A 56,252-nucleotide genomic window follows, 5' to 3' on the forward strand; every position below is an offset into this window, starting at 1 on the left:
GGTAGCGGTCCGCAAGCCGCTTCACGCGAGAGACGTAGTACTGCGTCTCCGGAAACGGCGGGACATCGTTGTATCGCCCTACCGCGTTTTCGCCTGCGTTGTAACCGGCCAGCGCCTCATCGAGGTTGCCGTTGAAGCGTCTGAGCAGCCACGCGAGATACTGAACGCCGCCCCGGATGTTCTGCGCGGCATCGAATGTGTCGCGCACGCCGAAACGGACCGCGGTGGCCGGCATCAATTGCATCAGTCCTTGTGCTCCGGCTGCGGAGATCGCATGAGGCTCGAAGGCGGATTCCGCGTGTATCACCGCGCGCACGATCGCCCGATCGACGCCGAAATCGAGCGCGGCCGCTTCGATTTCCTGTTGATAGGCGCGTGTGTTCAACACGAGCGTCGTGATGTCGACGTTTTGTGTCGGTGCGCAGAGGAAGCATGTCGTCGAGAAATGCAATTGCACGACAGGCACGTTCGACGGAAGTGCGACCGGCTTGCTGCTGGAGTAGTAACGGATGCCGTTGTCGACGTAGGAATACATCGTCGCGCGTGGTTCAACTGCAAGAGGCTTTGTCGTGCGGGCGCTGGAAGTTTGCGCTGCATCGAAATGCATTGGCGCTGAATAGAGCGGTATCACGCGACGTGCGGGATGAGGCATGGTAGCGGACGGCGCGATGGCACGTCCTGAAGAAACGTTCCCGCTAAAAGCGATGCTTGTTTTGCCATTGCGATAGAGCGCCGTTTGGGTGACGGCGGGTCGATCGAGAACGGTTTTGATCGAAGCGCACGTTGTTCCGGCTATCTGGTCCGTCGCATAACTAACGGAGTTATCGCTGCCTTCGCATTTCAGCATCGCATGGCAGGGCGCCGCCGCAAGCAAAGCGAGTGGAAGCGTACAGGCCAGAAGCAGACTGTGGGTGGCGAGACTATTTCGTTCAGGTAGGGGTGAACGGCACATACGGTTTCTTCGCGTTTTGCATTGACCGTCTGATATAGCGCGCACGTGTGCCGGAGGCAGGTTTGCTAGCGGCGAACGAAGGCTCGGAATGATGCCTGCGCGGCTATCGGTGAATTGAATCTAGTGCAGATTCGCAGGCATCGCCAGTATCGGTTTTATTGCAAGTGATCGAAGCGCCGTGAAGATCTGTTAAAGATAAGGGTGGCTAAGTAATTCGACCCAAGCCATGTTTGACTAAGGACACTCGACTCGCATTCGCACGCAATTGCATGCGTTCTCACGCATTTGCAAATTGGCATGCACAAAAAACAAAAAGCCCGGCCATGATGACCGGGCTTTCTGCTTGATACGATTTGGTAGGCCGTACGGGATTCGAACCTGTGACCAACGGATTAAAAGTCCGCTGCTCTACCAGCTGAGCTAACGACCCCAAAAGAGAAGCGAGATTATAGCGATAGCTCTATGTCAGTGTCAAGGCTATCGAGACCTGATCTGGCCTGTCGATACGAAGCGCACATGCCCGCAAAATCGCGCCTGGCCCACGCGCAGGCAATGCCGCCGCTTATCGCGGCGGCACATGGGCACATGGGCTCGCGCGTTACTTGATCTGCGAAAGCTTGCTTTGCGCAGACTGCGCGACATCCGAATTGCCGTACTGCGCGACGATCTGCTCGAGCGTCTTTTTCGCGGCGGCCTTCTGGCCCTGCTCGAGCTGATTATTCGCAATGGCCAGCAGCGCTTCAGGCGCGCGCGGGCTGGTCGGGTAGTTTTTCACGACGCCTTGCCAGACCGAGGTCGAGCCTTTGTAGTCGCGCAGGGCGTACATTGCGTTGCCGAGCCAGTACTGTGCGGTCGCCTGATACGGGCTTTGCGGATACTTCGAGATGAAGCTGCGAAACGATGCAGCGGCGCCCTTGAAGTCGCCGTTGCGAAACTGCTGCGACGCCGCGTTGAACGCGTCCGTCTCACCCGGCTGCACGGTGCCCTGCACGCCGTCCACCGTTTGCTGCTGCGGCTCGAACTTCTTCAGCCGGCCATCGAGGTCGGTGTAGTAGTCCTTCTGCTGCTTCTGCAAGATAGACAGCTGGTTCGTCAGATCCTCGTTCTGGCCGCGCAGCGTCGCGACCTGCTGGCTCAGCTGGTCGAGACGGTTCGACTGATCGAGGATCGTCCGTTGCGCGGCCGACAGCTGGTTGCTCAGACTGTCGGTCTTCGTACGCAGGTCGAGGATCGCCTGGCGGGCCTGGTCGTCGTCGAACAGGCCTGCGTGCGCCGGCATGGCCGCGAAAGCCACGCCTGCCGCGCACGCTGCTGCGGCGAGCCGCAGCCGGGAGAAACGGAGTGTCATACGGCGCGTTACCCGTTACTGTTGGTAGACGAGATCGGCGCGGCGGTTTTGCGCCCACGACGCTTCGTCATGACCGGTCGCGAGCGGCTTTTCCTTGCCAAGGCTCACGGCTTCCATCTGCTGGTCGGGCACGCCCATCAGCGACATCGCGCGACGCACCGCTTCCGCGCGCTTCTGGCCGAGCGCGAGGTTGTACTCGCTCGTGCCGCGCTCGTCGGTGTTGCCCTGGATCAGCACGTGACGTTGCGGATGCGACTTCAGGTACTGCGCGTGTTGCTGCAGCAGCGGCTGGTACTCATCCTTCACCGAGTAGCTGTCGAAATCGAAATACACGCTGCGCTTCGCGAGCGGGCTGTTCGGATTGTTCAGTTCGTCGACGGTGACCGGAGCGACTGCGTTCGGGTTCGGTTGCGCACCGATGTTGCCCGTGGTCGTGCTTGCGGTGGGCTTCGGCGTCGACGAGCAGGCTGCGAGAACGCTGACGACTGTCAGCGCGGCCAGGGTAAGGCGCAATTTCGACTTCATGTTTTACTCTCCTTGTGTGTCATTGCATAAACGGGCCCCAGGACGGCTCGCGTACGCTGCCACCCTGAACGGACAGGACCTGCCGCGTCCGACCATCGGTCGATACAGCGGCCAACACGCCACGGCCGTTCACCTGAGTGGCGTAAAGGATGTACTGACCATTCGCCGCAAAGCTCGGCGATTCGTCATGTGTGGTGTCGGTGAGCGCCGTCGCGACGCCCGACTGAAGATCCTGGATGTACAGCTTGAAACCGCCGCCGGTGCGCGAAATATACGCGAGTTGCTTGCCGTCCGGGCTGACGCGGGGGCTCGTGTTGTAGCTGCCGGTAAAGGTCACGCGCTGCGCGGCGCCCGCGCTTTCACCCGCGGCCGGCATTTTATAGATTTGCGGCTGGCCGCCGCGGTCGCTCGTGAAATAGATCGACTGGCCGTCCGGAGAGAAATCGGGCTCAGTATCGATCGAGCTACCTTGCGTCAGACGGCGCAAGCCGCTGCCGTCCGCATTCACGGCGAAAATCTGCGTGTTGCCGGTCCGCGAAAGGGCGACGGCGAGCGTGCGGCCGTCCGGCGACCACGCCGGCGCGCTGTTGTTGCCCTTCTGGTCGGACACGATGACGCGGCGGCCAGTCGGCAGGTCGTGGATATAGACGATCGGCTTTTTCTTCTCGAACGACACGTACGCGACCTTCGTGCCGTCCGGCGACCATGCCGGCGAGATAATCGGCTCGGGGCTCGACAGCGCGATATGCGCGTCCTGCCCGTCGGAGTCGGAGATTTGCAGCTGGTAGCGGTTACCGACCTTGATCACGTACGACAGACGCGTGGCGAACACGCCGCGCGAACCCATCAGCTTCGCGTAGATGTAGTCGGCGACCTTATGCGCGCTCATGCGCAGACCGCTTTCGGGGCTCACGAGCACGAGGCCGCCGAGGTTTTCGCCCTTGACCGTGTCGTAGAGCTTGAAGCGCACTTCATACTGGCCGTCCGGGCGCTTCGTCACGCTGCCGACCACGAACGCATCGGCGCCCTTTGCCTTCCAGCTGCCGAGGTCGACCGTGTCGTTTTCCGAGATCGGCGTGGAGCCCGCGTCGATATTCGTAAACTTGCCGCTGCGTTGCAGATCCTGCCGTACGATCGTGCTGATCTGCTGTGGGGAACTGGCTTCGTTGGCAAAATTCGCGGTTGCGATCGGAAACTGCGTGGACCCGACGCCCGTCACGAGGACGTTCAGCTGTGCATGTGCCGCACCGCCTGCCGTAATCAGGCAAGACGCCACCAGTGTTCGCAGGCCTAGCTTCGTCATCAAACTCATGCTTTATCGATTCCCCAAAGTACAAAAACCTTCACAACTGCAAACAGACACAAGCACGCAGAAATCGTTCCCGAAGACGCTTTAGCCACACCAGGCTTGCCTGACGGCTTTCAGCATGCCTTAATGCGCAGACTTAACGCGCACAATTCGGGACACAATACGGGCCGGGCTCGTCCGCGCATGGTGCGCCGCGGTCGATCTACCCTGCGTGCATGCGCCGTTTACCCCTCATCAACCCGCCGGACGCAGCGTAATGGTAAAACTGGCCGGCGTCTTGCCATTTGTGTCCTGCGGCATCGGATCCGAACGCTGGACCGCGCGCAACGCCGCGTCGTCCCACTGCGAATTGCCGCTGCTGCGCGTGATGGTAGCCGACAGCAACGTGCCGGTCGGCGCACAGCGCACCGAGACCACGGTTTCGAGCCCTTGCGTGTCGCCGGCCCAGACGATGTTCGGACGCACGCGCCGCTGCACCTTCTCCGCGTAGCCGGGCGACGTCGCATTGCCGCCCGCGCCGCTACCGGTGCCGCCCTTCGCGAGGCCGTTCCCGGTGGAGCCTTCGCCGCCCGCCATGCCTTGCAGTGCGGCGAGGCGCTGGCGGCGCTCGGCGTCAAGCTTCTTCGCCGCTTCGGCCTGCGCCGCTGCCTTCGCCTTCGCGGCTTTTTCCGCTTCGGCTTTCTTCTGCGCATCGGCTTGCGCCTGTTGCTGCTGTTCCTTCTGCTGTTCTTCCTGTTGCTGTTTCTTCAGCTGATCCTGCTTCTGCTGCTCGGCCAGCTGTTGCTGCTTGAGTTTTTGAGCCTGCTGTTGTTGCTGCTGTTTCTTCAATGCCGCGGCCATCGCCGCCTGGTCGGCGGCGAGCTGCTGCTGACGCTTCGCTTCGGCTTCCTGTTGCGCCTGCAACTGTTGCTGGCGCTGCTGCTCCGCGAGCTGGGCTTCGCGCGCGGCCTCTTCCTGCTTGCGCTTTTTCTCCTGCAGCGCGATGTCCGCCTCCTCGTCCTTCACGGGCGGGGCGGGCGCGACCGGGGCGGGCGGCGGCGGGGCAACGCGAGGCGTCGACAGATCGGGCACCGACGTCCAGATTTCGGCTTCCGCGCCTGCCGGCGTGCTGTTCTGCCATTGGATGCCGTGATACAGAAAGAAGCCGAGCAGCACGTGCATCAACGCCGCGAGCGCGAACGCGCGCCACGTGCCGCGCTCGCGCGGCGGCTGCGACGGATAAGCGGATTTCTGACGAATCATTGCGATTTGACGAGCAATCCAACGCGCTTGACGCCGCGGGCCTTCAGATCGGACATCACGTTCATCACGACCTCGTACTTCACGGTCTTGTCGGCGGCAATCACGACCGGCTGGTCGGGATGCGATTGCTCGCGGTCGGTGACGAAGCTGTTCAGGTCGGCGCGCGTCATGGTTTCCTGCTGCGTGGCGCCCGCGTCGTCCTTGTAGCGCACGCTCATATTGCCGTCCGCGCGGATATTGACGACCACGGGCGGAGTTTGCTGCTGCGGCGCCGCGCCGCCGACGGTCGGCAGATTCACGATCGACGGCGCGACGAGCGGCGCCGTGACCATGAAGATGACGAGCAGCACGAGCATCACGTCGATATACGGCACGACGTTGATGTCGGACATGGCGCGACGCGAGCGACCGCCGCGCATGCTGGAACGAATCGAGGAACCGGCCATCGTGGACTCCTTAATGCGCCTGACGCTGCAGGATATTCGAGAACTCTTCGATGAAGGTCTCGAAGCGGATCGCGAGGCGATCGATATCGTGAGCGTAGCGGTTGTACGCGACCACGGCAGGGATTGCGGCGAACAGGCCGATCGCGGTGGCGGTCAGCGCTTCGGCGATGCCCGGCGCGACGTTCGCGAGGGTGGCCTGCTGCACGTTCGCGAGGCCGCGAAACGCGTTCATGATCCCCCAGACCGTGCCGAAAAGACCAATGTAAGGGCTCACCGAGCCGACCGACGCGAGAAACGCGAGATTCGCTTCGAGCACGTCCATTTCACGCTGGAAGGCCGCTCGCATCGCGCGGCGCGCGCCGTCGAGAATCGCGCCCGGATCGTTCAGGCGCTTCTCCTTGCCCTTCAGGAATTCGCGCATGCCGGCTTCGAAAATACGCTCGAGCGCGCCGATGCGGTGGCGGTTGTTCGCGGCGCTCTGATACAGCGCCTGCAGGTCGCCGCCCGACCAGAAGTCGCGCTCGAAGCGCTCCGTCTGGCCGCGTGCGCGGCGAATCGCAAACCACTTGCGGAAGATGAAGGTCCAGGACATCAGCGACAGCAGCAGAAGCAGCGCCATCACTGCCTGCGCCAGCAGGCTCGCATTGAGAACGAGGGAAACGATCGACAGATCTTGTGTAGTGTTCATAGAGGTTCGCTGTAACGTCCCGCTAGGGGCGTCCGGCTGCAAGGAAGTTCGAAGCGTTCGGTGGGGAAACCGGAAGCTTCGGCGAACCCTTTCGCCGAACCATGCTTGGTCTTGTTCTGACCGTTACGAGTTCACTGGCCAGGTAACAACGGTGCTCACTCGCTCGCCGTTGACATGCCTGTTACGTGTTGTTTGCGCCGGCGCTTGAGCTGCTGCTTGTGCTCGCGCTTGCGACGGTGCTTGTGACCCGATCGGGCGGCCCGCGCCGCAACGCGGCGAGCACGGCCGGCGGAATCGCGGTGGGCCGCAGCGCCGCCGCATCGACACAGCCGATGCGGATCGAGCCGGTGGCGAGCAACGTGCCTTCGCGCCACGCTTCCTGCATGAAATCGACCGTTGCGCGGCCGAGCCGTTCGATCCGGCTGACGATCGCGAGCGAGTCGTCGAGGCGGGCCGGCGAACGATAGTCGAGCGCCGTGCTGCAGACGATGAAGAGCGTGCCGGTTTCGCTTGCGAGCCTGCTTTGTTCGATGCCGCAGGCGCGCAGCCATTCGGTGCGCGCGCGTTCGAAAAACTTCAGGTAGTTCGCGTAGAACACGATGCCACCGGCGTCCGTATCTTCGTAGTACACGCGAATCGGCCATGTGAAGCCGATTTCGGCGCCGGGCTTGCCCTGACTGCCAGGAGTTTTCATGTCGCGCATTTTACCGGAACCCGACAGGCTGCCTGATTTTCTGGCACACGTTTCATTCACTTTGCCCGAACCTTTCCCGAACTCTTCCCGGCGCCGTCGTGCTCAGCCGCGATGAACCGACAGGCCGGCGAACGACTGCGCAACCGGCATCAGTTCGATCGAATTGATGTTCACGTGCGCGGGGCGCGTCGCGACCCAGAAGATCGATTCGGCGATGTCTTCGGCTGTGAGCGGCTGCATGTCCTTGTAGACGCCCGCAGCCTTCGCGTCGTCGCCGCGAAAGCGCACGTTCGAGAATTCGGTGCCGCCGCACAGGCCCGGCTGGATATCGGTCACGCGCACGGCGGTGCCGGTCAGGTCAGCGCGCAGGTTCAGGCTGAACTGCGCAACGAACGCCTTGGTCGCGCCGTACACATTGCCGCCGGCATACGGCCAGCTGCTTGCAACCGAACCGAGATTGATCACATGGCCACGATTGCGCCCGACCATGCCCGGCAGCAGCGCGCGCGTGACCTGCACGAGGCCTTTGCAGTTCGTATCGATCATCGTTTCCCAGTCGTCGAGATCGGCCTTGTGGGCCGGCTCGAGGCCAAGCGCGAGCCCCGCATTGTTGACGAGCACATCGACTGCCGCAAAGCCGTCGGGCAGAGCCGCCGACAGCGCTTCCACGGCCGCGCGGTCGCGCACGTCGAGTTCGAGCGGCAGCAGGTTCTCGCCGAGTTCGCGGGCGAGGGCATCGAGGCGGTCCTTGCGGCGCGCGGTCGCGACGACCCGATGGCCGCCTTTCACAAAAGCGCGCGCGATGGCAGCGCCGAATCCGGCAGACGCCCCGGTGACAAAGACGATCATTCCAGTTTCCGGTGGGTTGAGAAAGGCGACAAGCCTACTTCCATTGCGGCCCCCGATCAACCGCGCGGCGCCGGCCGGATCGGGCAGGTTGCTCCAAGGTGCGCGGGCCGTCGCAAAGTGCGCGCAAGTAGCGAATTCGTCAGGCTTTTTTGCATTGCTGCCGGTGCCGCGGGGCCGGTTGCCTATTCGATGCGGTTCCAATACACTAACGCGCTCATCCCTGCGTGACTGGCGATAGAACCCTACGGGTTCAAGGTGGAGCAACCCACCGTGAAGCGCGGGGCTCCGTTTTGCCGTTCGCCTGGGCAGCTGTGATTCGCGCGCAATGATTTGCGTTGCGGGTTGCTGGCCTGCCTCGCGTGTGCGGCGCCTCCGTAGTCCGCATATCCAGGCTTCCAGTTTCCTGCCGCTTCGCGCGCCAGCTTGCGCGCTTTGCGCACGCCTTTCGCGTGCCGCTTTGTATGCTGTTATGCGCAAGATCGAGCGTAAAGCCACGCGCGGAATCACGGTCAACCGAACATTCTCAACGGAACGCATATGTTTGATAAAGCCCAAAGCACCATTGCGAACGTCGACCCGGAAGTCTGGCAGGCGATCGAGCAGGAAAACCACCGTCAGGAAGAGCATATCGAGCTGATCGCGTCGGAGAACTACACGAGCCCGGCCGTGATGGCCGCGCAAGGCTCGCAGCTCACGAACAAGTACGCAGAAGGCTATCCGGGCAAGCGCTATTACGGCGGTTGCGAGTATGTCGATGTCGTCGAGCAGCTCGCGATCGAGCGCGTCAAACAGCTGTTCGGGGCCGAAGCGGCGAACGTGCAGCCGAACTCGGGCTCGCAGGCGAATCAGGGCGTATTCTTCGCGATGCTCAAACCTGGCGACACGATCATGGGTATGAGCCTCGCGCATGGCGGCCATTTGACGCACGGCTCGCCGGTCAACATGTCGGGCAAGTGGTTCAACGTGGTCAGCTACGGCCTCGACGCGGCTGAAGACATCGATTACGAAGCAGCCGAGAAGCTCGCTCACGAACACAAGCCGAAGCTCATCGTCGCGGGCGCGTCCGCGTTTGCGCTGCGTATCGATTTTGAACGGCTGGCGAAGATCGCGAAGGCGGTCGGCGCATATCTGATGGTCGACATGGCGCACTACGCCGGCCTCGTTGCCGCCGGCGTCTATCCGAACCCGGTGCCGCATGCGGACTTCGTCACCACCACGACGCACAAGAGCCTGCGCGGCCCGCGCGGCGGCGTGATCCTCATGAAGGCCGAGTACGAGAAGCCGATCAACTCGGCCATTTTCCCGGGCATTCAGGGCGGTCCGCTGATGCACGTGATCGCCGCGAAGGCTGTCGCGTTCAAGGAAGCGCTGTCGCCGGAGTTCAAGGAATATCAGCAACACGTGGTCGAGAACGCTCGTGTGCTCGCCGAAACGCTCGTGAAGCGTGGCCTGCGCATCGTGTCGGGCCGTACCGAGAGCCACGTGATGCTGGTCGACCTGCGTGCGAAGCACATCACGGGCAAGGCGGCTGAAGCGGCGCTCGGCGCGGCTCATATCACGGTCAACAAGAACGCGATTCCGAACGACCCGGAAAAGCCGTTCGTGACGAGCGGCATTCGCCTCGGTTCGCCCGCCATGACGACGCGCGGCTTCGGCGTCAAGGAAGCCGAAGTGGTGGGTAACCTGATCGCCGACGTGCTCGACAATCCGGAAGACACGGCGACCATCGAGCGCGTGCGGGGGCAGGTTGCCGAGCTGACGAAGCGCTTCCCGGTCTATCGCTAGCCGATCATGCGCTGCCCGTTCTGCCGGCACGACGATACGCAGGTCGTCGACTCTCGCGTGTCCGAAGACGGCGCCGCTATCCGGCGGCGGCGCCGTTGTCCGGCTTGCGACAAGCGCTTCACCACCTACGAGCGGGTCGAGCTCGCTCTGCCGTCGGTCGTGAAGAAGGACGGCAGCCGCGTCGAGTTCGACCGCCGCAAGATCGTCTCCAGCATGAAGCTCGCGCTGCGCAAGCGGCCGGTTGCCGCCGATGCGATCGACGCCGCGGTCGCGCGCATCGAATATCAGCTGCTTGGCAGCGGCGAGCGCGAAGTGCGCAGCGAGCGGCTCGGCGAACTGGTGATGAACGAGTTGCGTGCGCTCGATACGATTGCCTATGTGCGCTTCGCTTCGGTCTACCGGCGCTTCGAAGACGTGTCCGAATTCGAGGACGTGATCGAGGAGTTTCGCCGGATGGCCTCGCCGCCCGGTCCACCCAAACCTCGGCGCAAACGCTGATCGAGCGGCTACCCACTGTGCGGTTTGCTGCTCGACAGGCCGCTGCAGATGCAAAGCGGCCAACTGCTGGTTGACCGCGCCCGCTACGGCGTCAGTTGTAAGCTCGATCTGCTGCATTTTTCCTTCCCTCCCGACCTTCCGGTCTCCTCAGTGCGTCGCGTGCTGCGTTCGACAGACACGCAATGTTGCGTGCGTTTTCTTTGGCGCGCTACCTGGCCATTCGGCATATTGTTAGCACCCTGAAGCAAAGGTAGATTCGCAGCCATCGTTGCTGACAACGGAGGCTGGCGATGAAAAACGATGGCTGGACAAGATGCGTGCGATGCGGCTTCACGCTGCTCGAAACGCTGGTGGTGATCGCGCTGCTGGCCTTGCTTGCAGCGATGGCGACGCCTTCGTTCGTCGCATGGCAGGTGCGCGACCAGGTGGACGCGCGTGCCTATGCGTTGCTGTCGACGCTTGCTTATGCACGCAGCGAAGCAATCAGAAGAGGCGTGCGCATCACCGTGTGCCGCATCGATGCGGCAAGGCACTGCCTTGCCGCGGGACAGGCTTGCCGCTCCGGCGCCGTCGACTGGTCATGCGGCTGGGCTGTGATGATCGAACGCGCGGGCGCGATGCTAGCGCTGCGTGTTCAGCCGGAATTGGCGGCCGTCAGCATCGCGGGTGCGTCGACGAATCTCACCTTTACACCGCCCGCGGGGCAGGCCATCGGCAGTTTCCGCAGCTTCGACCTCGCGCCGCGGGTCACGTCGAAGGCCACGCAAGGCAACGCATGGCGCCGTTGTATCCGGATTGCGGCCGGCGGGCGCGCGCGTATCGCCGAAGGCGCTTGCGGAGCCGCGGCATGAAGATCTCACGCTTGTATTGCCGAAACCCGAATCCCTGTCGATACGCCCTTCGTGCCCCTCGTGCTCCTCGTACTCGCGGCGAATCGCTGATCGAAGTGATGCTCGCGGTCGTGCTAACCGCGGTGACCGCGCTCGGTCTGATTGCTGCGCAACTGTGGATGATGCGCGATGCGCGAGCAACCGCGACGCGCGAGCATGCGGCGCTCGTTGCGGACGCGCTCGTCGAAGCGATGCAGGGTGCGTCGCATAGCAACGCGGCACTCGCGCAATGGCGTGTGCGGGCAGGTTATCTGCTGCCGCAAGGCGACGCGTCGGTGAGCGGTGCCGGCGATCGGACATCGGTTGCACGCGTCACGTGGCACACGCTTGCCGGTGCATCCCGCTCGGGCGAGGTGATCGACATCCCACCGCCATGCGGCGACGTCGCGGTGCCTGCCGGTACCGGTTGTGTCGTGCTTGCGTTTGCCGAATGATGCGGCGCGCTCTTCATATACGCGGGCACACGCTGCTCGAATTGACGATCGCGGTCGCGCTCGGCCTGATCGTGACGGCGGGCGCGGTATCGCTGTACCGGTCGCAGCGGCTCGCGCTCGTGCGCGCCGACGATGCCGCGCAGATGCACGAAGCCGGTATGACGGCGCTCACGCTGATCGCACTGCAATTGCAGATGGCCGGATTCGCGCCCGCGGACTCGCCGTCGGCGGCTCAATCGTTTGCCTCCGGCGCACTCTTTGGCTGCTCGTCCGCGCGACCGGTCGGAGCCGATGACCGCCTCACGTGCGAAGCGCTCGCGAGCCACTCGGACGGCATCGCGATCCGATATGTCGCCGACAACGTATCGACATGGCCGTCGGCCGCCGCGCAACCGACCGATTGCCTCGGCCAGGGACTCGTGCGCACGCTGGCCGATGCGCCGGGTGCACTGGTCGTCAACCGCTTTTACGCGAAGGCAAGCGGCTCGACGGGTGAACCCGAGCTTTACTGCGAGGGCAGCGGCAGCCAGGGCTCATCACAGCCGCTCGTCGAAGGCGTGGAGCGGCTGCGGTTTCGCTACTGGCCGGCAGGTGCGCAGGCGGCGCTCGATGCGTCCGCGCTTGCGCCCGCCCAGTGGCGCAGTGTCGTCGCGGTCGATATATGCGTGCTCGTGCGCGGCACGCGCGATACCGCGCCAAGCCGCTATGTCGACTGCGACGGCGTGTCGTCGGCCGGCATCGACAAGCGGGCGCGCGCGGCATTCTGGCGGCGCGTCGCGATCCGGAATAACAGTGGAGGTGAAACATGATGCGTTGTGAACTGAAGCGGATGCTTGCAATGAAGCGTCACACGGTGCGTCGCGGCGGGCGAGCGCCGCGACGCGATAATGCGCCCCGGCGCTCGCGCAATCGCGGTGCGGCGTTGCCGATCGTGCTGATCCTGTCGTCGATGATGCTGGCCACGTCCGCCGCGTGGTTGGAGACGTCGGCTGCTGCTGCTCGCGGCGCCGCCAACCTGCAAGATCAGCTTGTCGCGTTCCATGCGGCGGATTCGGCGCTAACGTTGTGCGCGCAACGTGTTGCGGCGGGCGAAGCGTCGTCTCGCGAAGCCGCAACGGACGGCGAGCCGGCTGCGTGGAAAGTGCCCGCCGCTTTCAGTGCAGTGGCGTTTGCGCCAGTCGCGATGTGGCCGGGCTCGTCCGACCCGCCGCAATGCGCGGTCGAGGCATGGCGTCTCGCGACGCGTCCCGCCGCGAGCGCCTGGCTTCTCACGGCGCGCGGCTACGGCAGCACGCGCGATACGCAGGCGTGGTTGCAGCTTCAGCTAGTCATTGAGAGCGGTATCGTCGAGCGGCATTGGCGGCGTATTGCTGCGCGGCCCTTTTGATCGGCTGCCGATTATTTTCACCCGATTTGCAATCGCCGAAATGCCGGGCTCGACTGCGGAATCAAGAGCGGGATCAACTGAATGAAGTATTGCGGCACGAAACGCTACAGCATGAAGCACCGCAACGCAAAGCATCACAACGCAAAGCACCACATCCGCGCCTTCACGCTGCTCGAACTCGTGATCGCGCTCGCAATCATCGCTGTGCTCGCCGGGTTCGCTTTACCGTCGTTTCACGCGCAGATCGCGCGTGGACACAGGACGGACGCGGCCTCGGCACTCTATCGAGCGGCGCAGTTTGTGGAATCGGCGCCGCGCAACGGCGGCATGGCTACCTTGCCGGCGGGCTTCGATCAGGCGCCGCAGTCGGGTGCGCCCGTCTACCGGCTGCAGGTGCTGGCCGCGGACGACGCAAACGGCGGCTACACCCTGGAAGCGACGCCTATCGACACGGGTCCGATGCGCGATGATCCATGTGGCACTTTTGCGCTCGATGCGACCGGTCTGCGCGCGAATCGAACGGCGTCTGGCAAGGGCAACGTGTCAGGCGTGGATATCGCGCTGTGCTGGAATGCGCGTTAGCGCTAGGCATTCTTTCCCTTGCTGTCGGCCGTACCGCCCGTCTCACGCCGCACCTGCTGCCAGATCCGGTAAGCCTCCCATGCCGCGAGCGCGAGGCTGCCCCACTTGAGCACCGGCTTGGCGCCCGCCGCCACGCTCGTGCGCAGCGGTTTCGCGAGTAGCAGCGACGCGAGCGAACTCACCAGCGGATACTGCTTCATCAGCGCGCCCAAGCCCTTCGTGGTCGCGCCGCGCGCACCCCAGCGCATGCTCGCGAAGCCGGGCAGCACGAATTTGAGCCAGCTGAAATGAATGACCGCCTGGCGCAACTCGATGGTCGCCTGCGCGAGTTCCATGCGCTCGACATCCGCGCGCACGATCAGCAGTTCCTTGCGCAGCGCCCGCAACTGCGGCGTGCTCAGATCCTTCGTCGTTTTGTGCTGACGGCGGAACGCGGCATCTGAATGGACGTGGCTCATGAGGTGTCGATAAAGCGTCAGAGGTTGTCGAAGTCGTCAGCGTTCATCGAACCGACGAAAGCAATGCAAAACGATGAATCAACCAACGAGCCGGGCAAGCGGAATGGCAACCGGAACGGCCATCAGGCCGGCACCGCATCATCCCGAATGCTTGCGGAAAATCTCGCGGTCCTTTTCGAACTCGTGGATGGTCGCTTCAAAGACGGCCGGCGCGTTGTGCAAATTACTGCGCGCACGCAGCCCGCAGATGAGCGCGGCGATCGCGTAGACGATCGTAATGCCCGCCAGCGCCTGCCACCGGTAAGTGTCCCAGAACGCGATCGCAATCAGCGCTGTCAGCGCGATCAACGACATCATCGCGAGCATCATGGCTGCGAGCCCGAGAAAGAGCACGGCGAGCAGGCGGTCTTTTTCTTCTGCCAGCTCGATGCCGATCAGTTCGAGCCGGGTCTGCAGGATCGAAAAGACAGAACTGAAAATGCGGCGCAGCGGGCTACGGTCCGCGCGTTGTGATTGGGTATCGGTGGTCATGGCGTGAGCGCGTTACCCCGTGAAAGTGCACCGGAAAGAGACTGGAGAGTCACCGGTAGCCGCACCGGCAGCGCACGAAACTAAAGATTAAAACCCGACTAAAACCCGGCTGGCGCGCTGGTCTGAAAACCCGACAGGCGCCAGCCCGTCGATGAAAGCGTGTCCGGCCGGGCGTCAGATGGTCTTCCGCCGGCCGGCCGCCTTGCCTGAGGCTGATGACACACGACTTGCCGCGGCGCTTCGCGCACACCTCGTGCAAAGCCCCGCACGGTAAGTCCCGGCACGACCGCCTGCTTTACTTCCGATTGATCAGCAGGCCCACCAGCACGCCGGCGCCGACCGCGATGCCGATCGACGTCCAGGGATGCTCGTGTACGTAGTCGTCGGTCGCGCGTGCTGCCTTCTTGCCTTTCTCGACCACAACTACTTGTACGTCCGCCGCTTTTTCCTTCGCCTGTTTGAGCCGCGACAGCGCGGATTCGCGGAGTTCGGAAGCGCGTTCGCCGGTTGCGCTCGCGGCCTGCTTCAGCAGATCTTCAGCGTCTGCGAGGACTGTCTTGATATCCGACATCAATCTCTCCTTGTTAACTTCCGACATTGATTGCTCCCTTCGTGCACGCTACGCGTGGAATCGTAACCAAAGAAATCGCCGCTGGCGAGCGCGGCAGGTGACACGCGGATCACCGCGGTACGCAGAAACCGTTCCCGGATGGCAGTTCGCGTCATAAACGTACAGCAAGCGACACAGTGCGATTGCCAAAAGGGCACGGCGGGCGCACAACAGTTCCGCTTATCGCGGACTTCCCGCAGCGGAGCGCCGCATCGCGACGACACCCTTGCATTATCAGCACGGGACGCTGATCTGTCCCGCTAAGTTTCACTCATCGCAACGAAAATTACAAAAAACTCATATGTGTATGACGCTCCGTTCGTTCGCCACGCAAGGCCGCGTCCGTTATGCTCTAATTTTTACCCGTAACCGGTGACCCTGTCGGGCCAGCCGGTTTATCCGAATATTCACAAAGCGAACCTTCAAAGGAGCTGCATGATGAGTCTACGTCTTGGGGACATCGCGCCTGATTTCGAACAGGATTCGAGCGTCGGCCGGATCAAATTTCACGACTGGCTCGGCGACAGCTGGGGCGTGCTGTTCTCGCATCCGGCCGACTTTACGCCGGTCTGCACGACCGAACTCGGCCTGACCGCGAAGCTCGCGAGCGAGTTCGAGAAGCGCAATGTGAAGACCATCGCATTGTCGGTCGATAGCGCGAAGTCGCACAACGAGTGGATCAAGGACATCAACGAAACGCAGGCCGCGAGCGTCGGTTTTCCGATTCTCGCCGACGGCGACCGCAAGGTGTCGGAACTGTACGACATGATCCATCCGAACGCGAATGAAACCCTGACGGTGCGCTCGCTCTTCGTCATCGACCCGAAGAAGAAGGTGCGCCTCATCATCACCTATCCGGCGAGTACGGGCCGCAACTTCGACGAAGTGCTGCGCGTGATCGACTCGCTTCAGCTGACCGACAACTATCAGGTCGCGACGCCGGGCAACTGGAAGCATGGCGACGACGTCGTGATCGTGCCGTCGCTGAAAGACGAGGACGTGATCAAACAGAAATTCCCGAAGGGCTACAAGGCGCTGCGTCCGTACCTGCGCATGACGCCGCAGCCGAACCTGAAGTAAGCCTGAACCGACGGCAGCAGTAGCCGTCGCGAGACGCGAAGGCAGTAGCAGAAGCAAGCCGGGCCGCGGGTGAACAGCACCCGCGGCCCGGCTTTTTCATTTTTGACTGAGCTTTATGGAAGATTGCCGCAAAGCCTGTTTCAGAGGTTACGCCGCACACCGCGCATCGATCAGGTTGTCCACCGCCCGCATCACGAACTCCGGGCTGATGGCCGCCGTGCACTGGAACCGCTGCGCATGGCCACCCGCACGGCGCGGACACCACTCGAAATTGTCGGGATCGAATTCGTGCGCGGTGTCGTTGAAGCAGCTATTGCATGCGTGAAAATTGATCACGCGCCACGGCGTGTGGAACTCGGTCTTCGGATGCGAAAAGCCGCTGATCATCACGACCGGCGTGCCGACCGCCCACGCAAGCCACGACAGGCCGCTGCCGAGGCCGACAAAAAACTCGGCATGCATCAGCAGACTCGCGCGCTCCTGCAGCGGACGTTCGCCGGTGAAGTCCTCGGCGCCTTCGGGCATCTGGTTCAGCGCGCCCGGCAGTCCATACTCGCGATCGCGGTCGATACACAGCACGCGCAGGCCGAGCCGCTTCAGATGCGCGATCAGCGTCGGCCAGCCGCGTGGGTTGTTCCAGTACTTGCATTGGGCGGTCGCCTGCGTCGCGATGCAGACATACGGCTCGGTGATGCGTCGCGACGTATCCGCGACGACCACGCGCGGCTGCCGCTCGCCGGGCGGCACGCCGAGCATATAGGCGGCGGCGTCCTGCATGCTGCTCACGCGCGGGTCGGTTGGCTGGTGGTCGCGTTCGTCGTAAGGGGAGAAGAGGCCGATATGGTAGGTCGCGTAGAACGGCGCGCCGGCCGCTTCGAGTGAATCGACTTCGCGATCGGCAACGAGCTTCAGCGCCGGATAGCCTTCGCGAAAGAGCGGCTGCAGATGCGCCGGCACCGCGACATGCAGGTCGCAGCCGTGCTGCTCGCGAAACGCGTCGATCACGGGCATCCATGCGATCGAGTCGCCAAGTGCCGCCGATGCGAGACGCACAAGCACCGGCTGGCGGCTCGCATCGAATGCATGCGTGAACACGAGCCGGTCGCCGTCGAACACCTGCAGCAGCGTGCGCACGAAATACTTGCGGCGGCTCGTCACCGTCTCGCCCGCTTGCACGAGCTCGTCGAATACGACGTTGTGCGTGTCGAGATCGAGCATCCGCACGCGCCATCCGTCGACGGGTACCTGCACGCGGCAGCCATAGTTGAAGTCGAAGCGGATGCCTTCGGGCCCGTGCAAAACGGGCGCGCCGGGCCGCGCAAAGCTCGATTCGGTGAGGCCGCGCTGGCCGCGTTGTGTGCCGGGGTGGACGGATTCGCTCATGGTGTCTCCGGGTCAGTCGGCGCCGGGTCAGTCTGTCGACCCTGCGTCGAAGATCGGAACCGGCGCATCACAAAAATGCTGCCGACACCTTAAGCGGACGCTTCATCCGCACGAATTGGACAAATCTTAAAAACCGGCCACCCGATCTGAATTCGTTAGCGAACTTAAAAGAACGCCTGAATTCCTGTCTGAGCGCGTCCGAGAATCAGCGCGTGGATATCGTGTGTGCCTTCATACGTGTTCACGACTTCAAGATTCACGAGATGCCGCGCGACGCCGAATTCATCGGAAATGCCGTTGCCGCCGAGCATGTCGCGCGCGGTACGCGCGATGTCGAGCGACTTGCCGCATGAGTTGCGCTTCATCATCGACGTGATTTCGACGGCCGCTGTGCCTTCGTCCTTCATACGGCCAAGACGCAGCACGCTTTGCAGGCCGAGCGTGATTTCGGTCTGCATATCGGCGAGCTTTTTCTGGATCAGCTGGTTCGCGGCGAGCGGCCGGCCGAACTGCTTGCGATCGAGCACATACTGGCGCGCCGTGTGCCAGCACGATTCAGCGGCGCCGAGCGCGCCCCACGCGATGCCGTAGCGCGCCGAGTTCAGGCACGTGAACGGCCCGCGCAAGCCCTTTACGCCGGGCAGCAGGTTCTCTTCGGGCACAAACACGTCGTCCATCACGACCTCGCCCGTAATCGATGCGCGCAGGCCGATCTTGCCGTGAATCGCCGGTGCGCTAAGCCCTTTCCAGCCTTTCTCGAGGATAAAGCCGCGAATGTCGTCCTCGCCGTTTTCCTCGAGCTGCGCCCAGACGACGAATACATCGGCGATCGGCGAGTTCGTGATCCACATCTTCGAGCCCGACAGCGAATAGCCGCCGTCGACCTTCTTCGCGCGCGTGACCATGTTGGCCGGATCCGAGCCGTGATTCGGCTCGGTCAGCCCGAAGCAGCCGATCCATTCGCCGCTCGCGAGCTTCGGCAGGTATTTGTCTTTTTGCGCGTCCGTGCCGAATTCGAAGATCGGCACCATCACGAGCGACGATTGCACGGACATCATCGACCGGTAGCCGGAATCGATGCGTTCGACTTCGCGCGCGATCAGCCCGTAGCTCACGTAGTTGAGACCCGGGCCGCCGTACTGTTCGGGAATCGTCGGGCCGAGCAGGCCCAGTTCGCCCATCTCGCGGAAGATCGCGACGTCGGTTTTCTCATGGCGAAACGCTTCGAGCACGCGTGGCGCGAGCTTGTCCTGCGCGTATGCGGCGGCGGCGTCGCGCACCATGCGTTCTTCGTCGGTGAGCTGCTGGTTGAAGAGCAGCGGGTCGTCCCAGTGGAAATGCGCGCGCGCCATGTTGGATCTCCTGAATGCTGAACCCGTGAAGGTTGAATCGAACGGCATCGAAATGCCTGACTGCTTGAGATGTCCTGACTTCGAGATTGCTTGACTTGAGTTCCGCTGTGCGAAACAATGTTTTGCAAATGACACTCGAGTGTATCACCCGATGACAGCCTCCGCACCCTCGATCGACGAGCGCAAATTCGTCGTCGCGCTCGCCCGCGGCCTTGATCTGCTGCGCGCCTTCAGGCCTGGCGAGACGCTGCTCGGCAATCGCGACTTCGTCGAGCGCACGGGTCTGCCGAAGGCGACCGTGAACCGCCTCGCCTACACGCTGACCGTGCTCGGCTATCTGCGTTTCGACGAGTCGCTCGGCAAATATGCGCTCGATGCCGGTGTGTTGTCGCTCGGTTTTGCGCTGCTGTCGGGCACCGACACGCTCGAGCTGGCGCGTCCGCATCTGCGCGCGTTTGCGCGCGAGGTCGGCGCGGCGGTGTCGCTCGGCTGCCGTGACGGGCTCGATATGGTTTATCTGGAGACGATTCGCAGCGAGACCGCGCTCACGCTCGGCCTGGCTTCCGGCTCGAAGCTCTCGATGCTGACGAGCTCGATGGGCCGCGCGTATCTGGCGGTGCAGCCGGTCGATGTGCGCGAGGCGCTGTATGGCGAGCTCGCACAGATGGCGGGCGATTCAGGCGCGCAGCAGGTGAAGAACGAGGTGCAAGAAGCGCGCGTCGAAGTCGACGCCTTCAATGCGGCCGGCTGTTGCTATTCGTTTCGCGCGTGGCACGACGACGTCAATGCAGTGGCCGTGCCGTTTCGCGATCCGCGCGATCGGCGATGGCTCGTGCTCAGTTGCAGCGGGCCGGCGTCGTCGATGGGGGAGGAGGTGTTTCGCGAGCGCGTCGCACCGCGTTTGAAGGCACTCGCGCAGCGCTTGGGCGACACGGTCTGACCACCGGCTTGGCGTTGCGCGCGGGGCGGCGCATATGCGCATCGCGCGGACTCTTCAGCGCGTTTGCACGCCACAGCTCCGGGGCGCTCTCAAGCCCCCCTCAAGCCACTCGATTCTCGGTACCGGCAAACAACGGTCCTTGCACGAACCGCACATCATATTGCTGCAGCATCTCGAACTGCGCTTCGGTCGTCACGCGATTGAAGATCAACGGAATGCGAAGCCGGTTCGCATAACCGACGAGCGGTTTCACCATCGCATCGCGCAGCGCGGCGCCTGCATCCATCTTGACGAAATCGAGCCGCGCCATATCGGACACCGACAGAATCTGCCCCGCATTGGGCAGATTCCCCGCCACCTTGAACCCGTAGTGCTGGTAGCTCTTCGTCAGATAGCCGACAAACGTGCGATGCGCGACGGCGGCGGCCGGCAGCTCGATCACGATGCGCGACGGATTGAGCCCGAACGAGATCAGCACGGTCGAGAAGTGCCGCCCATGGTCGTAACGCACGCTCTTCAGCAGCCGTTCGTGCACGCGCAGAAACAGCAAGCCATGCCGCTGCGCGCCGAAGAAGTTGATCGCATGCATGCCGCGTGACATGCGGTCGAGCGCGACCAGTTCCTGGTCGTCGGACACGTGTTCGAACGGGTCGAACGTATCGACGTGCGCGCCGTTCAGCAGTTGCGTGACCGCCTGAAAACCGAGTTCGTCGCCGAAGCGGTCGGCGCTTTGCGGCTCCGACGACAACGACTGCGCGAGCGCATGCACGCTGATGTCGAAGATCGGTTCGTACGCGCTGCCGATCTCCAGGTCCGCGTAATGCGCGACCGCGCTGTCGCGATGGGAGCCGGTGCCCATGCGCAAGTGTTCGCGGAGAAACGGGTGGTTCGATGCGCGGTCAACGAGTTCGGGAATGTTCAACGGGATCATGGGTGAGCGCAGGGTGTGGCGCGCATGTGACGCACATATAACTTGTCTGGCGATCAGTCGCGTTCGAATTGGAATGGAAAGCCGTTGCCGCGGTGACGGCCGCCGTACTCGCCGACCGTCGCATCTTCCGATGGTAGCAGCGGGCGCTAAATCGCGACTAACCAATTACTGATATGGATTCATTCGGGGATGAACACACCAGGGTTTACGTGAGTTTCACTAAACGTAATTAGTTTTACCATTCGTAAATCGATAGAATCGAACCAACGGAGATTCACATGACCCCCTCGACACGGCCCGAGAGCGACGCGGTTCGAAGCGGTGCGGCTGCCGGCGCCCCGCAGCACGCTTATGCCCCGAGCCACGCACTAAGCCACGCCCCGGACTACCAATCCGGCTTCGCCAACGAATTCGCCACCGAAGCGCTGCCCGGCGCGCTGCCGCAAGGTCGCAATTCGCCGCAGCGCGCGCCGTACGGGTTGTACGCCGAGCAGTTGTCGGGCACCGCGTTCACCGCGCCGCGCGGACATAATCGGCGTTCGTGGCTGTACCGGCTTCGCCCGGCGGCGATGCACCGGCCATTCACGCCGTTGCCGTCGGACCATCTCGTCGCGAACTTCGGCGGAGCCGGCGTGCCGCCGACGCCGCCGAACCAGTTGCGCTGGGATCCGCTGCCGATGCCGTCGCAGCCGACCGATTTCATCGACGGCTGGGTGACCTGGGCCGGCAACGGCGCCGCGGACGCGATGAACGGCTGCGCGATTCATCTGTACGCGGCGAACCGCTCGATGCAGGACCGCTACTTCTACAGCGCCGACGGCGAACTGCTGATCGTCCCTCAGCACGGCCGCCTCGCCATTTCGACCGAACTCGGGAAGCTCGATGTCGAGCCGTTCGAAATCGCGGTGATCCCGCGCGGCGTGCGCTTCACGGTCGCGCTGCCCGATGGCGACGCGCGCGGCTATATCTGCGAGAACTTCGGTGCGCTGCTGCGGCTGCCTGACCTCGGACCGATCGGCTCGAACGGTCTCGCCAATCCGCGCGATTTCCTGACGCCGCGCGCCGCGTACGAAGACCGCGAAGGTGCGTTCGAGCTGGTCGCCAAGCTCAACGGCCAGTTGTGGCGCGCCGATATCGATCATTCGCCGCTCGACGTGGTGGCGTGGCACGGCAACTACGCGCCGTACAAGTACGACTTGCGGCATTTCAATACGATCGGCTCGATCAGCTTCGACCATCCCGATCCGTCGATCTTTCTCGTCTTGCATTCGCCGAGCGATACGCCGGGCGTCGATACGATCGACTTCGTGATCTTTCCGCCGCGCTGGCTTGTGGCTGAAGATACGTTCCGTCCGCCGTGGTTCCACCGCAATGTCGCGAGCGAATTCATGGGCCTCGTGCACGGCGCATACGACGCGAAGGCCGAAGGCTTCGTGCCCGGTGGCGCAAGTCTGCACAACTGCATGTCGGGGCACGGACCCGATGCGGAAACCTTCGAAAAAGCATCGCACAGCGATACGACGAAACCGCACAAGGTTGGCGACACGATGGCGTTCATGTTCGAAACGCGCACGCTGATCCGGCCGACGCGTTTTGCGCTCGAAAGCGCGCAACTGCAAACGAATTACGCGGACTGCTGGCAAGGTCTCAAGAAACATTTCAACGCGGAGCAGCAATGAGCATCGGTGGTGAACTTCAGGCAACGCTCGATGCGTCGCGCAAGAGCTGGATCGGGACGGCCAACGATCCGGCATGCGATTTCCCGATTCAAAACCTGCCGTTCGGGGTTTTTAGCGATCGAAACAATCATGCGCCGCGCGCGGGCGTGGCGATCGGCGATCGGATCGTCGATCTCGGCGCGCTGGAAAGTGCGGGGTTGTTGACTGTCGCGTATCCGGCCACGCACGTCGCACAGAAAAACGACGCGAGCGTGTTCGCGCGCGATTCGCTGAACGCATTTATCGCGCTCGGCCGTGACGCGTGGCGCAGCGTGCGCGTGCAACTCAGCGCGCTGCTCGAGCGCGACAACGGACGTCTGCGCGATGACGAAACGCTCAAATCGCGCGCGCTCGTGTCGATGTCGGACGCGACGCTGCATCTTCCGGTCGAGATTCCTGGTTACACGGACTTCTATTCGTCGAAGGAACACGCGACCAACGTCGGCTCGATGTTTCGCGACCCGGCCAACGCCTTGCTGCCGAACTGGCTCGAGATACCGATCGGCTACAACGGGCGCGCGTCGTCGGTGGTCGTGAGCGGCACGCCGGTGCGGCGGCCCAATGGCCAGCTGAAGCTGCCTGATACGCCGCGCCCGGTATTCGGTGCGTGCCGCAAGCTCGATATCGAACTCGAGACGGGCTTTATCGTCGGGCGCGGCAATGCGCTTGGCGAGCCGATCGCATGCGCCGATGCGGAAGACCATATCTTCGGCATGGTGCTGCTCAACGACTGGAGCGCGCGCGATATCCAGCAATGGGAATACGTGCCGCTCGGCCCGTTCAACTCGAAGACGTTCGCCACCACGATCTCGCCGTGGATCGTCACGCTCGACGCGCTCGAGCCGTTCCGTGTCGCGCAGCCGGTGCAGGCGCCCGCGCCGCTCGACTATCTGCGGCATCGGCCGGACGGCAAGCATGGCTTCGATATCGCGCTCGAAGTGCGCATGCGCGCCCGCGACGCGCGTCATGCGACGACGATCGCGCGCACGAACTTCCGTCACATGTACTGGACGATGGCGCAGCAGCTCGCGCATCACACGGTGTCGGGCTGCAATACGCGGGTCGGCGATCTGATGGGGTCCGGGACGATCAGCGGGCCGACCGCGGATTCGTTCGGCAGCCTGCTCGAGCTGACGTGGAACGGCAAGAAGCCGATCGAGCTCGATGAAGGCGGCACGCGCACGTTTATCGACGATGGCGACGAGCTGACGCTTGCCGGCTGGTGCCAGGGCGATGGGTATCGCGTGGGCTTCGGTACGTGTGTGGGCGAGGTCTTGCCGGCGAAAAAATAAGTCGCCGACGCGGTGGCAGGGCGCGGGCGCCGCACGCATTTTTACCCCTGCGCGCGGTGCCGGTGCTGCTCAAGACCGCCAAAGGCGGCATACATAGTAGTGCGGGGACCCTGCGCCCGCGGCGTCCGTCGCAGCAGGCCTTACTGCAACGCCCGCACCGCGTCGCGCCGTTTCTCCCACACGGCGGCCACGAGAAACGCGAGCGCACTCGCGAGCAGCACGCCGATCAGCGCATCGTTGCCGACGCGTTTCATCAGCGCGCCGGCGATGAGCGGCCCACCGAAACTTGCGACGCTCCACGACGCGCCGACAAGCGAACTCGCGGACACGAGCGCCGCGCCGCGAAAGCGCTCGCCGCAGGCGACCAGCGACAGCGTATAGATCGCACCGGCCGCGCCGCCCAGCACATAGAGCAGCGGCCAGCACAGCCACGGCACCGCCACCGCCCAGCGCAGCAACGCCAGCAGCAACACGACCACCACGGCCGCGCCGATATGCACACGCGCACGGCCGAGATGGTCCGCGAGCCAGCCGATCGGAAATTGCAGCGTCGTGTCGCCGAGTAGCATCGCCGACGCGAACAGCACGGCGACGCTCGCCGTGAAGCCGTGCGTCATCGCGAAGAGCGGCATCAACGACAACGCCAGCGTATCGAACAGCGCGAAAAAGCCGGTGCCGATCACGAGCGCGGGCATCTGGGGGAGCACGTGCCGCCAGTTGCCGTGCGGTTCGTGTTCGCCGGACACGCGCCGCGTCGTGCGGATAGCCGCCAGCATCGGCAGCGCGAGCAGAAAAATCGCGCCGCATACGAGGAAGCGCCAGCCGGCGAATGGCGCGATGCGGCTGACGAGCACCGGCCCGGCCATCTGGAACAGCGTGAAGTTGGTGGCGTAGATCGCGATCACGCGGGCGCGCGAGGCGTCGTCGGCGAGCTGGTTGACCCATGCTTCGCCGAACGTGAAGAGCAGCATCAGCGCAAAGCCGCATACGACGCGCAACACGGCCCAGAGCAAAAGATTCGTTGTGACCTGCATCAACGCGGTGGCGAGCGCCACCGCGAGTACGGCGCCGACGATCACCTGGCGGCCCGAAAAGCGCGCGCCGACCCAGCCGGTCAGCGGCACGGCGACGAGCCCGCCGCCCGCTTGCGCGGCGGTCAGCAGACCGACGACATCGGTGCCGTAGCCTGCGTCGGTCAATGCGAGCGCGGTCAGCGGAAGCGTCGCGCCCATGCCGAGCCCGACCACGGCGACGCTCAGAATCAGCGCGACAAAATCGCGGGAGAAGATGACTTTCATCGGGCGTGATGCTACTACGCGAGGGTGTCGCCGCGCCCGGCGACGGCGTGCCCGGCGACGCCGCGCTTCAGTGCCTCAGTGCATCAATGCATCAACCCGGCACGGCCACGCGCTGCGCGCGCCGTTCGAGCGACACCGACCACAGCGTCAGCGCGACCGCGCCTGCTGCCGTCGCGACCCCGACCCACGGCAGCGCCGTGAGCGGCGCACCCGCGCCGATCGCCATACCGCCGAGCCATGCGCCGGACGCATTGCCGAGATTGAACGCGCCCTGGTTCAGCGTCGAAGCGAGATTCGGCGCTTGGCTCGCGCGATCGACGATTAGCATCTGCAGCGGCGGCACGATCGCAAAGGCCAGTACGCCCCACGCGAACACGGTAACGAGCGCGGGAATCTGCGCATGCATCGCCGCCGCGAACACGACCAGAATCGCGACGATCGCGAGCAGGAACGCGAGCAGCGACTGCACGGGCCGCCAGTCGGCGAGTTTGCCGCCGAGCGTGCTGCCGACCGTCAGACCGAGGCCGAACAGCAGCAGCACGAGCGTGACCGCATGCGGCGTAAAGCCGGTTACGTCTTCGAGAATCGGCGTGATGTAGGTGAAGGTCGAGAAGAGGCTCGCCGATGCCAGCACGCTGGTGCCGAGCACCATCAGCACCTGCGGATTCTTCAGCACCTTGAATTCGTGTAGCAGGCTCGCCTTCTGCATCTCGATGCGCGACGGCAGGCAGACCGCGAGCGCCGCGGCAGCGAGCACGCCGATCACGGTCACTGCCCAGAACGTCGAACGCCAGCCGACCGCCTGACCCAACGCGGTGCCGAGCGGCACGCCGAGCACGTTCGCGAGCGTGAGGCCCGTGAACATCAGCGCAATGGCCTGCGCGCGGCGGTTCGGCGCGACGAGACCGGCAGCGACCACCGAGCCGATGCCGAAGAATGCGCCGTGACAGAACGCGGTGACGATGCGCGCGATCATCAGTACCGCGTAGTTCGGCGCGACGGCGCACAGCAGGTTGCCGACGATAAATACGCCGATCAGGCTCATCAGCGCTTTCTTGCGCGGCATGTTCGCGACCGCGATCGCGACGATCGGCGCGCCGATCGTGACGCCGAGCGCATAGGCTGAGACGAGCATGCCGGCGGCCGGAATCGATACCGCGAGATCGCGCGCGACGTCGGGCAACAGCCCCATGATGACAAATTCAGTCGTGCCAATGCCGAATGCGGCAATGGCCAGAGCAAAGAGGGGCAGAGGCATGATCGGAGCGTCGGTGCGCCGCGCTTGCGCGCCTTCGGGACGAAGCGCGTCGGGGCGGACAGGGAAAGTCAGTAGGGGATTGTACCTAAGCCCAAACCGGCGTAATGGCCAATGTAAGCGAATGTTGTTTTTTAATAGGCAACGAACAGAAGTGACTAGGAAGCAGCGAAGAAGGCGGGCGGGCCTTAACCTTCCGATGAATCGAGCGCGCTGCCGTGCCTGCCGGCGCCATCGGCGAAGCGCGCGGCGAGCGCCATGCCTTCGCTGAACACAGCCGCATAGCCGCCCGCGCCTTCGCGGCGCAACGCGTCGGCGAGATCGTCGAGCATGCTGTTTTCATAGGCCGAACGGCGGTCGGCGAGTAAAGCGGCCTGCGGCAGGGCGGCCAGTTCCGCGGCGAGCCGCTCGGCGGCGGCGCGCGCCGCGCCGTCGTCGACGATGCGATTCGCGAGTCCAAACGCAAACGCTTCGTCTGCGCCGAGCGCGCGGCCCGTCAGAATCAGATCGAGCGCACGCGATAAACCGATCAGCCGCGGCAGCCGGATCGTGCCGCCATCGATAAGCGGGATGCCGACGCGCCGGCAGAACACACCGAGCACTGCAGAACGTTCGACGACGCGCAGATCGCACATCGCGGCTAGCTCGAGCCCGCCCGCGACCGCGTGCCCCGATATCGCGGCGATCACGGGCTTCGAGAACGGCGTGCGCGTCGGACCCATCGGGCCCGGACCGCTACCGTCCGCATGCAACTCGTTGCGGCGTGCATCGTCGTTGAGCGCAGTGAGGTCGGCGCCCGCGCAGAACGTGCCGCCCGCGCCGAACAGCACGGCGACGCGCCAGTCCGCGTGGTGTTCGAAACGCGCGAACGCTTCGGACAGCGCGTTCGCCGTCGGGCGATCCACCGCGTTGCGGCGCGCGGGTCGATCGAGCACGATCGTTGCGACCGCATCGATCGCTTCGATGCGGACATGCTCGCCGAATGTTTCGAGGGTCATCGTCGTCTCCCGATGCAAGTCGATCAGAGTCGTTGCAACACTTGTTGTCATTTGCTCGAAATACCACAAGTGCCTGGTGAAAACGCTTGCCTAAGTGACACGGCCTTTTCACAATCGACTCGTAGCGTAATCGTCTTTTACATGCCCGCTCGATCGGCGCTGCGCACGTGGTGTGCCGGCATGTCGGAGGCGACCCACTGTTCGTTTTCATCTGAAGCCGTCGATGTCGAATTCAGCACTGTCCCCTAGTGAACCTGTCTGGGTCGTCCAGTTGCACGACCACGAATGGTATGACCATGTGCGGCTCAAGCGCGTGTTCGCCGTCGACGGAACGCGCCATGAAGTCGTCCTCGTCGATGCGCGCAAGCTGCTGCAGTGCGCCTCGCGCGACGACACGGACTACGTGCTGCGCCCGGTGGACGAATGGCACTCCGGCAAGGTGCGCGGCATTCGCGAGTTTCTCGATCCGGCCAGTTCGCGTATTCCCGAAATGCCCTACGTGACCATTACCGCGAAGCGCGCGCCGGGACTGATCGGCTGGCTCGGCCTCGAGCGCGAAGGCGTGGTCGCGTTTCGCAACGGACAGCACCGCGCGCGTTATCTCGCATCGGCCGGCGCGCGCTGGTTTCCGGTCGAAGTGCATGAGCGCGAGGCCGCCTTGCTGCGCCAGTACTGCGGCGCGCCCGACGATGCGCGCACCGCGCTGCGGCCGACCATGAGCATTGCGCCGGGCGTCATCGGCGACCCCAACGACGACTTCGCGGACGACGACGACCCCGCAGACGGCGATGACGTCCCGCTCAAACGGGGCAGCGAGCGCACGCGGCACGACGGCTTAAGCAAGGGCCTCTGACGCGCGCATGGCGCGCGGCCGGTTATTCATTGCGCACCGTTTCCCATACGCCGTTACTCCCGCGCCGTCATCTACGCGCCGTCACCCCCGCGCCGTCATCTACGCGCCGTCACCCTCGCGCCGGCGCGTGCCGCACCACATTGACCGGCGCGCCGTCGCTCCACGCTTTCACATTGCCAAGGGTTGTCTGTGCGATCTCGTTCATCGCCTCGCGCGTGAAGAACGCCTGGTGCGCGGTGACGATCACATTCGGGAACATCAGAAGACGCGCAAGCACATCGTCCTGCAGCGGCGTATCCGAGTGATCCTCGAAGAAGAGACCGCCTTCCTCCTCATAGACGTCGAGCCCGAGATGGCCGAGCTGCCCGCTCTTCAACGCGCCGACCAGCGCATTGCTTTCGACGAGCCCGCCGCGCCCGGTGTTGATGAGCATCGCGCCGCGCTTCATCTTCGCGAGCGCGGCCGCATCGATCATATGGTAGGTGGCCGGCACGAGCGGGCAGTGCAGGCTGACGATATCGGCGCTGGCGAGCAGCGTATCGAGCGGCACATATTGCGCGCCGAGCGCGAGCAGTTCGGCGGCGGGCGGACCCGGGTCGTACGCAACTACCTGCATGCCGAAACCCGCCATGATGCGGCCGAAGGTACGGCCGATCACCCCGGTGCCGATGATGCCGACGGTCTTGCCGTGCAAATCGAAGCCGAGCAGGCCGGTCAGCGAGAAGTCGCCTTCGCGCGTGCGCGCAACCGCGCGCGGCAGACGCCGGTTCAGCGCGAGAATCAACCCGGCCGCGTGCTCCGCAACCGCATGCGGCGAGTATGCCGGCACGTGCAGCACCGGCAGCCCGAGGCGTTCGGCTGTTACCAGATCAACATGATTGACGCCGGCCGAGCGCAGCGCGATGAGCCGCGTGCCGCCCGCATGCAGCTGTTCGAGCACGGCGGCATCGACGGTGTCGTTGACGAACGGGCAGACGATGTCGTAGCCATGTGCGAGGATCGCGGTCTCGCTATCGAGGTACGACTCCTGGAAATGCAGTTCGAAGTGAAATGACGCGTTGGCTTCGTTGAACGTATCGCGGTCGTACTGACGGCTGCTGAACAGGATCATGCGCATCGCGGCTCCCGAAGTGAGCGCGCCGTTCCGCTGGGCCCGGGGGCCGGCGTCAGGCATGCGGAACGGCGTGCAAGCGTTCAGTATCGCACCATGCGGTGCGCGGCAACGGTGCGAAGCCGTTCCACCTTGAAAATAACATTGACAGCCCTGCCTGATTTTCATATCTATTAAAGCGGCACGACGATTCCATGCATGTAATAAATCCGCATCGCGCACGCGATGCGCTCACGCACTGATGTAAATCGATTCCGCATAGATTGGATGGACAGAATCAGGCCGCTCGCCTGTTCGCGGTTCCCACGCGTTGTTCCACAACCTGACGAGGAAGCGATGTCTGTCATTAAAGCCAATAGCCAATAGCCAAGGCCGATAGCGGTTGAACGCTGTTCCGGATGCACCGCCCGATGTGTGCCATGCATGTCAATTCGGGATGCAAATCAATGATTGTCGAACTGCTCAGGTCCCAACCTGAAATCGCATTATTCGTCAGCCTTGCGCTCGGTTACTTTATCGGCTCGTTCCGTCTCGGGCCCATCCAGCTGGGCGGCGTGTGCGGCACGCTGATCGTTGCGCTCGTGCTCGGTCAGACCGGCGCGCGCATCTCGCCTGACCTGAAGAACATCGCGTTTGCGCTGTTTATCTTTGCACTCGGTTTCACGGGCGGTCCGCAGTTCTTCGCGAATATCGGACGCGGCTGGCGCTACGGCCTGCTATCGGTGGTCGAAGTCGTGTCGGTGCTCACGCTCGTGATGATTGCGGTGTCGATGATGAATCTCGATCCGGGCACCGCGGCAGGCTTGCTCGCCGGCGCGGCAACCGAATCGGCGGTGATCGGCACCGCGTCCGAAGCGATCGCGCGGCTCGGCTTCGCCGATGCCGAGACCACGCGGCTGCAGGCGAATATCGTCACGGCTTACAGCGTCAGCTATCTGTTTGGTCTTATCACCATCGTGCTGTTCTGCAGCCAGATCGCGCCGCTTCTGCTGCGCGTCAATCTGCGCACGGAGGCCGAGCGCGTGTGGCGCGAACTGGGCGGCGGCGATGCGCTCGACGAAGGACAGCGCCTCGCGGCGCCCGCGCTGGTCGGCCGCGCGTTTCGCGTCGGGCCGGCGGCGGGCGCGACGATCGGCGTATTCGAACAGCAGTACGGCAACAACCTGACGTTCGAGCAGATCGAGCGCGGCGGCGTGCTGATGGCGGCCGAACCGCAGGCGAAGCTCGAGGAAGGCGACGTCGCGCTCGTGGTCGGCCGGCGCGCGGCGCTCGTCGCGGCGGCGCCGCATATCGGCGAGGAGGTGACGGGCGGCGGCTTCAACGTCGTGATGGGCGAGCGTGTGGACGTCGTGCTGACGCGCCGCGACCTGCATGGCCTCACGATCGCGCAGGTGCGCGAGCAGGCGTCGCGCACGGAAGGGCGCGGCGTCTATATCGCCGCCGTGACGCGGCTCGACGCGCGCATTCCCGCGCTACCCGGCACGGTGCTCAATCGCGGCGACGTGCTCACCATCGTCGGGGCCAAAGACGACGTCGCGCGCGGCGTGAAGCGCCTCGGCTATGAACTCGTGCCGACGCAGAAAACCGACTTTGTCTATCTCGGTCTCGGCGTGCTGATCGGCATGGCGCTCGGCCGGCTGTCGGGCACGATCGGCGGCGTGTCGCTCGCGCTCGGCACCGGCGGCGGGTGTCTGTTGTCGGGGCTGCTGTTCGGCTGGATCCGCTCGCGTCATCCGCTGGTCGGCTCGCTGCCGTCCGCGGCCGCGCAGATTCTCAAGGACTTCGGCCTCGCCACCTTCATCGCCGCGGTGGGTCTTTCCGCCGGACCCGACGCGATCAAGCTCGTGCGCGAATACGGTCTGGCGCTGCCCATCGTCGGCATTCTGATGGTGCTCGTGCCGGGGCTGCTGTCGCTATGGATCGGCCGCACGCTGCTCAAGCTCGATACGCCGATGCTGCTCGGCGCGATTGCCGGCCAGCAATGCAGCACGCCGGCGATCAGCGCACTGGTTGGCGTGACGGGCAACTCGACGCCGGTGATCGGCTACACGATCACATACGCGCTCTCGAATATCTTTTTGCCGTTGATGGGGCCGGTCGTCGTCGGATTGGCCAGCAAGTTTGGATAACCGGTCGATACCGGCGGACCTGGGGCAAGCATCGCGTACCGCACATTGCACACCGCGCACCGGACAGAGACATCCCAATGGACTGGCTGCACTCCATCTTCCAGAAATCCCCAGAAATCGCGCTATTTCTGTCGCTGGCCATTGGCTATCTGATCGGGCAGATCAACTTCGGCAAGTTTCAGCTCGGCGGCGTCGGCGGTTCGCTGCTCGCGGCGGTCGTGATCAGCCAGGCGGGCGTGTCGATCGACAACGGCGTCAAAGCCGTGATGTTTGCGGTGTTCATCTATGCGGTCGGCTACGACTCGGGGCCTGGCTTCTTCAACTCGCTGAACCGCAAGACGCTGCGCGAAATTGCGATGGCCGTGTTTCTCGCGGTCAGCGCGCTCGTCACGGTGCTGGTCTGCGCGAAGCTGTTCCATCTGAACAAGGGGCTGGCCGCCGGATTGGCGGGCGGGGCGTTGACGCAGTCCGCCATCATCGGCACCGCGGGCGACGCGATCGCGCGCCTCGGCCTCTCCGCCGAAGAAACGAAGACGCTGCAATCGGACGTCGCGATCGCCTATGCCGTGACCTATGTGTTCGGGTCGCTCGGCGCGATCCTCGTCTGCGTGAATCTGCTGCCGAAATTTATGGGACGCGGTCTGCACGAGGCGTCGCTCGATGCGGAAGCCGAACTCGCGGGCGGCGCGCCGGCGCGTGGACCGGGGCAACTTGCCGCGCTGCCCGAACTCGTCGGGCGGGCGTTTCGCGTCGCGCAGGCGGCGGGGCGCAAGGTCTCGGAGCTCGAGGTGAGCCAGCAGGATAGGGTGACGATCGAGCGTATTCATCGCGACGGTGAAGCGCTCGATCCGGCCGAGGACATGGTGCTCGCGAACGGCGACATCGTGCTCGTGATCGGGCGCCGCGCGGAGATGGTCGGCATCGCGCCGCTGATCGGCCCCGAAGTCGCGGATACGAGCGACGTCGTGCTCGTCATGCAAACGCGCGACGCGGTGTTCACGCGCAAAGGCATGAACCGCATGACGGTCGCGCATGTGCGCGAAACCGTCGATCGCGAGATGCGGCACGGCGTGTTTCTCGAAGGCATCTCACGGATCGGCAAGCCCGTGCCCGTGTTGCCGCACACGCAGCTCGAGCACGGCGACGTGCTCACGTTTTACGGCACCGCAAAAGATACGAAACGGGCGGTCACGGCGGCCGGCTACGAGCTGCCGTATTCGATCAAGACGGATTTCATCTATATGGGCGTGGGGATCGTGCTCGGTCTGCTGATCGGGCTCGTGGTCGTCGACGTCGCCGGTGTGCCGCTTACGCTCGGTTCGGGCGGCGGGTGTCTGCTCGCGGGCCTGCTGTTCGGCTGGATGCGCGGCAAGCATCCGATGTACGGCGTGATGCCGACGGCCGCATCGCAATTGCTGAAGGATTTCGGGCTTGCCGCATTCGTTGCGGTGGTCGGGTTGAACTCGGGCCTGCAGGCGGTCGTCACGGTCAAGCAGAGCGGCATGACGATTTTTCTCGCCGGCGTGCTCGTGACGCTGGTGCCGTTGCTGCTCACGATGCTGTTCGGCCGCTACGTGCTCCGCTACGACAACGCGGCGATTCTGGCCGGTGCGCTGACGGGCTCGCGCAGCGCGAATCCGGCCTTCGGCGGCGTGCTCGACAAGGCGGAAAGCGCCGTGCCGACCGTGCCATTCGCCATCACCTATGCGATTGCGAATGTGCTGCTGACGCTGCTCGGGCCGCTTGTCGTGGGGCTCGTTTGAATCTCGCGCATTGCCGCCCGTCATCGCCGGGCGGCCAACCGGATTTCTGTCATCCACCAGGAGACGACACCATGGCAAAGGGCAAATCGGGCAACGGCACAGGCAGCAGCGCGACGCACAACGGCGGCGCACAGGCGAAGCTCGCGGCGCTGAGCCCGTTCGAACTGAAGGACGAGCTGATCAAGGCGGCCGGCGGCGGGGCGGTCGAGCGTCCGGCGAATACCGCGATGCTCAATGCGGGCCGCGGCAATCCTAACTTTCTCGCGACCATTCCGCGCCACGGCTTCTGGCAGCTGGGCCTGTTTGCGATGCGCGAAGCGGAGCGCTCGTTCGCGCATATGCCGGAGGGCATCGGCGGCTTTCCGAAGCGCGACGGGCTGACCGAACGCTTCGAACTGTTTCTGCGCGAAAACAGGGGCGTGCCCGGTATCGACTTTCTGCGCGGCGCGGTGTCGTATGTGCGCGATCAGCTCGGGCTGTCGGCCGGCGACTTCCTCTACGAAATGTGCGAGGGCATTCTCGCGTCGAACTATCCGGTGCCGGACCGCATGCTGAAGCTGTCGGAGATCATCGTCGGGCAGTACTTGCGGCGCGAGATGATCGGCAAGCATCCGTTTGTCGGCGAGTTCGATATCTTCGCGGTCGAAGGCGGCACCGCGGCGATGACCTATATCTTCAACACGATGCGCGAAAACCGGCTGATCAAGGCCGGCGATACGATCGCGCTCGGCGTGCCGATCTTCACGCCGTACATCGAGATTCCGCGGCTGAACGACTATCAGCTCAACGTGATCAACCTGAACGCGGACGTCGAAAACAACTGGCAATACCCGGAGGCCGAACTCGAAAAGCTGCGCGATCCGAGGGTGAAGGCGTTCTTCCTTGTGAATCCGAGCAACCCGCCGTCGGTGAAGATGAGCGACGAGAGCCTTCAGCAGATTGCGGACATCGTGAAGGAACGGCCCGATCTGATCCTGCTCACCGACGACGTGTACGGCACGTTCGCCGACAACTTCGTGTCGCTGTTCGCGCTCGCGCCGAAGAACACGATTCTCGTCTATTCGTATTCGAAGTATTTCGGCGCGACCGGCTGGCGCCTCGGCACGATCGCGACGCATCGCGACAACGTGCTCGATCGTCTGATTGCCGAACTGCCGAAGGACGTGAAAAAGGAGCTGCACGGGCGTTACGAATCGATCACCACCGAGCCCGACAAGCTCAAGTTTATCGACCGGCTCGTCGCCGACAGCCGCACGGTCGCGCTCAATCACACTGCGGGCCTGTCGACGCCGCAGCAGGTGCAGATGGTGCTCTTCTCGCTGTTTTCGCTGATGGACACGCCCGACGCATACAAGTGCGCATTGAAGCGGCTGATCCGCAACCGCAAGCGTGCGCTTTACGAAGAGGTCGGCATCTCGTTCGAAGACGACGATCCGAATCAGGTCGACTACTACACGATCCTCGATATGGAATTTCTCGGCGAGCGCGCCTATGGCCGTGAGTTCGTCGAGTGGATCAAGAAGAACACGCAGCCGTCGGAACTGTTGTTCCGACTCGCGCGCGAAGCGCGTGTCGTATTGCTGCCGGGGCGCGGCTTCGGTACGGCGCATCCGTCGGGGCGTGTCTCGCTTGCGAACCTGAACGAATCGGACTACCGCGCGATTGGCCGCGCGGTGCGCAAGCTGATCGAGGAATATGTCGAGCGCTTCAATGCGGCGACCGGCAAAAGCCTCGACAAGAACAAGGTGAAGTGACGTCGTTGCGGTAACCGTGCTGAGCGTGGTGTCAGGACATGACGGGCGGGTTGGGGTCGCACGGGAATCGCACGGGAAACGCGCTGAAATCGCGCGCTCGCGAAGCACACGCGCTGTCAAAAAACTTGCACATTCGCGCGGATCGGTGAATGATCGGACGAAGCGGTAAAAATCGGCCCGCCGGCGGTCTATCGGCGGGTCCATTTTTTCCGGCTGTTTTCAAAGCGTGTGGGTCGTGCTTTGACCCGTGCATTGCCCCGTGCTTTACCCGCGCTTTATCTGTTTCTGTCTGTTCCCATTCGCTTGCTCGCCTGCCTACCGATCATGTCAACTACAACGTCCACCGTTCCCTGTCCCGAGGTCGAGTCGCTCGACGCCATCCTTCCCGAAGAACCGCTGCTGATGATGGGCGCCGGCCCCGTGCCGATTCCCGCCGCGGTGGCCAAGGCGAATGCGATCGTGATCAATCACCTCGGCGGCACGATGTCGAAGGTGGTCGGGCAGGTGAAGACGATGGCGCGCTACGTGTTCCAGACGAATTCGAAGTGGGTGCTCGGCGTTGCGGGCCCGGGCTCGGCCGCGATGGAAATGGCGATCTCGAATCTCGCGTGGCCCGGCACGCGCATGCTCAGCATCAAGAACGGCTTTTTCAGCGAGCGGATGGCCGAGATGGGCCGCCGCGTCGGCGCGAACGTGTCGGTGCTCGAGGTGCCGGACCGCACGGTCGCGAGCCTCGAAGAGGTCGCTGCGGCGATCGGACGCGAGCGTCCGGAAGTCGTCACGATCGTGCAGGGCGAGACGTCGAATACGGTGTGGAATCACCATCTGCAAGATATTGCCGCGCTCGCGAAAGCAGCCGGCGCGCTGGTCATTGTCGATGCGGTGTGCACGCTGAGCACGATGCCGCTCGATATGGATGCGTGGGGCATCGATGCGGTGATTACGGGCGGGCAGAAGGGTCTGTCGTCCATTCCCGGCGTGTCGCTGATCGCGTTTTCCGATGCCGCGTGGGAGCGCGTGAAGGCGCGCAAGGATCCGGGCCCGCACTGGTGTCTCGATGCGTCGCTGGCCGAAAACTTCTGGCACAACGCCGGGTATCACTACACGGCGCCGGTGTCAGGCGTGCTCGCGCTGCACGAGGCGCTGCGGCTCGTCTGCGCGGAGACGCTGGAGAAGCGCTTCGCGCGTCATCAGAAATGCTCGCTTGCGTTGCAGGAGGCGATTACCGCGATGGGCCTGCAACTGTATACGCCGCAGGAATGCCGGCTCAATTCCGTGATCGGCATCGAAGTGCCGGGCACGCTGAGCCCCGGCGATATCTGCGGGCATATCTCGCGCAACCATCAGGTCGAGATCTCGGGGTCGTTCGGTTTGCCGATCGTGCGGATCGGGCAGATGGGCGAGCAGTGCCGCGCCCATAACCTGTTTCGCACCGTGCACGCATTCGGACGGACGATGGTCGATCTTGGCGTCGGCGTCGATTTGCCGGCAGGCGTCGCAGCGCTCGAGAAGTCGTTGTCGAATGGGACGAAGGCGGGGACGAAGGCGAGCGCGAACGCGGAATTACTCACGCATTGAGCCGGATGGGCGCGCCGGTTTGCGGCGCGCCGCCCGGGCGCGGTTGACTGAAGGTCACACTACCGGTCAAACCGTCGTTCAAACCGCGGGTCACCCCGCGGGTCAAACCGCAGACCACCCCGCGGGTCAAACCGCCGCTGAAGGCCCGGTCACACCGCGCACATAGCGCTGATAAAGCACCATGGTCAGCGCAATCGCCGCCGCGGCTGCAACGGCCGCGAACAGATAGACGGACCCGTAACCGAATTCACCCGCGATATACCCGGCAAGCGGCCCGGTCACGCCCAGCGACAGATCGAGAAACACCGAGTACGCGGACAACGCCGCGCCGCGGCTTGCCGGCGGCACGAGCCCGACCGCCTCGACGCCAAGCGCCGGGAACACCAGCGCGAAGCCGAAGCCCGTCAGCGCGGCGCCGGCCAGCGCGACATGCGGCACCGGCGCAAGCCACAACATCAGCAGCCCCACGCATTCGAGCGAAAACGACGCGATCGCCACGCGAAAGCCGCCGTAGGTTTTGATCGTGTTCGCGAACAGCAGGCGTGCGCCGATAAACATCGTGCCGAATAGCGTCAGCGACAGCGCCGCGTTCGGCCAATGCCGCGCCGCATAGAAGAGCGTAATGAAGGTCGCGATCGAGCCGAAACCGACGGAGCCGAGCGCGAGCCCGAGGCCGTGCGGCAGCACGCGCGCGAACACGCTGCGATACGACATGCGCTCGCCATGCACGAGCGGCACCGACGGCACAAGCCGCGCGAGCGCATAGCCCGCCGCGGCAAGCACGATGACCGCGACGCCGAGCGAAGCAAAGCCGATATGGCGCGCGATCACGACGCCGAACGGCGCGCCGATCGCGAGCGCGCCGTAGGTCGCGATGCCGTTCCACGAGATCACGCGCGCATTGTTCGCGGTCCCGACGCGGCCGATGCCCCAGAGGATCGCGCCTGTACCGCACAGGCTTTCACCGACGCCGAGCACAAGGCGGCTCACGACCAGCAAGGTGAGGCTCACCGCCGGCCAGTGGGTGGTCAGCGCGGCAAGCAGCAGGCCGACGCCGCTCACGCCGCTTGCAATCAGCCCGTTCGACACGGTCTTTTTCGGCCCGAGCGTATCGGCCGAGCGGCCCGCGAGCGCGCGCGACGCGAGCGTGGCGAGGTACTGAACGCTGATCGCGAGACCGGCGATCACCGCGCTGAAGCCGAGTTCGCCGTGCACATAGCCCGGCAGCACCGCAAGCGGAATGCCGATATTCAGGTAGCAAACGAACGTGAAGAAGACGACCGGAATGATCTGCAACGTGGTCGCAAATTCACTGCGCGGCGAGGCGGAGTCGGCGGACATGGGGAAAACGAGACTTGAAAACGGCGGAAGACCGTGATTTTCCCATGGAACTGGTTGTCATGCAGCGAATGCTTAAAAAATATTCAGCATCAGGGTGCCAGATCATGGCGGCCGAATCCATCACGGCACAGTTCGATGCACTCGCGTACCAGCCGCAATTGGCCGAAACGGCGTATTCAAATCCGAAGCGCGTCACAACGGACGCGCCGTCATAAGCAACGCTATCCCGTTTGGCTATCTCAATATCTTGCTGGCGATATGAGCTGCATGGTTTTCGCGCTATGGGTTGCATGAATTGTCGGTGATAGCTTTCCAACCATACCCGCCGCATCGCCCGCATGTTCCCCGCGCGGGCGCGAAAAACCGCCGCAAGTCGGACCCGACACGAGAGACACGAGACATGAGCCAGCCGATCCGCTTCTATCACCGCAACGCGATCCGCGAAATCAGCGACGCGCCGGTCACGCGCACCGTCCTGCAGTACCTGCGCGAAGACGCGCGCTGCACGGGCACCAAGGAGGGCTGCGCGGAAGGCGACTGCGGCGCGTGCACGGTGGTCGTCGGCGAGCGCGACGAACTGGGCGGCGTCAGCTTCAAGGCGGTCAACGCGTGCATCCAGTTTCTGCCGACGCTCGACGGCAAGGCGCTTTTCACGGTCGAAGACCTGCGCCAGCCGGACGGCTCGCTGCATCCCGTGCAGGAAGCGCTGGTCGAATGCCACGGCTCGCAATGCGGGTTCTGCACGCCGGGCTTCGTGATGTCGATGTGGGCGATGTACAAGAAGCATGGTCATGAATATGGCTACAAGCCTGGCCAGCAGCTGTGCCAACAGTCCGGCGAACAGCGCCATGAGCCGGCGCACGGCCACGCCCACGCCTGCGGCGCGAACTGCACGGTGCCGACGCGCGAGGAAGTGAGCAACGCGCTGACCGGTAATCTGTGCCGCTGCACGGGTTACCGGCCGATCATCGACGCGGCAATGCGGATGTTCGAGTTGCCCGCGCCGGCCGCACCCATCGACACCGCCGCGCTGTCGCGCACGCTGCTGTCGCTCGAGCGCGACGCGACCTTCGAATACGAGCACGCGGGCCAGCGCTTTGCCGCGCCGCGCACCGTCGACGCGCTCGCGCGCCTCAAGGAAGCGCAGCCCGCCACGCGCATTCTCGCCGGCAGCACCGATGTCGGCCTGTGGGTCACGAAGCAGATGCGCGCGCTCGGCGACATCGTCTACGTCGGCCAGATCGGCGAACTGCAGAAGATCGAAAGCGCCGACGGCTGGCTGCGCATCGGCGCGGGCGTGACCGTCGAAGCCGCGTATACGGAGCTAGCGACGCATTACCCGGAGCTCACCGAGATGTGGCAGCGCTTCGCCTCGCTGCCGATCCGCAACGCGGGCACGCTCGGCGGCAATGTCGCGAACGGCTCGCCGATCGGGGATTCGATGCCGGGACTCATCGCCCTGGGCGTGCGCGTCGTGGTGCGCGGCGGCAACGTCGAACGCGAGATGCCGCTCGAAGACCTCTACCTCGCGTACCAGAAGAAGGACATTGCCGAACACGAGTTCGTCGTCGCGGTGAAAGTGCCGCTGCGCATCGGCGCGCGCGCGAACCTGCGTTTTCGTACGTACAAGATCTCGAAGCGTTTCGATTCCGATATTTCGGCCGTGTGCGCGGCGTTCGCATTTATCGCGGACGGCGACGCGATTCGCGAGCCGCGCATCGCGTTCGGCGGCATGGCCGCGACGCCGAAGCGGGCCACGCATGTGGAAAGCGTGCTGCAGGACGCGCACTGGCACGAAGCAACCGCGCAGGCCGCGATGGCCGCGCTCGCCAAAGACTACGCGCCGCTTTCCGATATGCGCGCCACCGACGAATACCGCCTCGAAACCGCGAAAAACACGCTTTACCGGTTCTGGCTCGAAACGCGTGCACATGATCCGTTGCCGAAGTCGGCGCTCGATGTACGTGCGGTTCAAGCCGCGACCGCTGTGACCGCGTAAGCGCGCGAGACAGGCTGCGAGACTCGCCGCACTACAGGCCGCACTACACGCCGCAATAAGGGCCGCAATAAGGGCCCCGAGAGCGACATAAGACAGACGCAAGACCGCCACAAGCCGCAAGACAAGAGACACGGAGAATCATCCGCATGAACCAGCAAGCCGAACCGTTCCTGAAAGACGCCCAGGAACTCGCCGAACTCGACAAGTTCACGCAGGTGCACGTGTCGCGTCCGCACGAGTCCGCGCATCTGCACGTAGCCGGCCGCGCGACCTACACCGACGACATTCCGCTCGTGGCCGGCACGCTGCACGCGGCGCTCGGACTATCGCAGAAGGCGCACGCGAAGATCGTGTCGATGTCGTTCGACAAGGTGCGCGCGACGCCCGGCGTGGTCGCGGTCTTCACTGCCGGCGATATTCCCGGCCACAACGATTGCGCGCCGATCGTCAAAGGCGACGATCCGGTGCTGGCGGATGGCGTCGTGCAGTACGTGGGCCAGCCGATGTTTATCGTCGTGGCGACGTCGCACGACACCGCGCGTCTTGCCGCGCGGCGCGCGGAGATCGTCTACGAGGAATGGCCCGCGGTGTTGACCGCGCAACAGGCGCGCGCCGCGAACCAGAGCGTGATTCCGCCGATGAAGCTGGCGCGCGGCGACGCCGGCGCGCAAATCGCGCGCGCCGCGCATCGCGAGGCCGGCGAGATGCTGTTGGGCGGCCAGGAGCAGTTCTATCTCGAAGGGCAGATCGCCTACGCGGTACCGAAGGACGACGACGGCATGCACGTCTGGTGCTCGACACAGCATCCGACCGAAATGCAGCATCTGGTCGCGCATGTGTTGAACGTGGCGTCGCATAACGTGCTCGTCGAATGCCGGCGCATGGGCGGTGGCTTCGGCGGCAAGGAATCGCAGTCGGGGCTGTTCGCATGCTGTGCGGCGCTTGCCGCATGGAAGCTGCTGTGCCCGGTCAAGCTGCGCCCCGATCGCGACGACGACATGATGATCACGGGCAAGCGTCACGACTTCCACTACACGTTCGACGTCGGCTACGACGACGACGGTATGCTCGAAGGCGTGTCCGTCGACATGACGTCGCGCTGCGGTTTTTCCGCCGATCTGTCCGGCCCGGTGATGACGCGTGCCGTATGCCACTTCGATAACGCGTACTGGCTGCCGGACGTCTCGATCGCGGGCTTCTGCGGCAAGACCAATACGCAGTCGAACACCGCGTTTCGCGGCTTTGGCGGTCCGCAGGGCGCGTTCGCGATCGAATACATCATCGATAACGTCGCGCGCTCGCTCGGGCTCGATCCGCTCGACGTGCGGCGCCGCAATCTGTACGGCAAGACCGAACGCAACCAGACGCCGTATGGGCAGATCGTCGAAGACAATGTGCTGCACGAACTGATCGGCGAGCTTGAAACCACGAGCGACTATCGCGCGCGCCGCGCCGCGATCCGCGAATTCAACGAGCACAACGAAGTGCTGAAAAAGGGCATTGCGCTGACGCCGGTGAAATTCGGCATCGCGTTCAACGTCACGCACTTCAATCAGGCGGGCGCGCTCGTCCATATCTATACCGACGGCTCGGTGCTCGTGAATCACGGCGGCACGGAGATGGGGCAGGGGCTCAACACGAAGGTCGCGCAGGTCGTCGCGCACGCGCTTGGTATCCGCTTTAGCCGCGTGCGCGTGACGGCGACCGATACGAGCAAGGTGGCGAATACCTCGGCGACGGCCGCATCGACCGGCACGGACCTGAACGGCAAGGCCGCGCAGGATGCCGCGCGCCAGTTGCGCGAGCGGCTTGCGGCGTTTGCGGCGGAACGCTACGGCGCGGGCCAGGTGACGGCTGCCGCGGTGCGCTTCGCGAACGACAACGTGATCGTCGGCGAGGCCGTTGTGCCGTTCGACGAAGTGATCGCGAAGGCGTATCTCGCGCGCGTGCAGTTGTGGTCCGACGGTTTCTACGCGACGCCGAAGCTCTATTGGGATCAGGCGAAGCTGCAAGGCCGGCCGTTCTTCTACTACTCGTACGGCGCGGCCGTTTCGGAAGTGGTGATCGACACGCTGACCGGCGAAATGCGTGTGCTGCGCGCCGATGCGCTGCATGACGTGGGCGCGTCGCTGAATCCGGCGCTCGATATCGGCCAGGTGGAAGGCGCGTTTGTGCAGGGCATGGGCTGGCTCACCACCGAGGAACTGTGGTGGAACCAGGGTGGCAAGCTGATGACGCACGCGCCGTCGACCTACAAGATTCCGACTGTCAACGACATGCCACCGGACTTCCGCGTGAGCCTGTTCAAGAACCGCAACGCGGAAGACAGCATTCACCGCTCGAAGGCGGTCGGCGAGCCGCCGCTGTTGCTGCCGTTCTCGGTGTTCTTCGCGATCCGAGACGCGGTCGCAAGCGTCGCCGATTATCAGGTGAACCCGCCCCTGAATGCGCCGGCAACCGGCGAAGCGATTCTCAAGGCAGTCGGCGCCGTGCGTGCGATGCGCACTCAGGCGCAAGGATGGCAGCGATGATCAACTCGTGCTTCGCGTTCCAATCTTTGCGCGAACTGTCGACGCAAACGCGGACGGGCCCGGGAACGCAAACGCGCGCCGAAACGCTGATCGAATCGCGGACAGACGCGACAACGGAAACCGCGCCGCGGCAAATCGGCCGGCGCAGCGGCCATCGCGCAAACCCGCCGCCGATGCATATCGTGCTGTTTGGCGCGGGCCATGTCGGTCATGCGCTCGTCACCTTGCTCGGCAGCCTGCCGTGCGTCGTGCAATGGGTCGACGAACGCGACGAACTGTTCCCTGACGAAGTGCCGGCAAACGTGCAGGTCGAAGCGACCGACACGCCCGATGCGATCGTCGATCACGCACCGGCCGGCGCATATTTTCTCGTGATGACGCACAACCACGCGCTCGATTTCGCGCTCGCGTCGCGGATCATGCTGCGGCGCGACTTCACATACTTCGGCATGATCGGTTCGAAGACGAAGCGCGTGAAATTCGAACGGCGGCTGGTCGAGCGCGGCGTCGATCCGGCGCGGATGGCCGAGATGATTTGCCCGATCGGCGTCGACGGCATTACCGACAAGGCGCCGCACGCGATTGCGCTTGCGGTCTGCGCGGAGCTGCTGCAGGTGCGATGTGCGGGTCTCGCGGCCGGGGCGGCGTCAGCGCGATGGAGTGATGCGCGGTCGGGCGACATCGAATCCGGCGCGCTGACCAGCACCGGCATTGCCGCTCGCGCCTCCGTCTTCTGACTGCGTAGCCGGGGCACCGGTAGACGTAGCGGTCGAGGCAACCTCATCGTCGCTCCGCGTGCGCCGCGCCTTATGCGCGACGAGGTTCGCCGATACCTGCGCGAGCAGTTCGCGCAACCAGCCCAGATCGCTTGGCCGGTCCGTCTGCGGATGCCACATCTGATAGCAGCGAATGCGCGGAAACGGAATCGGCACGTCGACGACCGCGAGCGGCAGCAGGTTCGCGTAGTGCATCGCAAAGCGGCGCGTCGTCGTAAAGATCAGATCCGATTGCAACAGCACATGCGGCACGAGCCCGAAATACGGTAGCGTCGCGACGACACGGCGTTGTGCGTTCGCGCGCGCGAAGCCCGCGTCGATAGCGCCGCTGCGCCCGCCGCTATACGGCGTCGGCGTCAGATGCGGCGCGGCGAGATACGCATCGCGCGAGAGCGGCGCCTGCGCCAGCGGATGGTCCGCGCGCATCATGCAGACGACGGTGTCCGAAAACAGGTCGCTGCGCTCGAAGCGCTCGTCGGGCTTCGGCCAGTTGCCGATCACGAGATCGAGCTCGCCTTTCTCGAGCGCCGCCGCATGATCGAGCCGTGGTCCGAGCGACTCGATCTCGAGCCGCGCATGCGGCGCCGCATCGCGGAATTGCGCGATCACGGTCGGCATGAAGAAGTCGTTCAGGTAGTCCGGCGCGGCGATGCGGAACGTGCGGCGCGAGCGCGCCGGATCGAAGTCGCCGTGCGGCGTCGCGACGAAATCGACGTCGCGCAACACCTTCTGCGCGGCGGCAAGCAGCGACTCGCCGTATTCGGTCGGCACCATCCCCGACTTGCCGCGCACGAGAATCGGATCGTTCAGCGTCTCGCGCAGTTTGCGCAACGCGGTGCTGATGGCCGGCTGAGTCTGGTTCAGGCGCAGCGCGGTCTGCGTCACGCTGCGCTCGACCAGCAGCGTGCGCAGCACGCGCACGAGCCAGATGTCGAGGGTAGCGGTGTTGTCATCCACGGTTGTCGCGCCGGTCGGGTCGTTCCTGCGTAACCTTAAGCTTTTCCGCGTGCATCAGGCATAGCGCACACGGTATGGCCGGCATCAGCGTCGCCCGCCTGCGCGCTTGCCGTCATGCTTGTGTCAGGACGTGAAAACCACGGTGCCGCACATCACGGCTTCAGGAATGCCGAAGGCAGCCCCGAGATCCGCTTGACCTCTTTCGACTCGAGCCAGTTCGGCGTGCGCGCGCAATAGAGCACCATCGGCAACGCGTCTTCGCCCCAGAACAGCTGCTTGTTAAGCCAGAACGTCGGCACGCCGAATACGCCGAGCGCGATCGCATCGGCGTTATTGCGCTTCAGCTGAGCCTTGGCTTCCTCGCGTTCGACGAGCTCGGGGCCGTCTTTGATCCCGAGGCGCTCGCACAACAGCGCGAAGCCGTCGGGCGTCGACGGGTCGCGGCCTTCGCGCCAGATAAAGCGGAAGATCTCGCGCACCGTGTTCACGTCCGCGTGAATCGAAGCAGCAAGGCGCATCGGCTTGGTCGAGTCGAACGGATGCACGGGCGGCATCTTGAACGGAATGCCGAGCTGTTCCGCGCGAAACAGCGCGTAGCGATACATAAAGACGCGCTTGGCCGGCACGTCGTACGCGAGACGTTCCCGCCAGTGGCCGTACAACTCGTTCAGCGTGGCTGGCGTCATTACGAATGGAAGGCCCGGCCATTTGTCGTATTGCTCGAGCAGCAGATACGAAAACGGCGAGACAAAGTCGTAAAACCACAGCGGCTGCGTGGCGTCGATGCCATCGGTCATGATGTCTCCCGGGATTTCCAGTGTGGCACGGCCGCATTATCGAACGTCTGAAGGATGGGCGCCGTGCCGGTTGCCCTCGATCTTACGCAAAGCCGGAGCGCCGCGCACCACCGGCAGGCGGGCGAGGCGCTAAATGTGTGGGGAATGCGGGTTTCGCCTGAGGCCTTGCGTGACGGCGGCGTGACCGGGTTGACCGGATGGCCCCGCTTGACCGTCGACGCGCGAGCCGAGGCTCAGGCGATATGGGTGGGCCCCGTTTGCCCGGCGCGCGGCGCATCGCTCGAGGTCGGCTCGTCGCGCGCCGTGTCGGCGGTCGGGTTTTGCTCTGTTTCCCGCGCCGCTGCTTGCCGCGCGTCTCGCGCGGGCTCGTCTGAGGGCTCGTCCGAGGACTCTGCCGCGGCGGCCGGCGGCTCGCCGGACGGCGGTGCGGTCCCCTGTGCGTCCGCAGGTGCTTCGCGCGCTCGCGTGAGCCGCTCGCGCACGAAGCCGATATGCTCGCGCAGCACGTAGAACTGGTCCGCATAGGCAAGCGGCATCTTGAGCCCGTTAACCGCTTCCTCGATCGCATCGAGTCGCTCGATCAGCGTGTCGCGTTCGGCCTGCGAGGTTTCGCTCAATGCGCCGCGCTCGATTGCGATCAGCGCGCCATACCAGCGGTAGATCCGCGAGCGCACGCGCCATGCGTACAGCGACGGCACGAGCCGCAAGCCCGGAATCAGCACGACGATGATCGGCACGAGCACGACCAGCAGCCGGTCCGCGAGGCTCGCGATCCAGAACGGCAGCGTGCGGTACAGGAAGCTCTTGCCCGACTTGTAGTAGCGCGCCGCATCGTCGCTGATCGGGAAATCATGCGCGAGCGGGGCGGGGAAGTCGCCTGCGCGCTGCAGCACGCTCGCCTTGCCGTGCACCTCGCGCGCCGCTTCGATCAGCAGGTCCGACAGGGCCGGGTGCAGCGACGTGCGCGCGACGAGCTCGGCGGTCGGCGCGACCATTTGCAGCGTCTGCGACGGGATGTTCTTGCCGAGATCGAGCGAACCCATCGGCAGCTCGATGCGCGTCAGGTACGGAAAGCGTCCTGCATAGGCGTGCGCCTGCGTAAAGTCGTAGAACTGGATATTCGGCGTACGGAACAGCTTGACCATCACCGGCGGCTGCGCGGAGTCGCCGGTCAGAAAGGCGGCGTCGACCTTGCCCTCGACGAGCGCCTTCGCCGCATCGTCGCCCGATAGCGGCAGCAGCTTCGTCGGACCGCCCGGCGTGATGCCGTTCGCCGCGAGCAGCGCGAGCGCGAGTTCGCGCGTGCCGCTGCCTTCGGCGCCGATCGCGATGCGCTGACCTTTGAATTGCGACAGCCATTCGACGGTCGGCCCGTGATAGAAGATCGCGACCGGCACGTACGCGACGCTGCCAAGCGACATGAGGCCGTCGGTTTTGCCATGCGCAATGCCGTCCTGCACGAACGCGACATCGACCTTGGCATTCGGATCGAGCAGCCGCCGCAGATTTTCCGCTGAGCCTTCGGATTCAAGCACATTGAGCGTGACGCGGTTGCGGGCGAGGATGTCCTTGTAGCGCTGCGCGGCATTCCAGAATGTGCTGCCACGCGGACCGGCGCTAATCGTCAGCGTATCGGGCGGCGCGGGCTGGATCAGGCGCACGGCGGCCCAGATCGCGAGGGCGCTGACGAGCAGAATCGGCACGAACGTCACTGCGAGATCGCGCCACGAGATGGCGACGAAACGCGCGACGAGGCGCGGCCGCTTGCCGGCCGCTTTTGCGCCGCGCCTGGAGTTGGCGCCTGGGTTGGCACTTCCGTCGGCACCTTGGCCGGCGCTTCGGTCGACGTTCGGGTCGGGATCGGGGCCGTTGGGTTCTGTCATTGGAGGTCGTGGCGGCTAAGGCGGCATGCTGTCGACAAAGCAGACGAAAACGCGGTCGACGATGTTCGCGCCGATGGTACATGAGATTGCCGGCGCGGCGGCGCGCGAGCGGCCGCATCGAGGCCACAAACCCGTAACAATTCGTGAGTGCGAAGTGCACGCGCGCGCGGCCTGCGCGAATCAGACAAGCTCGCGCGCTGGCGGCTTATTTCCGCGGGCTCACGCAAGCGCCTATTCGTCGGCGACACAACATTTGCGCCGATCGGCGCCGTTTTCGTCGCTAAAAGCTTTGCGATTTTTGCCGCGCTAGATTAAATTGGCGGCGCTGCCGCGCATCCGCGCTCGCATGCGCGATCCGGTCACAAGAACCGGGCACGCTGCAGAGCCGCGCGGCACCGGGCCGGTCCGCTCCCCCCGCGCGTCATATTGCCGTGCTGCTGTTTTCCCGTGGCCGTTCCGCTGTCGTCTTGTTCCCGCCTCTCGTCTCTCGCCTGCCGTGTCAGCCGTCAATCGGCCGACGCCGCGTCAGGCGCGCTCCGCTCGCGTGTCGTCGACCGCAAGCGGTGTGCGCTATGGCGCGCGCGTCGGTTTGTTTGAACGAAGTCGTAACGAAGCCGCAATGCGGTCTGCCCGACCGGGTCACGCTCGACGTGGTCTGGCCGGCCGCGTCCAATCCGAAGTGAAAAAGGAGAAATCATGAAATCGGCAGTTCTGAAGGCGTTGGGTGGTGTGGTGGCAGTGATGGTCGCGTGCAATGTCTACGCGCAGGCAAGCGATGCGGCTGCGGGTGCGCAAACCGCGCAAACGGGCGTGAAGGCTGAGAAGAAGGCGAATCGCCAGCTGGGCCACAAGGTCCGCGCAGCGCTCGCGAAAGCCAAGGGTCTCGACGTGTCGAGCATCGCCGTGCGCGCCAAGGGCGGCGCGGTCACGCTGACGGGCACGGTGCCCGACCAGGGCCAGATCGACCTCGCCGGCACCACGGCGAAGGGCGTGGCCGGCGTGGCGTCGGTGTCGAACAAGCTGAACGTGCAGCAGCAGTAAGCGCACCAGCCGCGCACCAGCCGCGCACCGGCCGCGCACCGGCCGCGCACTGGCCGGTTAGATCGGAAAAACGGGCTTCGGCAAACGCCGAAGCCCGTTTTTCTTTTATGCGTCGCGCCTGGTGTGTTCGCTGACGTGTGCGGCGCCCCTTTGTGCGCGGCGTTTCGTCTCCTACGCTCTCGATGTGCAGAGATGCAATGCGCCGCCGCTGATTCCGCGGACGCGTGCAGAGGAGACAACAATGCCGGCAACGATGTCCTTGCGTTTCGCGTCGATTGCGTGCTGCTCCGCCGCATTCGTCTGCGGCTGCGGCAACGGCGGCGGCGATGGCGGCAGCGGCTCGACGATCAACGTGCTGCCGGCCTTCGTCGTGACGAGCAGCATGACGACGGTTTCCTACGACGGCAACACCGACGATCTTCTCACCGCCGGTCTCGGCAAGACCGGTCTCGCCGGCGACGCGCCCGGTTTTTCGAACCCGGCCGCGCCGACCGCGGCCGAATTGCGGCGTCTCGCGATCTGGTCGAACTACCGCGCGCTGGTCGATATCACCGCGAACGGCGGATACGGCCGCTTCTGGGGGCCGAATATCGACCTCAACGGCAACGACACGCTCGGCGAAGGCAAGATCGCCGGCACCGAAACCATCGCCTACGCCGACAACGGCAGCGGCCTGCAGAACGTTACGCTGATGATCCAGGTACCGGTCAGCTTCGATCCGGCGAATCCATGCATCGTCACGGCCACGTCGTCGGGTTCGCGCGGCGTGTACGGCGCGATTTCGGCGGCCGGCGAATGGGGCTTGAAACGCGGCTGCGCGGTCGCGTACACCGACAAGGGCACCGGCAACGGCGCCCAGGAGCTGATGACCAATCTCGTCACGCTGATCGATGGCCGGCTTGCCAGCACATCGATTGCCGGCACAAAAAGTACCTTTACTGCAAACCTGCCGCTGTCCAGTCTCGCGATCTTCAATCAGACCTTCCCGAACCGCTACGCGTACAAGCACGCGCACTCGCAGCAGAACCCCGAACAGGACTGGGGCAAGAACACGCTCCAGGCGATCCAGTTCGCGTACTGGGTGCTCAATCAGCAGTTCGCGCCGATCGTCAACGGCAGGAACCATGGCGTGCGCTACCGCGCGGGCAGCATCACGACGATCGCCGCCTCGGTCAGCAACGGCGGCGGCGCGTCGCTCGCGGCCGCCGAGCAGGACACGCAGGGATGGATCACCGCGGTCGTCGTCGGCGAGCCGCAGATCAACCTCAATATGTCGCCGAACGCGCAGGTGTTCGAAGGCGGCGTGCGCATTACGGCGGCCGGCGCGCCGCTGGCCGACTACATCACCTACGCGAACTTGCTGCAGCCCTGCGCGGCGGCGGCCCCTTCGGTGATCGGCGCGCCGTATCTGTCGACGCTGCCGCCGGCCACCACGCTGGCCATCCGCACGGCACGCTGCGCGTCGCTGGCGGGCAGCGGGTTCGTGAACAGCGGCGATCTCGCGACGCAATCGAACGACGCGCTGAACCGGCTGCATTCGGCCGGTTACGAAACCGACTCCGACCTGCTGCAAGCGGCGATGTGGGATTCGCAGGCGGTGCCGGCCGTCGCGGTCACTTACGTGAACGCGTACACGACTTCGAGCGTCGGCGACAACCTCTGCGGCTTCAGCTTCGGCACAACGAACGCGCAAGGCGCGGCCGGCGTGCCGTCGCTCGCTGCGCCGATGCTGTCGATCTTCGGCCTCGGTAACGGTGTGCCGCCGACCAACAACATCAACCTCGTGTACAACCTGCCGCCGTTCGGCTTCGATCACCGGCTCGCGACCGCCGATGCGAGCCTCTCCGGCGCGGTGTGCCTGCGCGGACTCTGGACCGGCGGCGATCCGCGGATGCAGACGAGCGTCAACGCGATTCGCGTGAACGCGAACCTGCGCGGCAAGCCCGCCATCATCGTGCAGGGCAGAAGCGACACGCTCGTGCCGGTCAATCACGCGTCGCGCCCGTATCTCGCGATGAACAGTCTTGCCGAAGGAGGGAGAAGCCAGTTGTCGTTTTACGAAATCACGAACGCCCAGCATTTCGATGCGTTCCTCAGCGTCGCCGGTTTCGATACGCGCTACTTGCCCCTGCAGTACTACAACCTTCAGGCGTTGAACCTGATGTGGAGTCATCTGAAAAGCGGCGCCGCGTTGCCGCCGTCGCAGGTGGTGCGCACGGTGCCGCGCGGCGGCACGCCCGGTTCGGCGCCCGCGCTCGGCACGGCGAATCTGACGCCGATCGCCGCGAGTCCGGGATCGAATGCGATCAGGGTGGGTTTCGGTACGATCAACGTGCCGCGTTAGGCGTCCGCCTGGTCAGTCCGCTTAGCCAGTCCGCTTAGCCAGTCCGCTCAGCCGCGCAGTTCAGCCGCTCGATTCACGCTCAATTCATTGGGCATCAACGAGCCCGTTGCGTGCGCTACAGCGCACGATTTACGCGATAAACGCTTCGGATACATAGGCTGCCTGTGCGCGATGACACATAATTTACCCACGTGGTGTCGTACTGTGCGGTATCGGAATCGGAGTCGCATGATGGACACGATGCTTTTGAGGTACACCGACTTGCCGATCGGCGAACGGGCAGCTTTCGAACTGGTGTGCGCGCGGCACGGCTTCGCGCCCGCGCATTTCGATGTGAGCGCAACGATCGATGCGCACGACACCGCGCGGGAACGGCGGCTCGTGACCGTGCGGCGTGGCGGCTGGGCGCAGTCGTATCACGAGGACAGCGCCGGGCATTGGGTTCGCGAGTTCGAAACGGATCTGAACTGCCGGTTCTTCAAGTAACTTCCGTCGTTCCCGTTCAGGCCAGCACGAGCCTCACGCCGACCGCGGTCAGCGTGGCGGCAAGCACATGGCGCAGCAACTTCTCCGGCGCTTTCGCGGACAGCAGGCTCCCCGCGACGATGCCCGGCAATGACCCCACCAGCAGCGACAGCAGCACCGACCAGTCGATCGATCCGAGCAGCCAGTGCCCCGCGCCGGCCAGCAGCGTGAGCGGCACCGCATGCGCGATATCGGAGCCGACGATGCGCGAAACCGGCAGCGCCGGATACAACAGCAACAGCACCGTTACGCCGATCGCACCCGCGCCGACGGACGTCAGTGTGACAAGCGCGCCGAGCACGGCGCCCGTCAGCATCGTTAGCGCGAGCGTGTTGCCGTATGCGGGCGTCGGCCGATGGCGCGACGCGAATGCCGCGAGCTGCGGGCGAAACACGAGCGCGGTCGCGGTGATCAGCAGCGCCGCGCCGAGCACGACCTGAATCAGATAGCTGCCGCGCGGCGTGTCCATTCCATATCGATGCAGCAGGATCAGCGTAATCGTCGCGGCCGGCACGCTGCCCGCGGCAAGACGCAGCGTGACGCCCCAGTCGACCGAACCCTTGACGCCGTGCACGAGCGTGCCGGTCGCTTTCGTCACCGACGCATAGAGCAGGTCGGTGCCGACCGCGGTGGCCGGGTGCACGTTGAACAGCAGCACGAGAATCGGCGTCATCAGCGAACCGCCGCCGACACCGGTCAAACCGACGAGAAAACCGACGAAAAGCCCGGAGGCGGAATACAAAAGATCAATGTGCGGAAGAGACATCGGGGGGAATGACATCAGGCGGACGGCGGACCGTCCTTAAGATTGGCCGATTGCACCGGATCGGCGATTTCTTTGCGGAAATTGACGAGCGCGTATGCCGAAAGACCCGTATTGTCGCAAAATCGGCAATCTTGGGTATTGGATCGTGTGACTCGAAGCTTACAATACGATTCGCTCGATCTTGCATTAATCACAATGAACTACGGCGTCGTCTACGCATTTCTCGCCTTCACCATCTGGGGGCTCTTTCCCGTTTACTTCAAATCGCTGCATCAGATCGCGCCGCTCGAGATTCTCGCACACCGCATGGTCTGGTCGATGCTGTTCCTGTTTATCGTGCTGACCGCGCGGCTGCAGTGGCGCTGGCTTGGGCCCGTGCTGCGCGACAAACGCCTGCTCGCGCGCTTCGCGGCGAGCGCGGCGCTGCTGTCGGCGAACTGGGGCACTTATATCTGGGCCGTGAACGCCGGGCATATCGTCGAGGCGAGCCTTGGCTACTTTGTCACACCGCTGGTCAGCGTGCTGTTCGGTCTTGCGTTTCTCGGCGAACGGTTGCGGCCCATGCAATGGTTTGCGGTGGCCATCGCCACGTCGGGCGTGCTATGGCTCACGTGGGAAAACGGCCGGCCGCCATGGATCAGCATTGCGCTAGCGCTGACGTTCGGCGGCTATGGGCTCTTGCGCAAGACCGCGAAGCTCGGCGCGCTCGAAGGGCTCACGCTCGAAACGATCCTGCTGCTGCCGATTGCCGTGCTGTACCTCGCGGTCTTGCCGCTGCATGGCGATAGCGGCTTCGGCGCGGCGCCGACCGGTTTGAAGGTGCTGCTTGCACTCGCGGGGCCGATTACGGCGATTCCGCTGTTGCTGTTTGCCGCGGGCGCGCGGCGCATTCCGCTGTCGACGCTCGGACTGCTGCAATATGTGACGCCGACATTACAGTTGCTGATCGGTGTGCTGATTTATCGCGAGCCGTTTAGCGGCATGCAACTGATCGGCTATGGCGCCATCTGGATTGCGCTTGCCGTGTATTCGCTCGAAGGGCTCGCGCGTGTGCGGCTCGTGCGGCAGTAGCGATAGCGCAATAGCGCGATAGCGAGCGGTGAGGCTCGCCGCTTCGTTTCGTGATTAAACTACCGGTCTTTGGTCTTTAGCAGGTCGACACTCCGGTCTTCAAGCTGGCGAATCGGTCCGCATTAAGTCAGGTTTGCATGAATCACGATTTCGAACCCACGCTGTCTGAGGCGCAAAAGCACTATGCGGCCGGCCGATTCGACGAAGCCGCGCGTCTGTTGCAAGGCGTGCTGGCAAGCGCGCCCGATCATGGCGAAGCGCACGCCGGTCTCGGTTTTATCGCTGCACGGCAGGGTGATCACGCGCGCGCGGCAGAACACCTCGTAGCGGCATCGACACGCATACCAATGCCTGTCGACGACCTGAACTTTGCTGCACAGGTATGTCAATCGGCACAACGCCACGATGATGCGATCGCTTTGTTCGAGCGGTGTCTCGCGCAGTTCCCGAACCATATCGCGTCGCTGCATGGCGTTGCGATGTCGCTAGTTCAGGCCGGCAACTTGCCGCGCGCGCTCGAGAAGCTCGAGCAGCTGTGCAAGCTCCAGCCGCAGTCCGCCGAAGCGCATTACAACCGCGGAAATCTGCTTGGCCAGATGGAGCGCTTCGACGACGAACGCATGGCGTACGAATACGCAATCAAACTGAAGCCTCGCTTCGTTCCCGCTTACACGAATCTCGGCGTGGTGTTGCGCGATCTGGGGCGCTTCGACGACGCCATGCTTCAGTTCAAGAAGGCGCTGGCGATCGATCCGAACGACGCGGGCGCCCGAACCAATCGCGCGCAGACGAATTTGCTGCGCGGCGAATTCGAGCATGGCTGGCGCGAATACGAATGGCGCTGGCGCGACGGCACGATGAGCCATGGCTTGCCGGACAGCACGCAATGGACGGGCACGCAGCCCGTCGCCGGCAAGACCGTGTTCGTTCATCAGGAGCAGGGCTTCGGTGACACGCTGCAGTTCGTGCGCTTCGTCGACCGGCTGACGGAAAGCGGCGCGCGCGTCGTGCTGCGCGTGCAGAACGCGCTGCTGCCGCTGTTGCAGCACTATCGCGGCGCGGCCGAGGTGATCGGCGAGCGCGCGCCCGTGCCGGCATTCGACTTCCACATTCCGCTGTTGAGCTTGCCGCTTGCGCTGAAGCTTCGCGAAGCCGATTTCGCCGCGACCGGTCCATACCTGCATGCGCCGGAATCGCTCGTCGCACAATGGGACGACCTGTTTGCCGGTGCGACCGAACGGCCGCGCGTGGGTCTCGTCTGGTCCGGAAGCCGGATGCTGCTCAACGATCGCAACCGGAACCGGGCGATCGCGCTCGAACAGTTGCAACCGTTGCTCGACGCGCAGGCCGATTTCGTTTCATTGCAGCACGACGTGCGCGAAAGCGATCGCGCGTATCTCACCGAACTCGAAGCCCGCGGCGTGCTACGCGATGTGTCGTCGCGTCTCGCGACGTTTGCCGATACGGCGGCGCTGATCTCGCGACTCGATCTCGTTATCGGTGTCGACACAGCGGTCGCGCATCTGGCGGGCGCGCTCGGCAAGCCCGTCTGGATCGCCTTGCCGTTCATGCCGGACTGGCGATGGCAACTCAACCGAAGCGACAGTCCGTGGTACGCAACGGCCCGGCTCTTCCGGCAGACCGCGCGCGGCGATTGGGCCAGCGTGATCGCCGCGCTTCGCGCGCAACTCGATGCGGGTACGCCGCATGCTCAGGCCACGAAGCCGGCGCGATAAAAGCGCGCTTACCCCCGCAGCTGTGACCCCATTCTGGAATAGTTCGATTCCCTGGTTGTTGTATCTGGCGTCGTGACGGTCGGACGCGGTCCGATTTCGACGGTCACGACGATTTCGGTCTTGCAAACCGCGATCATCAACCGGGCCGGACAACAACGCGATGGTAACTATCCGGGAACCACGCCGCGGCCAGGCATCTTGTTGACATTCGGTCATCAATCAAGCGAGGGCGCGATGAGAGTTGAACAAATCTACGATTTCGCGGCGGGTTTTTACGATTACCTGTTTGGGCGCGCGTTCCAGCAGGGCCGCGAGCGCAGTACCGATCGCATCAATGCCAGGGCCGAGGAGGGCGCAAAGATCCTCGAGGTTGGGCTCGGTACCGGGCTTTCGCTGCCGCTTTACCGTTCCGATCTGCAGATTACCGGTGTCGATATTTCAGAGAAGATGCTCGATCGCGCGCGGCGCCGTGTCGAATCGCAATGCGCCGGCAACAAGATTCGTATCGTGAACATGGACGCCACCGACTTGCAGTTTGAAGACAACAGTTTCGATTTCGTTGTCGCGATGTATGTCGCTTCGGTCGTGCCCGATCCCGCTGCTTTCCTGAGTGAAATCTCGCGCGTATGCAAGGTGCGAGGCGAAGTGATCGTCGTCAATCACTTCGCTTCAAGTAACCGGTTCGTGCGCGCGTTCGAGCGCTTGCTGGCGGGACTCGAATCGGTGATTGGTTTCAAGTCCGATTTCCCGCTCGAAGAAGTGCTGAATTTTTCCGACTTTCAGTTGATCCGCTCGGAGCGCGTCAACGCATTCCGCTATTGGCATCTGCTGCATTTCCGCAATGCGCCAACGCCTGTCGCCGTTCCCGCGCCGCAGCTCGCGTACTCATCGGCGATGTATGGACGGTAAAAGCACACAGTAAAAGCGAACGAAAAAAAGCAGGCGGCGCGCCGTGTTCCGGCGTGCCGCCTGCCTTACGTTTGCTGTGCGCTAACCGTATATCGCGTCGTGCGATCAGGCGACGCTCGGCGTTTGTTTATCGCCGCGGCGATCCCGGTGGTGATCGGCGCCGATAAACATATACATCGCCGGCACGACGAACAGCGTAAACAACGTGCCGATCGACAGCCCGGTAAAGATCACGAGGCCCATCGCGTTGCGGCCCGCCGCGCCCGCGCCCGAGGCGATCACGAGCGGCAGCACGCCGAACACCATCGCGGCGGTCGTCATCAGAATCGGCCTTAGACGAACCGCGGCCGCTTCTTCTAGTGCCTCGCGCTTCGATTTGCCCGCGCGCTGCAACTGGTTCGCGAACTGCACGATCAGAATGCCGTGCTTGCTGACGAGCCCCATCAGCGTGACGAGCCCGACCTGCGTGTAGATATTGAGCGTCGACAGCCCGAGGTTGATAAAGATCAGCGCGCCGAAGAGCGCCATCGGCACCGATACGAGAATCACAATTGGATCGCGGAAGCTCTCGAACTGCGCGGCCAGCGCGAGAAAGACGATGATCGTCGCGAACAGCAGCGTGACGACGAAGCCGCCCGACTCCTGCACGAACTGGCGCGAGAGCCCCGCATAGTCGGCTGCATAGCCGGATGGCGCGGCTTCGGCCGTCGCCTTGCGCAGGAAGTTCAGCACTTCGCCTTGCGAGACGCCGGGCACGACGACGCCGGAGATCGTCGCCGAGTTCAGCTGCTGGAAGTGGTTGATCGACTCCGGCACGACCTGCTGCTTCAGATGCGTGACCGTCGAGGCCGGAATCACGCTGCCGTCGGGCGTGCGCAGATAGTAGTCGAGCACCTGCGACGGATTTAGGCGG

At 64.2% G+C, this 56,252-nt stretch carries 50 protein-coding genes, 1 tRNA gene, 1 pseudogene and 1 riboswitch (2 of these 53 running past the window's edge); of the genes and pseudogenes, 26 read left to right on the plus strand and 26 right to left on the minus strand.

Annotated features, from left to right (window positions below; translation table 11 throughout):
- The 10 genes from KZJ38_RS05075 to ydfG all read right to left on the minus strand — a co-directional run.
- Positions 1-535, minus strand: partial view of a lytic transglycosylase domain-containing protein gene (locus KZJ38_RS05075; RefSeq protein WP_246641643.1) — the 5' portion only. It extends 14 nt beyond the left edge of the window; only the first 535 of its 549 coding nucleotides appear in the window; it begins with the start codon at positions 533-535; the stop codon falls past the left edge of the window.
- A gap of 771 nt (positions 536-1,306) precedes the next feature.
- A tRNA-Lys gene (locus KZJ38_RS05080) sits at positions 1,307-1,382 on the minus strand.
- A gap of 168 nt (positions 1,383-1,550) precedes the next feature.
- On the minus strand, positions 1,551-2,300 hold the full coding sequence (gene ybgF, locus KZJ38_RS05085; protein ID WP_219799072.1) for a tol-pal system protein YbgF: 750 nt from the start codon (positions 2,298-2,300) through the stop codon (positions 1,551-1,553).
- A gap of 15 nt (positions 2,301-2,315) precedes the next feature.
- Positions 2,316-2,825 carry a peptidoglycan-associated lipoprotein Pal gene (gene pal / locus KZJ38_RS05090; protein ID WP_219799073.1) on the minus strand — a complete coding sequence of 170 codons (510 nt, stop codon included), beginning with the start codon at positions 2,823-2,825 and terminating at the stop codon, positions 2,316-2,318.
- A 19-nt stretch (positions 2,826-2,844) separates the two neighbouring features.
- Positions 2,845-4,137, minus strand: coding sequence for a Tol-Pal system beta propeller repeat protein TolB (gene tolB / locus KZJ38_RS05095; RefSeq protein WP_219799074.1), 1,293 nt, complete (start codon positions 4,135-4,137; stop codon positions 2,845-2,847).
- Between the two features lie 231 nt (positions 4,138-4,368).
- A complete protein-coding gene (tolA, locus tag KZJ38_RS05100; RefSeq protein ID WP_219799075.1) occupies positions 4,369-5,376 on the minus strand; it encodes a cell envelope integrity protein TolA in 1,008 nt (335 codons plus the stop codon).
- Positions 5,373-5,822, minus strand: a complete 450-nt coding sequence (gene tolR, locus KZJ38_RS05105) for a protein TolR (protein WP_219799076.1) — start codon at positions 5,820-5,822, stop codon at positions 5,373-5,375. The genes tolA and tolR overlap by 4 nt, the downstream gene beginning before the upstream one ends.
- Before the next feature lie 10 nt (positions 5,823-5,832).
- Positions 5,833-6,510 (minus strand): protein TolQ, encoded by a 678-nt coding sequence (tolQ, locus tag KZJ38_RS05110; RefSeq protein WP_219799077.1) that lies wholly within the window; start codon positions 6,508-6,510, stop codon positions 5,833-5,835.
- A gap of 181 nt (positions 6,511-6,691) precedes the next feature.
- A complete protein-coding gene (gene ybgC, locus KZJ38_RS05115) occupies positions 6,692-7,213 on the minus strand; it encodes a tol-pal system-associated acyl-CoA thioesterase (RefSeq protein ID WP_219799078.1) in 522 nt (173 codons plus the stop codon).
- A 93-nt stretch (positions 7,214-7,306) separates the two neighbouring features.
- The gene (ydfG, locus tag KZJ38_RS05120) at positions 7,307-8,053 is read right to left on the minus strand and encodes a bifunctional NADP-dependent 3-hydroxy acid dehydrogenase/3-hydroxypropionate dehydrogenase YdfG (protein WP_219799079.1); all 747 of its coding nucleotides are present in this window, start codon (positions 8,051-8,053) and stop codon (positions 7,307-7,309) included.
- 214 nt (positions 8,054-8,267) lie between these two features.
- Positions 8,268-8,367: riboswitch (ZMP/ZTP riboswitch) on the plus strand.
- A gap of 223 nt (positions 8,368-8,590) precedes the next feature.
- Here ydfG and glyA point away from each other — a divergent pair.
- The 7 genes from glyA (at position 8,591) to KZJ38_RS05155 (ending at position 13,629) form a co-directional block, all read left to right on the plus strand.
- Positions 8,591-9,838: a serine hydroxymethyltransferase gene (glyA, locus tag KZJ38_RS05125; protein ID WP_219799080.1), complete on the plus strand. Its 1,248-nt coding sequence runs from the start codon at positions 8,591-8,593 to the stop codon at positions 9,836-9,838.
- Between the two features lie 6 nt (positions 9,839-9,844).
- Positions 9,845-10,336 carry a transcriptional regulator NrdR gene (nrdR, locus tag KZJ38_RS05130; protein WP_075158021.1) on the plus strand — a complete coding sequence of 164 codons (492 nt, stop codon included), beginning with the start codon at positions 9,845-9,847 and terminating at the stop codon, positions 10,334-10,336.
- A gap of 290 nt (positions 10,337-10,626) precedes the next feature.
- Positions 10,627-11,187, plus strand: a complete 561-nt coding sequence (locus tag KZJ38_RS05135; RefSeq protein WP_219799081.1) for a GspH/FimT family pseudopilin — start codon at positions 10,627-10,629, stop codon at positions 11,185-11,187.
- A 98-nt stretch (positions 11,188-11,285) separates the two neighbouring features.
- Entirely contained in the window at positions 11,286-11,660 is a 375-nt protein-coding gene (locus KZJ38_RS05140; RefSeq protein WP_246641729.1) for a hypothetical protein, read from the plus strand.
- Positions 11,657-12,469 (plus strand): PilW family protein, encoded by an 813-nt coding sequence (locus KZJ38_RS05145; RefSeq protein ID WP_219799083.1) that lies wholly within the window; start codon positions 11,657-11,659, stop codon positions 12,467-12,469. The genes KZJ38_RS05140 and KZJ38_RS05145 overlap by 4 nt, the downstream gene beginning before the upstream one ends.
- A gap of 29 nt (positions 12,470-12,498) precedes the next feature.
- Entirely contained in the window at positions 12,499-13,047 is a 549-nt protein-coding gene (locus KZJ38_RS05150; RefSeq protein WP_246641645.1) for a pilus assembly PilX family protein, read from the plus strand.
- Between the two features lie 111 nt (positions 13,048-13,158).
- Positions 13,159-13,629 carry a type IV pilin protein gene (locus KZJ38_RS05155; RefSeq protein ID WP_219799084.1) on the plus strand — a complete coding sequence of 157 codons (471 nt, stop codon included), beginning with the start codon at positions 13,159-13,161 and terminating at the stop codon, positions 13,627-13,629.
- A gap of 2 nt (positions 13,630-13,631) precedes the next feature.
- On the opposite strand, the gene KZJ38_RS05160 is transcribed toward KZJ38_RS05155, so the two are convergent.
- From KZJ38_RS05160 to KZJ38_RS05170, 3 genes are all read right to left on the minus strand, one after another.
- Positions 13,632-14,087, minus strand: coding sequence for a DUF3318 domain-containing protein (locus KZJ38_RS05160; RefSeq protein ID WP_219799085.1), 456 nt, complete (start codon positions 14,085-14,087; stop codon positions 13,632-13,634).
- Between the two features lie 138 nt (positions 14,088-14,225).
- Entirely contained in the window at positions 14,226-14,618 is a 393-nt protein-coding gene (locus tag KZJ38_RS05165; RefSeq protein ID WP_219799086.1) for a phage holin family protein, read from the minus strand.
- Positions 14,619-14,913: 295 nt separating this feature from the next.
- Positions 14,914-15,216, minus strand: coding sequence for an ElaB/YgaM/YqjD family protein (locus KZJ38_RS05170; protein WP_075158017.1), 303 nt, complete (start codon positions 15,214-15,216; stop codon positions 14,914-14,916).
- Between the two features lie 450 nt (positions 15,217-15,666).
- On the opposite strand from KZJ38_RS05170, the gene KZJ38_RS05175 reads away from it, so the two are divergent.
- Positions 15,667-16,308, plus strand: a complete 642-nt coding sequence (locus tag KZJ38_RS05175; RefSeq protein WP_219800122.1) for a peroxiredoxin — start codon at positions 15,667-15,669, stop codon at positions 16,306-16,308.
- Positions 16,309-16,455: 147 nt separating this feature from the next.
- On the opposite strand, the gene KZJ38_RS05180 is transcribed toward KZJ38_RS05175, so the two are convergent.
- Both KZJ38_RS05180 and KZJ38_RS05185 read right to left on the minus strand, forming a co-directional pair.
- Positions 16,456-17,691 carry an autotransporter strand-loop-strand O-heptosyltransferase gene (locus tag KZJ38_RS05180; RefSeq protein ID WP_219799087.1) on the minus strand — a complete coding sequence of 412 codons (1,236 nt, stop codon included), beginning with the start codon at positions 17,689-17,691 and terminating at the stop codon, positions 16,456-16,458.
- A 164-nt stretch (positions 17,692-17,855) separates the two neighbouring features.
- Positions 17,856-19,043, minus strand: a complete 1,188-nt coding sequence (locus tag KZJ38_RS05185) for an acyl-CoA dehydrogenase (RefSeq protein WP_219799088.1) — start codon at positions 19,041-19,043, stop codon at positions 17,856-17,858.
- A 151-nt stretch (positions 19,044-19,194) separates the two neighbouring features.
- On the opposite strand from KZJ38_RS05185, the gene KZJ38_RS05190 reads away from it, so the two are divergent.
- The gene (locus KZJ38_RS05190) at positions 19,195-19,983 is read left to right on the plus strand and encodes an IclR family transcriptional regulator (RefSeq protein WP_219799089.1); all 789 of its coding nucleotides are present in this window, start codon (positions 19,195-19,197) and stop codon (positions 19,981-19,983) included.
- A gap of 100 nt (positions 19,984-20,083) precedes the next feature.
- On the opposite strand, the gene KZJ38_RS05195 is transcribed toward KZJ38_RS05190, so the two are convergent.
- Positions 20,084-20,914 (minus strand): EAL domain-containing protein, encoded by an 831-nt coding sequence (locus KZJ38_RS05195; RefSeq protein ID WP_219799090.1) that lies wholly within the window; start codon positions 20,912-20,914, stop codon positions 20,084-20,086.
- 278 nt (positions 20,915-21,192) lie between these two features.
- Between KZJ38_RS05195 and hmgA the strand changes: the two genes are divergently transcribed.
- Both hmgA and fahA read left to right on the plus strand, forming a co-directional pair.
- Positions 21,193-22,593, plus strand: a complete 1,401-nt coding sequence (hmgA, locus tag KZJ38_RS05200) for a homogentisate 1,2-dioxygenase (RefSeq protein WP_219799091.1) — start codon at positions 21,193-21,195, stop codon at positions 22,591-22,593.
- Positions 22,590-23,924: a fumarylacetoacetase gene (fahA, locus tag KZJ38_RS05205; protein ID WP_219799092.1), complete on the plus strand. Its 1,335-nt coding sequence runs from the start codon at positions 22,590-22,592 to the stop codon at positions 23,922-23,924. The genes hmgA and fahA overlap by 4 nt, the downstream gene beginning before the upstream one ends.
- A gap of 140 nt (positions 23,925-24,064) precedes the next feature.
- On the opposite strand, the gene KZJ38_RS05210 is transcribed toward fahA, so the two are convergent.
- The 3 genes from KZJ38_RS05210 to KZJ38_RS05220 form a co-directional block, all read right to left on the minus strand.
- Positions 24,065-25,222 carry an MFS transporter gene (locus tag KZJ38_RS05210; protein WP_219799093.1) on the minus strand — a complete coding sequence of 386 codons (1,158 nt, stop codon included), beginning with the start codon at positions 25,220-25,222 and terminating at the stop codon, positions 24,065-24,067.
- A 91-nt stretch (positions 25,223-25,313) separates the two neighbouring features.
- A complete protein-coding gene (locus tag KZJ38_RS05215) occupies positions 25,314-26,480 on the minus strand; it encodes an MFS transporter (RefSeq protein ID WP_219799094.1) in 1,167 nt (388 codons plus the stop codon).
- 185 nt (positions 26,481-26,665) lie between these two features.
- Positions 26,666-27,475, minus strand: coding sequence for a crotonase/enoyl-CoA hydratase family protein (locus tag KZJ38_RS05220; protein WP_219799095.1), 810 nt, complete (start codon positions 27,473-27,475; stop codon positions 26,666-26,668).
- 223 nt (positions 27,476-27,698) lie between these two features.
- On the opposite strand from KZJ38_RS05220, the pseudogene KZJ38_RS05225 reads away from it, so the two are divergent.
- Positions 27,699-28,211, plus strand: a pseudogene (locus KZJ38_RS05225) (plasmid fertility inhibition factor family protein); the annotation flags it as partial.
- Between the two features lie 226 nt (positions 28,212-28,437).
- On the opposite strand, the gene KZJ38_RS05230 reads toward KZJ38_RS05225, so the two are convergent.
- Entirely contained in the window at positions 28,438-29,445 is a 1,008-nt protein-coding gene (locus tag KZJ38_RS05230; RefSeq protein ID WP_219799096.1) for a 2-hydroxyacid dehydrogenase, read from the minus strand.
- Positions 29,446-29,885: 440 nt separating this feature from the next.
- Here KZJ38_RS05230 and aspT (KZJ38_RS05235) point away from each other — a divergent pair, with 440 nt between their 5' ends.
- The 4 genes from aspT (KZJ38_RS05235) (at position 29,886) to KZJ38_RS05250 (ending at position 36,663) form a co-directional block, all read left to right on the plus strand.
- Positions 29,886-31,568, plus strand: a complete 1,683-nt coding sequence (gene aspT / locus KZJ38_RS05235; RefSeq protein WP_219799097.1) for an aspartate-alanine antiporter — start codon at positions 29,886-29,888, stop codon at positions 31,566-31,568.
- 77 nt (positions 31,569-31,645) lie between these two features.
- The gene (aspT, locus tag KZJ38_RS05240) at positions 31,646-33,331 is read left to right on the plus strand and encodes an aspartate-alanine antiporter (RefSeq protein WP_219799098.1); all 1,686 of its coding nucleotides are present in this window, start codon (positions 31,646-31,648) and stop codon (positions 33,329-33,331) included.
- A 71-nt stretch (positions 33,332-33,402) separates the two neighbouring features.
- Entirely contained in the window at positions 33,403-35,085 is a 1,683-nt protein-coding gene (locus KZJ38_RS05245) for a bifunctional aspartate transaminase/aspartate 4-decarboxylase (protein ID WP_219799099.1), read from the plus strand.
- Positions 35,086-35,409: 324 nt separating this feature from the next.
- Complete coding sequence (locus KZJ38_RS05250) at positions 35,410-36,663, plus strand: pyridoxal-phosphate-dependent aminotransferase family protein (RefSeq protein WP_219799100.1); 1,254 nt, start codon at positions 35,410-35,412, stop codon at positions 36,661-36,663.
- A gap of 126 nt (positions 36,664-36,789) precedes the next feature.
- Here the strand turns inward: KZJ38_RS05250 and KZJ38_RS05255 are convergent, their stop codons facing one another.
- On the minus strand, positions 36,790-38,004 hold the full coding sequence (locus KZJ38_RS05255) for an MFS transporter (protein ID WP_219799101.1): 1,215 nt from the start codon (positions 38,002-38,004) through the stop codon (positions 36,790-36,792).
- 14 nt (positions 38,005-38,018) lie between these two features.
- Here KZJ38_RS05255 and KZJ38_RS05260 point away from each other — a divergent pair, with 14 nt between their 5' ends.
- The 4 genes from KZJ38_RS05260 to xdhC all read left to right on the plus strand — a co-directional run bounded on the left by KZJ38_RS05260 (position 38,019) and on the right by xdhC (position 43,271).
- A complete protein-coding gene (locus tag KZJ38_RS05260) occupies positions 38,019-38,219 on the plus strand; it encodes a hypothetical protein (RefSeq protein WP_219799102.1) in 201 nt (66 codons plus the stop codon).
- Between the two features lie 185 nt (positions 38,220-38,404).
- Positions 38,405-40,003 carry a xanthine dehydrogenase small subunit gene (gene xdhA, locus KZJ38_RS05265; RefSeq protein WP_219799103.1) on the plus strand — a complete coding sequence of 533 codons (1,599 nt, stop codon included), beginning with the start codon at positions 38,405-38,407 and terminating at the stop codon, positions 40,001-40,003.
- 146 nt (positions 40,004-40,149) lie between these two features.
- The gene (xdhB, locus tag KZJ38_RS05270) at positions 40,150-42,534 is read left to right on the plus strand and encodes a xanthine dehydrogenase molybdopterin binding subunit (RefSeq protein ID WP_219799104.1); all 2,385 of its coding nucleotides are present in this window, start codon (positions 40,150-40,152) and stop codon (positions 42,532-42,534) included.
- A complete protein-coding gene (xdhC, locus tag KZJ38_RS05275) occupies positions 42,522-43,271 on the plus strand; it encodes a xanthine dehydrogenase accessory protein XdhC (RefSeq protein ID WP_246641646.1) in 750 nt (249 codons plus the stop codon). The genes xdhB and xdhC overlap by 13 nt, the downstream gene beginning before the upstream one ends.
- On the opposite strand, the gene KZJ38_RS05280 is transcribed toward xdhC, so the two are convergent.
- The 3 genes from KZJ38_RS05280 to KZJ38_RS05290 form a co-directional block, all read right to left on the minus strand.
- Positions 43,182-44,267, minus strand: a complete 1,086-nt coding sequence (locus tag KZJ38_RS05280) for a LysR substrate-binding domain-containing protein (protein WP_219799105.1) — start codon at positions 44,265-44,267, stop codon at positions 43,182-43,184. The genes xdhC and KZJ38_RS05280 overlap by 90 nt on opposite strands.
- A gap of 152 nt (positions 44,268-44,419) precedes the next feature.
- The gene (locus KZJ38_RS05285) at positions 44,420-45,064 is read right to left on the minus strand and encodes a 2-hydroxychromene-2-carboxylate isomerase (RefSeq protein ID WP_219799106.1); all 645 of its coding nucleotides are present in this window, start codon (positions 45,062-45,064) and stop codon (positions 44,420-44,422) included.
- 233 nt (positions 45,065-45,297) lie between these two features.
- Positions 45,298-46,947 (minus strand): TAXI family TRAP transporter solute-binding subunit, encoded by a 1,650-nt coding sequence (locus KZJ38_RS05290; protein WP_219799107.1) that lies wholly within the window; start codon positions 46,945-46,947, stop codon positions 45,298-45,300.
- A 696-nt stretch (positions 46,948-47,643) separates the two neighbouring features.
- Here KZJ38_RS05290 and KZJ38_RS05295 point away from each other — a divergent pair.
- The 3 genes from KZJ38_RS05295 to KZJ38_RS05305 all read left to right on the plus strand — a co-directional run bounded on the left by KZJ38_RS05295 (position 47,644) and on the right by KZJ38_RS05305 (position 50,818).
- A complete protein-coding gene (locus KZJ38_RS05295; RefSeq protein ID WP_219799108.1) occupies positions 47,644-47,988 on the plus strand; it encodes a BON domain-containing protein in 345 nt (114 codons plus the stop codon).
- Positions 47,989-48,229: 241 nt separating this feature from the next.
- Positions 48,230-50,332 carry a D-(-)-3-hydroxybutyrate oligomer hydrolase gene (locus tag KZJ38_RS05300; protein WP_246641647.1) on the plus strand — a complete coding sequence of 701 codons (2,103 nt, stop codon included), beginning with the start codon at positions 48,230-48,232 and terminating at the stop codon, positions 50,330-50,332.
- 231 nt (positions 50,333-50,563) lie between these two features.
- Positions 50,564-50,818 (plus strand): hypothetical protein, encoded by a 255-nt coding sequence (locus KZJ38_RS05305; protein ID WP_219800125.1) that lies wholly within the window; start codon positions 50,564-50,566, stop codon positions 50,816-50,818.
- Between the two features lie 16 nt (positions 50,819-50,834).
- Here KZJ38_RS05305 and KZJ38_RS05310 read toward each other — a convergent pair whose 3' ends face one another.
- Positions 50,835-51,623: a sulfite exporter TauE/SafE family protein gene (locus KZJ38_RS05310; protein ID WP_219799109.1), complete on the minus strand. Its 789-nt coding sequence runs from the start codon at positions 51,621-51,623 to the stop codon at positions 50,835-50,837.
- A gap of 195 nt (positions 51,624-51,818) precedes the next feature.
- Between KZJ38_RS05310 and rarD the strand changes: the two genes are divergently transcribed.
- The 3 genes from rarD (at position 51,819) to KZJ38_RS05325 (ending at position 55,339) form a co-directional block, all read left to right on the plus strand.
- A complete protein-coding gene (gene rarD, locus KZJ38_RS05315) occupies positions 51,819-52,694 on the plus strand; it encodes an EamA family transporter RarD (RefSeq protein WP_219799110.1) in 876 nt (291 codons plus the stop codon).
- A 137-nt stretch (positions 52,695-52,831) separates the two neighbouring features.
- Positions 52,832-54,430: a tetratricopeptide repeat protein gene (locus KZJ38_RS05320; protein ID WP_219799111.1), complete on the plus strand. Its 1,599-nt coding sequence runs from the start codon at positions 52,832-52,834 to the stop codon at positions 54,428-54,430.
- Positions 54,431-54,664: 234 nt separating this feature from the next.
- On the plus strand, positions 54,665-55,339 hold the full coding sequence (locus KZJ38_RS05325) for a class I SAM-dependent methyltransferase (RefSeq protein WP_219799112.1): 675 nt from the start codon (positions 54,665-54,667) through the stop codon (positions 55,337-55,339).
- Between the two features lie 105 nt (positions 55,340-55,444).
- On the opposite strand, the gene KZJ38_RS05330 is transcribed toward KZJ38_RS05325, so the two are convergent.
- On the minus strand, positions 55,445-56,252 hold the 3' end of the coding sequence (locus KZJ38_RS05330; protein WP_219799113.1) for an efflux RND transporter permease subunit. The gene runs 2,258 nt beyond the window's last position; only the last 808 of its 3,066 coding nucleotides appear in the window; the start codon falls outside the window, past its right edge; it ends in the stop codon at positions 55,445-55,447.

Source organism: Paraburkholderia edwinii (assembly GCF_019428685.1).
Lineage (GTDB): Bacteria > Pseudomonadota > Gammaproteobacteria > Burkholderiales > Burkholderiaceae > Paraburkholderia > Paraburkholderia edwinii.

Excerpts from the sequence above, each read along its gene's own strand:
- ybgF (WP_219799072.1), bottom strand. The coding sequence starts at position 2,300 with ATGACACTCCGTTTCTCCCGGCTGCGGCTCGCCGCAGCAGCGTGCGCG.
- pal (WP_219799073.1), bottom strand. The coding sequence starts at position 2,825 with ATGAAGTCGAAATTGCGCCTTACCCTGGCCGCGCTGACAGTCGTCAGC.
- tolB (WP_219799074.1), bottom strand. The coding sequence starts at position 4,137 with ATGAGTTTGATGACGAAGCTAGGCCTGCGAACACTGGTGGCGTCTTGC.
- tolA (WP_219799075.1), bottom strand. The coding sequence starts at position 5,376 with ATGATTCGTCAGAAATCCGCTTATCCGTCGCAGCCGCCGCGCGAGCGC.
- tolR (WP_219799076.1), bottom strand. The coding sequence starts at position 5,822 with ATGGCCGGTTCCTCGATTCGTTCCAGCATGCGCGGCGGTCGCTCGCGT.
- tolQ (WP_219799077.1), bottom strand. The coding sequence starts at position 6,510 with ATGAACACTACACAAGATCTGTCGATCGTTTCCCTCGTTCTCAATGCG.
- ybgC (WP_219799078.1), bottom strand. The coding sequence starts at position 7,213 with ATGCGCGACATGAAAACTCCTGGCAGTCAGGGCAAGCCCGGCGCCGAA.
- ydfG (WP_219799079.1), bottom strand. The coding sequence starts at position 8,053 with ATGATCGTCTTTGTCACCGGGGCGTCTGCCGGATTCGGCGCTGCCATC.
- glyA (WP_219799080.1), top strand. The coding sequence starts at position 8,591 with ATGTTTGATAAAGCCCAAAGCACCATTGCGAACGTCGACCCGGAAGTC.
- nrdR (WP_075158021.1), top strand. The coding sequence starts at position 9,845 with ATGCGCTGCCCGTTCTGCCGGCACGACGATACGCAGGTCGTCGACTCT.
- KZJ38_RS05135 (WP_219799081.1), top strand. The coding sequence starts at position 10,627 with ATGAAAAACGATGGCTGGACAAGATGCGTGCGATGCGGCTTCACGCTG.
- KZJ38_RS05140 (WP_246641729.1), top strand. The coding sequence starts at position 11,286 with ATGCTCGCGGTCGTGCTAACCGCGGTGACCGCGCTCGGTCTGATTGCT.
- KZJ38_RS05145 (WP_219799083.1), top strand. The coding sequence starts at position 11,657 with ATGATGCGGCGCGCTCTTCATATACGCGGGCACACGCTGCTCGAATTG.
- KZJ38_RS05150 (WP_246641645.1), top strand. The coding sequence starts at position 12,499 with ATGAAGCGTCACACGGTGCGTCGCGGCGGGCGAGCGCCGCGACGCGAT.
- KZJ38_RS05155 (WP_219799084.1), top strand. The coding sequence starts at position 13,159 with ATGAAGCACCGCAACGCAAAGCATCACAACGCAAAGCACCACATCCGC.
- KZJ38_RS05160 (WP_219799085.1), bottom strand. The coding sequence starts at position 14,087 with ATGAGCCACGTCCATTCAGATGCCGCGTTCCGCCGTCAGCACAAAACG.
- KZJ38_RS05165 (WP_219799086.1), bottom strand. The coding sequence starts at position 14,618 with ATGACCACCGATACCCAATCACAACGCGCGGACCGTAGCCCGCTGCGC.
- KZJ38_RS05170 (WP_075158017.1), bottom strand. The coding sequence starts at position 15,216 with ATGTCGGAAGTTAACAAGGAGAGATTGATGTCGGATATCAAGACAGTC.
- KZJ38_RS05175 (WP_219800122.1), top strand. The coding sequence starts at position 15,667 with ATGAGTCTACGTCTTGGGGACATCGCGCCTGATTTCGAACAGGATTCG.
- KZJ38_RS05180 (WP_219799087.1), bottom strand. The coding sequence starts at position 17,691 with ATGAGCGAATCCGTCCACCCCGGCACACAACGCGGCCAGCGCGGCCTC.
- KZJ38_RS05185 (WP_219799088.1), bottom strand. The coding sequence starts at position 19,043 with ATGGCGCGCGCGCATTTCCACTGGGACGACCCGCTGCTCTTCAACCAG.
- KZJ38_RS05190 (WP_219799089.1), top strand. The coding sequence starts at position 19,195 with ATGACAGCCTCCGCACCCTCGATCGACGAGCGCAAATTCGTCGTCGCG.
- KZJ38_RS05195 (WP_219799090.1), bottom strand. The coding sequence starts at position 20,914 with ATGATCCCGTTGAACATTCCCGAACTCGTTGACCGCGCATCGAACCAC.
- hmgA (WP_219799091.1), top strand. The coding sequence starts at position 21,193 with ATGACCCCCTCGACACGGCCCGAGAGCGACGCGGTTCGAAGCGGTGCG.
- fahA (WP_219799092.1), top strand. The coding sequence starts at position 22,590 with ATGAGCATCGGTGGTGAACTTCAGGCAACGCTCGATGCGTCGCGCAAG.
- KZJ38_RS05210 (WP_219799093.1), bottom strand. The coding sequence starts at position 25,222 with ATGAAAGTCATCTTCTCCCGCGATTTTGTCGCGCTGATTCTGAGCGTC.
- KZJ38_RS05215 (WP_219799094.1), bottom strand. The coding sequence starts at position 26,480 with ATGCCTCTGCCCCTCTTTGCTCTGGCCATTGCCGCATTCGGCATTGGC.
- KZJ38_RS05220 (WP_219799095.1), bottom strand. The coding sequence starts at position 27,475 with ATGACCCTCGAAACATTCGGCGAGCATGTCCGCATCGAAGCGATCGAT.
- KZJ38_RS05230 (WP_219799096.1), bottom strand. The coding sequence starts at position 29,445 with ATGCGCATGATCCTGTTCAGCAGCCGTCAGTACGACCGCGATACGTTC.
- aspT (WP_219799097.1), top strand. The coding sequence starts at position 29,886 with ATGATTGTCGAACTGCTCAGGTCCCAACCTGAAATCGCATTATTCGTC.
- aspT (WP_219799098.1), top strand. The coding sequence starts at position 31,646 with ATGGACTGGCTGCACTCCATCTTCCAGAAATCCCCAGAAATCGCGCTA.
- KZJ38_RS05245 (WP_219799099.1), top strand. The coding sequence starts at position 33,403 with ATGGCAAAGGGCAAATCGGGCAACGGCACAGGCAGCAGCGCGACGCAC.
- KZJ38_RS05250 (WP_219799100.1), top strand. The coding sequence starts at position 35,410 with ATGTCAACTACAACGTCCACCGTTCCCTGTCCCGAGGTCGAGTCGCTC.
- KZJ38_RS05255 (WP_219799101.1), bottom strand. The coding sequence starts at position 38,004 with ATGTCCGCCGACTCCGCCTCGCCGCGCAGTGAATTTGCGACCACGTTG.
- xdhA (WP_219799103.1), top strand. The coding sequence starts at position 38,405 with ATGAGCCAGCCGATCCGCTTCTATCACCGCAACGCGATCCGCGAAATC.
- xdhB (WP_219799104.1), top strand. The coding sequence starts at position 40,150 with ATGAACCAGCAAGCCGAACCGTTCCTGAAAGACGCCCAGGAACTCGCC.
- xdhC (WP_246641646.1), top strand. The coding sequence starts at position 42,522 with ATGGCAGCGATGATCAACTCGTGCTTCGCGTTCCAATCTTTGCGCGAA.
- KZJ38_RS05285 (WP_219799106.1), bottom strand. The coding sequence starts at position 45,064 with ATGACCGATGGCATCGACGCCACGCAGCCGCTGTGGTTTTACGACTTT.
- KZJ38_RS05290 (WP_219799107.1), bottom strand. The coding sequence starts at position 46,947 with ATGACAGAACCCAACGGCCCCGATCCCGACCCGAACGTCGACCGAAGC.
- KZJ38_RS05295 (WP_219799108.1), top strand. The coding sequence starts at position 47,644 with ATGAAATCGGCAGTTCTGAAGGCGTTGGGTGGTGTGGTGGCAGTGATG.
- KZJ38_RS05300 (WP_246641647.1), top strand. The coding sequence starts at position 48,230 with ATGCCGGCAACGATGTCCTTGCGTTTCGCGTCGATTGCGTGCTGCTCC.
- KZJ38_RS05305 (WP_219800125.1), top strand. The coding sequence starts at position 50,564 with ATGGACACGATGCTTTTGAGGTACACCGACTTGCCGATCGGCGAACGG.
- KZJ38_RS05310 (WP_219799109.1), bottom strand. The coding sequence starts at position 51,623 with ATGTCTCTTCCGCACATTGATCTTTTGTATTCCGCCTCCGGGCTTTTC.
- rarD (WP_219799110.1), top strand. The coding sequence starts at position 51,819 with ATGAACTACGGCGTCGTCTACGCATTTCTCGCCTTCACCATCTGGGGG.
- KZJ38_RS05320 (WP_219799111.1), top strand. The coding sequence starts at position 52,832 with ATGAATCACGATTTCGAACCCACGCTGTCTGAGGCGCAAAAGCACTAT.
- KZJ38_RS05325 (WP_219799112.1), top strand. The coding sequence starts at position 54,665 with ATGAGAGTTGAACAAATCTACGATTTCGCGGCGGGTTTTTACGATTAC.